The 57,671-nt window shown below is 64.0% G+C and carries 54 protein-coding genes (2 of these 54 only partly in view); 24 read left to right on the top strand and 30 right to left on the bottom strand.

The window, feature by feature from the left end:
• The 3 genes in view from dnaK to VGG51_10455 are tightly spaced (at most 26 nt apart) and all read left to right on the top strand, a layout consistent with a single transcriptional unit that may run on beyond the window.
• Positions 1–1,250, top strand: the 3' portion of a protein-coding gene (dnaK, locus tag VGG51_10445) for a molecular chaperone DnaK (protein HEY1883445.1). The gene continues 607 nt to the left of window position 1, outside the view; only the last 1,250 of its 1,857 coding nucleotides appear in the window; its start codon lies beyond the left edge, outside the window; its stop codon occupies positions 1,248–1,250.
• Positions 1,251–1,273: 23 nt separating this feature from the next.
• Positions 1,274–1,807: a nucleotide exchange factor GrpE gene (locus tag VGG51_10450; GenBank protein HEY1883446.1), complete on the top strand. Its 534-nt coding sequence runs from the start codon at positions 1,274–1,276 to the stop codon at positions 1,805–1,807.
• A 26-nt stretch (positions 1,808–1,833) separates the two neighbouring features.
• On the top strand, positions 1,834–2,850 hold the full coding sequence (locus VGG51_10455) for a DnaJ C-terminal domain-containing protein (GenBank protein HEY1883447.1): 1,017 nt from the start codon (positions 1,834–1,836) through the stop codon (positions 2,848–2,850).
• A gap of 3 nt (positions 2,851–2,853) precedes the next feature.
• On the opposite strand, the gene VGG51_10460 is transcribed toward VGG51_10455, so the two are convergent.
• Complete coding sequence (locus tag VGG51_10460) at positions 2,854–3,318, bottom strand: hypothetical protein (GenBank protein HEY1883448.1); 465 nt, start codon at positions 3,316–3,318, stop codon at positions 2,854–2,856.
• 72 nt (positions 3,319–3,390) lie between these two features.
• Between VGG51_10460 and VGG51_10465 the strand changes: the two genes are divergently transcribed.
• Together VGG51_10465 and VGG51_10470 are read left to right on the top strand one after the other, a co-directional pair.
• On the top strand, positions 3,391–3,759 hold the full coding sequence (locus VGG51_10465) for a VOC family protein (GenBank protein ID HEY1883449.1): 369 nt from the start codon (positions 3,391–3,393) through the stop codon (positions 3,757–3,759).
• Between the two features lie 6 nt (positions 3,760–3,765).
• Positions 3,766–5,568, top strand: a complete 1,803-nt coding sequence (locus VGG51_10470; GenBank protein HEY1883450.1) for an ABC transporter ATP-binding protein — start codon at positions 3,766–3,768, stop codon at positions 5,566–5,568.
• A gap of 14 nt (positions 5,569–5,582) precedes the next feature.
• Here VGG51_10470 and VGG51_10475 read toward each other — a convergent pair whose 3' ends face one another.
• The 4 genes from VGG51_10475 to VGG51_10490 are packed head-to-tail and all read right to left on the bottom strand — an operon-like array spanning position 5,583 to position 7,690.
• On the bottom strand, positions 5,583–5,828 hold the full coding sequence (locus VGG51_10475) for a hypothetical protein (GenBank protein HEY1883451.1): 246 nt from the start codon (positions 5,826–5,828) through the stop codon (positions 5,583–5,585).
• A 2-nt stretch (positions 5,829–5,830) separates the two neighbouring features.
• A complete protein-coding gene (locus tag VGG51_10480) occupies positions 5,831–6,184 on the bottom strand; it encodes a hypothetical protein (protein HEY1883452.1) in 354 nt (117 codons plus the stop codon).
• Between the two features lie 39 nt (positions 6,185–6,223).
• Positions 6,224–6,901, bottom strand: a complete 678-nt coding sequence (locus VGG51_10485) for a CoA transferase subunit B (GenBank protein HEY1883453.1) — start codon at positions 6,899–6,901, stop codon at positions 6,224–6,226.
• Positions 6,902–6,907: 6 nt separating this feature from the next.
• Positions 6,908–7,690: a CoA transferase subunit A gene (locus VGG51_10490; protein HEY1883454.1), complete on the bottom strand. Its 783-nt coding sequence runs from the start codon at positions 7,688–7,690 to the stop codon at positions 6,908–6,910.
• A 56-nt stretch (positions 7,691–7,746) separates the two neighbouring features.
• Here VGG51_10490 and VGG51_10495 point away from each other — a divergent pair, with 56 nt between their 5' ends.
• Positions 7,747–8,910, top strand: coding sequence for an acyl-CoA dehydrogenase family protein (locus tag VGG51_10495; GenBank protein ID HEY1883455.1), 1,164 nt, complete (start codon positions 7,747–7,749; stop codon positions 8,908–8,910).
• A gap of 4 nt (positions 8,911–8,914) precedes the next feature.
• Complete coding sequence (locus tag VGG51_10500) at positions 8,915–10,279, top strand: alkaline phosphatase family protein (GenBank protein ID HEY1883456.1); 1,365 nt, start codon at positions 8,915–8,917, stop codon at positions 10,277–10,279.
• Here the strand turns inward: VGG51_10500 and VGG51_10505 are convergent.
• The 5 genes from VGG51_10505 to nth form a co-directional block, all read right to left on the bottom strand.
• Positions 10,276–12,762, bottom strand: a complete 2,487-nt coding sequence (locus VGG51_10505; protein ID HEY1883457.1) for a helix-turn-helix domain-containing protein — start codon at positions 12,760–12,762, stop codon at positions 10,276–10,278. The two genes, VGG51_10500 and VGG51_10505, sit on opposite strands and share 4 nt — an antisense overlap.
• Before the next feature lie 38 nt (positions 12,763–12,800).
• On the bottom strand, positions 12,801–13,817 hold the full coding sequence (locus VGG51_10510; protein ID HEY1883458.1) for a hypothetical protein: 1,017 nt from the start codon (positions 13,815–13,817) through the stop codon (positions 12,801–12,803).
• A 126-nt stretch (positions 13,818–13,943) separates the two neighbouring features.
• The gene (locus tag VGG51_10515; protein ID HEY1883459.1) at positions 13,944–14,405 is read right to left on the bottom strand and encodes a hypothetical protein; all 462 of its coding nucleotides are present in this window, start codon (positions 14,403–14,405) and stop codon (positions 13,944–13,946) included.
• Positions 14,406–14,526: 121 nt separating this feature from the next.
• The gene (locus VGG51_10520) at positions 14,527–16,539 is read right to left on the bottom strand and encodes a DPP IV N-terminal domain-containing protein (GenBank protein ID HEY1883460.1); all 2,013 of its coding nucleotides are present in this window, start codon (positions 16,537–16,539) and stop codon (positions 14,527–14,529) included.
• A 66-nt stretch (positions 16,540–16,605) separates the two neighbouring features.
• Positions 16,606–17,289 (bottom strand): endonuclease III, encoded by a 684-nt coding sequence (gene nth / locus VGG51_10525; protein HEY1883461.1) that lies wholly within the window; start codon positions 17,287–17,289, stop codon positions 16,606–16,608.
• An 83-nt stretch (positions 17,290–17,372) separates the two neighbouring features.
• Between nth and VGG51_10530 the strand changes: the two genes are divergently transcribed.
• Positions 17,373–18,749: an alkaline phosphatase family protein gene (locus VGG51_10530; protein ID HEY1883462.1), complete on the top strand. Its 1,377-nt coding sequence runs from the start codon at positions 17,373–17,375 to the stop codon at positions 18,747–18,749.
• 12 nt (positions 18,750–18,761) lie between these two features.
• Here VGG51_10530 and VGG51_10535 read toward each other — a convergent pair whose 3' ends face one another.
• Entirely contained in the window at positions 18,762–19,691 is a 930-nt protein-coding gene (locus VGG51_10535; protein ID HEY1883463.1) for a hypothetical protein, read from the bottom strand.
• Positions 19,692–19,751: 60 nt separating this feature from the next.
• On the opposite strand from VGG51_10535, the gene lpdA reads away from it, so the two are divergent.
• The 7 genes from lpdA (at position 19,752) to VGG51_10570 (ending at position 30,964) form a co-directional block, all read left to right on the top strand.
• Positions 19,752–21,200, top strand: a complete 1,449-nt coding sequence (lpdA, locus tag VGG51_10540; protein HEY1883464.1) for a dihydrolipoyl dehydrogenase — start codon at positions 19,752–19,754, stop codon at positions 21,198–21,200.
• The gene (gene lipB, locus VGG51_10545; protein ID HEY1883465.1) at positions 21,197–21,856 is read left to right on the top strand and encodes a lipoyl(octanoyl) transferase LipB; all 660 of its coding nucleotides are present in this window, start codon (positions 21,197–21,199) and stop codon (positions 21,854–21,856) included. Before lpdA ends, lipB begins: the two co-directional genes overlap by 4 nt.
• Positions 21,853–22,716 carry a lipoyl synthase gene (gene lipA / locus VGG51_10550; GenBank protein ID HEY1883466.1) on the top strand — a complete coding sequence of 288 codons (864 nt, stop codon included), beginning with the start codon at positions 21,853–21,855 and terminating at the stop codon, positions 22,714–22,716. The genes lipB and lipA overlap by 4 nt, the downstream gene beginning before the upstream one ends.
• A 77-nt stretch (positions 22,717–22,793) precedes the next feature.
• Entirely contained in the window at positions 22,794–26,099 is a 3,306-nt protein-coding gene (locus VGG51_10555; protein ID HEY1883467.1) for an efflux RND transporter permease subunit, read from the top strand.
• A gap of 56 nt (positions 26,100–26,155) precedes the next feature.
• Positions 26,156–27,379 carry a hypothetical protein gene (locus VGG51_10560; protein ID HEY1883468.1) on the top strand — a complete coding sequence of 408 codons (1,224 nt, stop codon included), beginning with the start codon at positions 26,156–26,158 and terminating at the stop codon, positions 27,377–27,379.
• Between the two features lie 18 nt (positions 27,380–27,397).
• On the top strand, positions 27,398–29,035 hold the full coding sequence (locus tag VGG51_10565; protein HEY1883469.1) for an SGNH/GDSL hydrolase family protein: 1,638 nt from the start codon (positions 27,398–27,400) through the stop codon (positions 29,033–29,035).
• 6 nt (positions 29,036–29,041) lie between these two features.
• A complete protein-coding gene (locus VGG51_10570; GenBank protein HEY1883470.1) occupies positions 29,042–30,964 on the top strand; it encodes an FUSC family protein in 1,923 nt (640 codons plus the stop codon).
• Here the strand turns inward: VGG51_10570 and VGG51_10575 are convergent.
• Together VGG51_10575 and ychF are read right to left on the bottom strand one after the other, a co-directional pair.
• Entirely contained in the window at positions 30,961–32,235 is a 1,275-nt protein-coding gene (locus VGG51_10575; GenBank protein HEY1883471.1) for a Glu/Leu/Phe/Val dehydrogenase, read from the bottom strand. The genes VGG51_10570 and VGG51_10575 overlap by 4 nt on opposite strands.
• 47 nt (positions 32,236–32,282) lie before the next feature.
• The gene (gene ychF, locus VGG51_10580) at positions 32,283–33,377 is read right to left on the bottom strand and encodes a redox-regulated ATPase YchF (protein HEY1883472.1); all 1,095 of its coding nucleotides are present in this window, start codon (positions 33,375–33,377) and stop codon (positions 32,283–32,285) included.
• Between the two features lie 62 nt (positions 33,378–33,439).
• Between ychF and VGG51_10585 the strand changes: the two genes are divergently transcribed.
• Positions 33,440–33,916, top strand: a complete 477-nt coding sequence (locus tag VGG51_10585; protein HEY1883473.1) for a bifunctional nuclease family protein — start codon at positions 33,440–33,442, stop codon at positions 33,914–33,916.
• Between the two features lie 16 nt (positions 33,917–33,932).
• Here VGG51_10585 and VGG51_10590 read toward each other — a convergent pair whose 3' ends face one another.
• The gene (locus tag VGG51_10590) at positions 33,933–35,129 is read right to left on the bottom strand and encodes a patatin-like phospholipase family protein (GenBank protein ID HEY1883474.1); all 1,197 of its coding nucleotides are present in this window, start codon (positions 35,127–35,129) and stop codon (positions 33,933–33,935) included.
• Between the two features lie 136 nt (positions 35,130–35,265).
• Here VGG51_10590 and VGG51_10595 point away from each other — a divergent pair, with 136 nt between their 5' ends.
• Both VGG51_10595 and VGG51_10600 read left to right on the top strand, forming a co-directional pair.
• Positions 35,266–36,063 (top strand): S-methyl-5'-thioadenosine phosphorylase, encoded by a 798-nt coding sequence (locus VGG51_10595; GenBank protein HEY1883475.1) that lies wholly within the window; start codon positions 35,266–35,268, stop codon positions 36,061–36,063.
• Positions 36,064–36,067: 4 nt separating this feature from the next.
• Entirely contained in the window at positions 36,068–36,772 is a 705-nt protein-coding gene (locus VGG51_10600; protein ID HEY1883476.1) for a hypothetical protein, read from the top strand.
• Between the two features lie 6 nt (positions 36,773–36,778).
• Here the strand turns inward: VGG51_10600 and VGG51_10605 are convergent, their stop codons facing one another.
• Genes VGG51_10605 through VGG51_10645 form a run of 9 tightly spaced genes read right to left on the bottom strand, consistent with a single transcriptional unit; the run spans position 36,779 to position 45,941 of the window.
• The gene (locus tag VGG51_10605; GenBank protein ID HEY1883477.1) at positions 36,779–37,783 is read right to left on the bottom strand and encodes a hypothetical protein; all 1,005 of its coding nucleotides are present in this window, start codon (positions 37,781–37,783) and stop codon (positions 36,779–36,781) included.
• Positions 37,759–38,358, bottom strand: coding sequence for a dTMP kinase (gene tmk / locus VGG51_10610; GenBank protein ID HEY1883478.1), 600 nt, complete (start codon positions 38,356–38,358; stop codon positions 37,759–37,761). The genes VGG51_10605 and tmk overlap by 25 nt, the downstream gene beginning before the upstream one ends.
• 18 nt (positions 38,359–38,376) lie before the next feature.
• Complete coding sequence (locus tag VGG51_10615) at positions 38,377–39,921, bottom strand: R3H domain-containing nucleic acid-binding protein (GenBank protein HEY1883479.1); 1,545 nt, start codon at positions 39,919–39,921, stop codon at positions 38,377–38,379.
• 30 nt (positions 39,922–39,951) lie between these two features.
• Entirely contained in the window at positions 39,952–41,442 is a 1,491-nt protein-coding gene (locus VGG51_10620; GenBank protein ID HEY1883480.1) for an aminotransferase class I/II-fold pyridoxal phosphate-dependent enzyme, read from the bottom strand.
• 14 nt (positions 41,443–41,456) lie between these two features.
• Positions 41,457–42,440, bottom strand: a complete 984-nt coding sequence (bioB, locus tag VGG51_10625; GenBank protein ID HEY1883481.1) for a biotin synthase BioB — start codon at positions 42,438–42,440, stop codon at positions 41,457–41,459.
• Between the two features lies 1 nt (position 42,441).
• Positions 42,442–43,098, bottom strand: a complete 657-nt coding sequence (bioD, locus tag VGG51_10630) for a dethiobiotin synthase (GenBank protein HEY1883482.1) — start codon at positions 43,096–43,098, stop codon at positions 42,442–42,444.
• The gene (locus VGG51_10635; protein ID HEY1883483.1) at positions 43,080–44,159 is read right to left on the bottom strand and encodes an aminotransferase class I/II-fold pyridoxal phosphate-dependent enzyme; all 1,080 of its coding nucleotides are present in this window, start codon (positions 44,157–44,159) and stop codon (positions 43,080–43,082) included. The genes bioD and VGG51_10635 overlap by 19 nt, the downstream gene beginning before the upstream one ends.
• Entirely contained in the window at positions 44,156–45,331 is a 1,176-nt protein-coding gene (locus VGG51_10640; protein ID HEY1883484.1) for an aminotransferase class III-fold pyridoxal phosphate-dependent enzyme, read from the bottom strand. Before VGG51_10640 ends, VGG51_10635 begins: the two co-directional genes overlap by 4 nt.
• Positions 45,332–45,335: 4 nt before the next feature.
• A complete protein-coding gene (locus VGG51_10645) occupies positions 45,336–45,941 on the bottom strand; it encodes a hypothetical protein (protein ID HEY1883485.1) in 606 nt (201 codons plus the stop codon).
• A gap of 74 nt (positions 45,942–46,015) precedes the next feature.
• Here VGG51_10645 and VGG51_10650 point away from each other — a divergent pair, with 74 nt between their 5' ends.
• On the top strand, positions 46,016–46,492 hold the full coding sequence (locus VGG51_10650) for a hypothetical protein (GenBank protein HEY1883486.1): 477 nt from the start codon (positions 46,016–46,018) through the stop codon (positions 46,490–46,492).
• 20 nt (positions 46,493–46,512) lie between these two features.
• Here the strand turns inward: VGG51_10650 and VGG51_10655 are convergent, their stop codons facing one another.
• From VGG51_10655 to VGG51_10680, 6 genes are read right to left on the bottom strand one after another with little or no spacing between them, the layout of a single operon-like run.
• The gene (locus VGG51_10655) at positions 46,513–47,043 is read right to left on the bottom strand and encodes an HNH endonuclease (protein ID HEY1883487.1); all 531 of its coding nucleotides are present in this window, start codon (positions 47,041–47,043) and stop codon (positions 46,513–46,515) included.
• 36 nt (positions 47,044–47,079) lie between these two features.
• The gene (locus VGG51_10660) at positions 47,080–47,343 is read right to left on the bottom strand and encodes a hypothetical protein (protein HEY1883488.1); all 264 of its coding nucleotides are present in this window, start codon (positions 47,341–47,343) and stop codon (positions 47,080–47,082) included.
• Between the two features lie 39 nt (positions 47,344–47,382).
• Complete coding sequence (gene pdxT / locus VGG51_10665) at positions 47,383–47,979, bottom strand: pyridoxal 5'-phosphate synthase glutaminase subunit PdxT (GenBank protein HEY1883489.1); 597 nt, start codon at positions 47,977–47,979, stop codon at positions 47,383–47,385.
• Positions 47,980–47,997: 18 nt separating this feature from the next.
• On the bottom strand, positions 47,998–48,885 hold the full coding sequence (gene pdxS, locus VGG51_10670) for a pyridoxal 5'-phosphate synthase lyase subunit PdxS (GenBank protein ID HEY1883490.1): 888 nt from the start codon (positions 48,883–48,885) through the stop codon (positions 47,998–48,000).
• A 47-nt stretch (positions 48,886–48,932) separates the two neighbouring features.
• Complete coding sequence (locus VGG51_10675) at positions 48,933–49,394, bottom strand: hypothetical protein (GenBank protein HEY1883491.1); 462 nt, start codon at positions 49,392–49,394, stop codon at positions 48,933–48,935.
• Positions 49,391–51,835: an amylo-alpha-1,6-glucosidase gene (locus VGG51_10680; protein ID HEY1883492.1), complete on the bottom strand. Its 2,445-nt coding sequence runs from the start codon at positions 51,833–51,835 to the stop codon at positions 49,391–49,393. The genes VGG51_10675 and VGG51_10680 overlap by 4 nt, the downstream gene beginning before the upstream one ends.
• A gap of 68 nt (positions 51,836–51,903) precedes the next feature.
• Between VGG51_10680 and ispE the strand changes: the two genes are divergently transcribed.
• The 3 genes from ispE to VGG51_10695 all read left to right on the top strand — a co-directional run bounded on the left by ispE (position 51,904) and on the right by VGG51_10695 (position 55,069).
• Positions 51,904–52,758, top strand: coding sequence for a 4-(cytidine 5'-diphospho)-2-C-methyl-D-erythritol kinase (ispE, locus tag VGG51_10685; protein ID HEY1883493.1), 855 nt, complete (start codon positions 51,904–51,906; stop codon positions 52,756–52,758).
• On the top strand, positions 52,755–53,507 hold the full coding sequence (locus VGG51_10690; protein ID HEY1883494.1) for an NTP transferase domain-containing protein: 753 nt from the start codon (positions 52,755–52,757) through the stop codon (positions 53,505–53,507). Before ispE ends, VGG51_10690 begins: the two co-directional genes overlap by 4 nt.
• Before the next feature lie 116 nt (positions 53,508–53,623).
• Positions 53,624–55,069 carry an alkaline phosphatase family protein gene (locus VGG51_10695; protein ID HEY1883495.1) on the top strand — a complete coding sequence of 482 codons (1,446 nt, stop codon included), beginning with the start codon at positions 53,624–53,626 and terminating at the stop codon, positions 55,067–55,069.
• A 19-nt stretch (positions 55,070–55,088) separates the two neighbouring features.
• On the opposite strand, the gene VGG51_10700 is transcribed toward VGG51_10695, so the two are convergent.
• Positions 55,089–55,655, bottom strand: coding sequence for a UbiX family flavin prenyltransferase (locus VGG51_10700; GenBank protein ID HEY1883496.1), 567 nt, complete (start codon positions 55,653–55,655; stop codon positions 55,089–55,091).
• 119 nt (positions 55,656–55,774) lie between these two features.
• Between VGG51_10700 and VGG51_10705 the strand changes: the two genes are divergently transcribed.
• Together VGG51_10705 and VGG51_10710 are read left to right on the top strand one after the other, a co-directional pair.
• On the top strand, positions 55,775–56,983 hold the full coding sequence (locus VGG51_10705) for a PD-(D/E)XK nuclease family protein (protein HEY1883497.1): 1,209 nt from the start codon (positions 55,775–55,777) through the stop codon (positions 56,981–56,983).
• Positions 56,980–57,671, top strand: partial view of a 3'-5' exonuclease gene (locus tag VGG51_10710; GenBank protein HEY1883498.1) — the beginning only. Its footprint extends 1,378 nt past the window's final position; 692 of the gene's 2,070 nt are visible here — the first part of the coding sequence; its start codon is at positions 56,980–56,982; its stop codon lies beyond the right edge, outside the window. The genes VGG51_10705 and VGG51_10710 overlap by 4 nt, the downstream gene beginning before the upstream one ends.

Genomic DNA, 57,671 nt, shown 5'->3' on the forward strand with positions numbered 1-57,671 from the left:
ATTACGACCAGCGCATCGTCGACTGGCTCGTCGATCAGTTCCGCCGCGATCAAGGCATCGACCTCGCCAAGGATAAGCAGGCGATGCAGCGGCTCACCGAAGCCGCCGAAAAAGCGAAGATCGAGCTCTCGTCGGTCGTTCAGACCGGCATCAATCTGCCGTTCATCACGGCCGATCAGGAAGGCCCCAAGCACCTCGACTACACGCTGACCCGTGCGAAGTTCGAGGAGCTGACGGGCGATCTCACCGATCGTTGCGTGGGTCCGTTCCACAGCGCGATCGCCGATGCCAAGCTCGACGTCTCGAAGATCGACGAAGTGATCATGGTCGGCGGCGCGACGCGCATGCCGGTCATCCAAGAGCTCGTGCGCAAGCTCACCGGTAAGGAACCGAACCTGACGGTCAATCCCGACGAAGTCGTCGCGATCGGCGCCGCGATTCAGGCCGGCGTTCTCTCTGGTGAAGTCCGCGACGTCGTATTGCTCGACGTTACGCCGCTCTCGCTCGGTCTGGAGACGCTCGGCGGCGTCATGACCAAGCTGATCGATCGCAACACGACGATTCCGACGAAGAAATCGCAGATCTTCACGACCGCCGAAGACGGCCAAACGTCGGTCGACATCCACGTGCTGCAAGGCGAACGCCCGATGGCACAGGATAACAAGACGCTCGGACGTTTTCGCTTAGAAGGGATCCCGCCCGCGCCGCGCGGCGTGCCGCAGATCGAGGTAGCGTTCAACATCGATGCCAACGGCATCGTGAACGTCAGCGCCAAGGATCTGGGCACCGGTAAGGAGCAGGCGATCACGATCACCGCTTCGACCAACCTTAATAAGGATGAGGTCGACCGGATGGTGCGTGAGGCAGAAGCGCAATCGGCGGAAGATACCGCCAAGCGCGAAGAAGCCGAAGTGCGCAACAACGGGTCGAGCCTGATCTACTCAACCGAGAAATCGCTCAAGGAAGTCGGCGACAAGCTCGATGCCGGCGCGCGCGCCGACGTCGAGAGCAAACTCTCCGAGCTCAAGCGCGTCAGCGAGAACGGGACGGTCGCCGAGATCAAGCCCGCGATCGAAGCGCTGCAGCAGGCGAGCTACAAGATGGCCGAGCTGCTCTATAAAGCGGCCGCGCCGCAGGGCGAGTCTTCCGAAGCCGGAGCCGGCGACGGAGGGGCGAGCGGCAATGGCGCGAGCAGCGGAGCCGCTGCCTCAGAAGACGTCATTGACGCCGAGTTCAAGGAAGCGCAGTAGACGTCTACGTGCTGAGCTGAACGATGTTTGACGATCAATCGGTTCTCAAAACAGAAGCCGGAGAGGCCATCATCGAAGAGCAGGCGCCGCAGCAAGACTCCCTCGAGGAGCAACTTGCTGCGGCCAATGCTCGTGCCGACGAAAACTACGGCAAGTTCTTGTTGGCCGTTGCCGACTTCGATAACTACAAGAAACGCACGCAGCGCGACTTCGACTCGCTCGTCGCCACACGGCGGCGAATGCTGCTCGAACGCTTCCTGCCAGTGCTCGACAATCTTCAGCGCGCCTTGGAGTCGAAGGCCGAAGGCGACACGCTGCGCGGCGGACTCGAACAGACGCTGCGCGGCTTCGAAGCCTTGCTCGCCGGCGAGGGCGTGAAAACGATCGAGATCAAAGGCAAGCCGTTCGATCCGCGGCTCGCGGAAGCGATCGGCACGTCGGCAACCAACGGCGCCGCCGAAGATACGGTGGTCGAGGTCGCCGAAAAAGGGTACACGCTCGGCGAAGAGGTGTTGCGGCCCGCGAAAGTCATCGTCGCCAAAACCGCAGTCGAATGACCCTTCGACGCCGCTCGGGATGACAAATGAACTTTAAGGACTACTATGCCGTCTTGGGCGTTCCGAAGAACGCCGCTGAGAAAGACATCAAGTCCGCGTATCGCAAGCTCGCGCGCAAGTGGCACCCCGACGCGAATCTGAATAATCCCAAAGAGGCCGAGGAGAAGTTCAAAGAGATCTCCGAGGCCTACGAAGTGCTGGGCGACCCAGAGAAGCGCCAAAAATACGACGTTCTCGGGCCGAACTGGCAGCAAGCAGCGCAACAGGCCGAGCAGCAGCGCCGCTATCGCACGACCGTCAACGGTCAAGAGTTCGAGTTCGATCTTGGCGGCCCGGGTGAGAGCCCGAGCGGCTTTTCCGACTTCTTCGACATCTTCTTCTCGGGCGTCGGCCGCCGTCAAACGACGCGGCCGAACCCGGGCCGCGCGCGCCAGATGCGCGGCCAAGATCTCGAGACGACCATCGAACTCAACCTTCGCGACATCTTCGACGGCGGCAAGAAAGCCGTCTCGCTGCAGATCGAAGATATCTGTCCCCGCTGCCACGGAACGGGCACCGAAGGCGGACACCTCTGCCCGCAATGCCACGGCACCGGTCACGTGATCCTCAACAAGAAGTTCGAAGTCACGATTCCGCGCGGGATCAGCGAGGGGCAGCGCATTCGTCTCGCCGGGCAGGGCGGCGCGGGAATCAACGGCGGCCCCAACGGCGACCTGTACCTCATCGTGCATTTGCAAGACGACCCGACCTACAAACGCAAAGGCGACGACCTGTACGTCGATTTGCCGGTAAGCATTTACGACCTATTGCTGGGCGGCGACGTGAACGTTCCCACGCTGAGCGGGCAGGTTGCAATGACGATCCCCGCCGGAACGCAGAACAACCGTTTGCTTCGCCTCGCCGGACGCGGCCTTCCGCAAGTCAAGGGAAGAAGCAGCGGCGATCAATATGTCCGGCTCATCGGCCAACTCCCGCAGAATCTTTCCGACGCGGAAAAGAAGCTTTTCGCCGAGCTCGCGGCGATGCGCAACGGAAAAGCGTAAGCGCTAACTACTGCACGCCCGATCTTCGATTGCTTGCCGGTCGGTTACGGTTTGCATCGTCGCGATGACCTGCCCTTCGTTTTGATAGTAGACTTCATTATGGCTGCCGAAAATGTGCGGGCCGGAAAACCAACTCCCCTTCGACTGCACGGCGAAGAAAAGGTCTACCCCCTGTCCGTTCGCTTCGTCAACGATGTACCGTAGGAGCCTTCGCTGGCAAGGCTTAACCTCGCGCAAAACACCGCGAATCTGCCGGGCCGCGAGTGCACCCAATCGAGGCTGTCCCGGCTTGCCGTAGTCGAGCGCAGCATAGATCGCAGTCGTGGCCTCGGGGGTGGGCGTCCTGACTAAGGCAGACGCCGTCGTTACCGCTGCCGGTGCCTGCGACGTCTTGCCCGGCGACGCGCTGTGACAACTAGATGCGGCGAACGCGCAGGCGAGCAGAACTGCCCGGACCGAAGCCTTCACTTTGGCAACCTCCGGCGGGGGGACGCGGTCTAAAGTGGGCACCAGATCCACTACATGAAAATGGGGGGACAGATGATCAAAGACATCGCCTTTACCGTATATCCAGCGAAAGACGTCGCAGGCCTGCGAAAATGGTACGAGGATACGCTTGGCCTGAAGTTCACGGGCCCGTACGAAGAGGAAGGCGTCGAAAAGTACAACGAAGCGACCATCGGCGCCGGCACGTTCAGCGTGATGACGACCGATTGGGCCGAGCGCGATCCGGGAAGCGCCTCGGGAATCGTCTTCGAGGTCGACGATATCGATAAGAGCATCGCCGATTTGCGAGGCAAGGGCATCGAGGTCGAGGATGCCTACGAGACGCCCGTCTGCAAGATTACGTCTTTCGCCGACCGCGACGGGAACAAGGTCTCGTTCCATCAGGTAACGGTACCGCACTAACTCGTGATGGCCGGCCACGGGCTGATGTGGTCGAACATCTATCAGCCCGAAAAACCAACCGTAAAGCGGCGCGTCAACTGGAAACGGCTTGGCGCGCTCTTTGCGCCGTACTGGCGCCAACAGGCCACGGTGCTCGCCTGCATCGTGGCCGCTTCGGCGCTCGGGCTCGTCCCCGGCTTCGTTATCGCGCACATCATCGACGTGACGATTCCGCGCCGCAATCTCGGCGATCTCGCGATCGACGTCGGCGCGATCCTAATTTCGGCGCTGGTCGCCGCCGGCATCGGCGTCTTGCAGGGCTACCTCAACTCGCTCGTCGGCGAAGGGATCATGCGCGACCTTCGCACGACGCTGGTCGGGCACTTGCACCGCATGCCGCTGCAGTTCTTCAGCGGAACAAAGACGGGCGAGATCATGAACCGAGTGAGCAACGACGTCGACAACGTCGACAACGTCGTCACCGGAACGCTGACCTCGATCGTCACCAGCGTCGTCATCATCGGCACGACGCTGGTCGCGATGTTCGTCTGGAACTGGCGCCTAGCGCTGATCTCGGTCGCGATCGTGCCGCTGATGGTGCTTCCGCTCGGACCCGTCGGGCGGCGGATGTATCTGATTCGCAAGAAGACGCGCGAGAGCCGCGACGAGATCGAGTCAATTACTCAGGAGACGCTTTCGATCTCCGGCATCACGCTCGTCAAGTCGTTTGCGCGCGAGGCGCTGGAGCGCGCGCGCTTCTATCAAGCCGGTACGCGCTTGATGCAGCTCGAGATCGACCTCGCGATGGTCGGGCGCTGGTTTCTCGCCTCGGTCACCGCGATGATCGTCGTCGGCCCGGCGCTGGTCTGGTTCGGCGGCGGGTGGCTGGCGATTCTGGGCAGCCTGCAGGTTGGCGTGATCGTCGCGTTCGTCTCCTTCATACAAGGCCGTCTGTACGGGCCCGCGGCAACGCTCGCCGGAATTCAGGTGCAGATCGTCAGCGCGCTCGCAGTATTCGAGCGCATCTTCGAGTACCTCGACATGACGCCCGAAGAGTACGACCCGCCGGGGGCAATCGCACTGCCGGAGGTCGCGGGAGAGATCCAATTCGAGGAGGTCACCTTTTCGTACGACGGAACGCGCAACGTGCTCGACGGCGTCTCGTTCCACGTGCGGCCGGGGGAGGTCGCTGCGTTCGTGGGCCCGTCAGGCGCCGGAAAAACGACGATCACCGCGCTCGTGCCGCGCTTTTACGATCCGCAGAGCGGCCGGATCCTCGTCGACGGACACGATCTGCGCGGCGTCACGCTCGAATCGCTGCGCGGCAATATCGGCATCGTCACGCAGGAGACCTATCTCTTCCACGACACCGTCGCCGCCAATCTTCGCTACGGCAAACCCGACGCGACCGACGCCGAGCTCGAGGCCGCGGCACGCGCGGCGAACATCGCCGACTTCATCGCGGCCCTGCCGCTGCGGTACGAAACGATCGTCGGGGAGCGCGGACATAAACTCTCCGGCGGCGAGCGCCAGCGCCTCGCCATCGCCCGCGTACTGTTGAAGGATCCGAGGATTCTGATTCTCGACGAAGCGACGAGCTCGCTCGATTACGAGAACGAAGCCGCGATTCAGAAGGCGTTGGAGGTCGCGATGCGCGGGCGCACGAGCTTGGTAATCGCGCACCGTCTGTCGACGGTGCTGGCCGCCGACATCATCTTCGTCGTCGATAACGGGCGCATCGTAGAACAAGGCCGCCACGCGACGTTGCTGGCGCGCGGCGGCCTCTATGCTCGCCTCTATCGAACGCAGTTCGCCGGTATATCGGCGTAACCGGCCGCCGAAATCTATTCGGCGGCTTGGATTCCGAGGTTGACTTCGTTGATGGCTTGTTTAACGAGGTTGATCGCGTTTACGCGATGCCCGCTCTTATTCGCCTGAGCGGAATTGAGCTCGTTGAGCGCGGTTTCCAGATCATGCTTCGCGTTGACCATGTGGGTCTGGACCGCGAGGGCCGTCCCGGCGCCGATGACGCCGAAGAAGATCGCACAGAGCAGGAAGAGCGCCGCGAATCTCGTTTTTGAAAGCGTCATTGCTACGGGGCGCTTCCCATTGAAGACTTGAGCGAGGCTTTGAACTTTGCTTGCTGATCGGGCGTCATCACGCCGTAGATGCCCTTGAGCAGCTGCTCCTTAGCCGATTTCTTTGTCGCTGCGTCGGCGTTGGCCGTCTGCTGCTGATACTGCTCGATCATCGGCTTGATCTTCAGCTTCTGCCGCGGCGAAAGGCCGGCCGCCTGAATCGCGTTTTTTACAGCCGTCTGGACCTGCTGCGAGTTTGGCTGGCTCGCCTGGGCAACGACCAAGCCCGTATTGTTGTGGGTGGAAGCGGCGGCCGGGGCTATCGCCGCCGAGAATAACAATGCCGCAAGAAATCCGAATGTGCGCATAGTGCTCCTTTAGTAGGAAAGGGTGGTTGCTGCGGATTTCTAGGCGGGCGGCCGCAAGCCTGGCAAATCCATGATCATCGGCTCGACAGGAACGTGCAGCGCCGGCTCGGTTGCCGCCTGGATCTCTTCGACGCTGACTCCCGGCGCCAGCTCGCGCAGGATCAAGCCTTCCGCGCCGACGTCGATCGTGCCGAGGTCGGTGATGATGCGGTTGACGACGCGCCGCCCGGTCAGGGGGAGCGAGCACTCGCGCACGATCTTGTGCGCGTTGCCCTTCGCAACGTGCTCCATCATCACGATGACGCGCTTTGCGCCATGAACCAAGTCCATCGCCCCGCCCATTCCCTTGACCATCTTGCCCGGGATCATCCAGTTCGCGAGATCGCCGCGCTCCGAGACCTGCATCGCGCCGAGCACCGCGAGATCGATGTGTCCGCCGCGAATCATTCCGAAGGAGAGCGACGAATCGAAAAACGACGCGCCCGGCAGAACGGTCACCGTCTCCTTGCCGGCGTTGATCAAATCGGCGTCCTCCTGCCCTTCGTACGGATAGGGGCCCATGCCGAGGATACCGTTCTCACTCTGCAGCGTCACCGTTACGTCCGACGGCACGTAGTTTGGAACGAGCGTCGGCAGGCCGATGCCGAGGTTCACATATTGCCCGTCGCGCAGTTCTTGCGCCACGCGCGCAGCAAGCTGCGTCCTCGTTAATGCCATGCCGAACTACCCCGTGTCACCCTGAGCCTGTCGAAGGGCTGTCGAAGGACGGGTGGTCACGCGTTCGATGCGCTTGCCTTGCGCCCCGACGTGCACGATGCGCTGCACGAAGACGCCCGGCAGGTGGACGCTCTCCGGGTCGAGCGCACCGGGCTCGACCAGCTCCTCGACTTCCGCAATCGTAGTTTTGCCGGCCATCGCGCAGAGCGGATTGAAATTGCGCGTCGACTTGTGGAAGATCAAGTTGCCGGCACGATCGGCGATCGAGGCACGCACCAGTGCGTAGTCGCAGACGATTCCGGCTTCGAGCACGTACTCGCGGCCATTGAAGACGCGCGTCTCCTTTTTCGGCGAAGCGACCGCCGTGCTGCCATCGGCGTTGTACCGCCAGGGTAACCCTCCGTCGGCGATCAGCGTGCCGTCTCCGGCCGGGGTGAAGAAGGCCGGAATGCCGCATCCGCCGGCCCGCAAGCGTTCCGCGAGCGTTCCCTGCGGCACCAGCTCGACCTCGAGCTCGCCGCTGAGATACTGCCGCTCGAACTCGCGGTTCTCTCCGACATACGAGCCGGTCGTCCGCCGAATTCGCCGGTTATCGAGCAACACGCCGAGGCCCCAGCCGTCCACGCCGCAGTTATTCGAGACGGTGATTAAATCGGCGGCGCCCTGCTCGAGCAATGCCTCGATCAGGTTGTGCGGGATGCCGTTAAGCCCGAAGCCGCCGACCGCGATCGAAGCGCCGCTGGGAATGTCGGCGACCGCCTCGGCGCAGGAGGTGTAGACCTTCTCCATTCCGCCCTAATGCGCCGACGGAACGGGCGCCGCCTTCGTGGAACCTAGTGAGCCTTATGGCTACAGCACCGATCGATATTGCAGCAAACGAAGAAGAGGCGATGATCCTCGCCATGGTGCGCGAGCTGGTCGCCGAGAAGGTGGCCCCGCGCGCCGCCGAGATCGACGCAACCGGCGAGTTTCCGTGGGACGTAAAAGCGCTCTTCGCGCAAAACGATCTTTTGGGGATTCCGATTCCAGCGGAGTACGGAGGCCTCGGAGGCACGTTCGTCACCTACGTTAAGGTCGTCGAAGAGATCGCCAAGGCGTGCGCGTCGAGCGCGCTGATCGTCGCGGTGCAGGAGCTCGGCATGCTGCCGATCATGATCGGCGGCAGCGAAGAACAAAAGCGCCGTTTCCTCCCGAAGATCGCGTCGGGCGAACACCTCGTCTGCTACGCGCTCACCGAAGTCTCGAGCGGCTCCGACGCGCTAGGCTCGATGCGCACGCGCGCGGAGAAGCGGGGCGATAACTACGTGCTCAACGGCCAGAAGATTTGGATAACCAACGGCAGCGTGGCCGACGTCGTTTGCGTCTTTGCCGTTACCGACCCGGCGGCGGGTTCGCGCGGCGTCACCGCGTTCGTCGTCGAGAAAGGGGCGCCCGGCTTTACCGTAGGGAAGCTGGAGAAAAAGATGGGGATCCGTGGCTCACCGACCGTCGAGCTGATCTTCTCCGATTGCGAAGTGCCCGCAGCCAACCGTCTCGGCGAAGAAGGCGAGGGATTCAAGATCGCGATGAAGGTGCTCGACAAGTCGCGTCCTGGCATCGCGGCACAGGCGCTCGGCATCGCTGCCGGCGCGCTCGACTACGCAACCAACTACGCAAAGGAACGCATCGCATTCGGCAAGCCGATCGGCCAGCATCAAGGCGTCGGTTTCATGCTCGCCGACATGAAGACCGAGGTCGAAGCGGCACGGCTAACGCTCTACGAGGCCGCGCGGCGGTGCGACGCGGGTGGACCGGACGTGACGCTCTGGGCGGCGATGGCGAAGCTCAAGTGCGGTGACGTCGCGATGTCGGTCTCAACCGATGCCGTGCAGGTGCTCGGCGGTTTCGGCTACTCCGTCGACTACCCGGTGGAGCGGATGATGCGCGACGCGAAGATCACCCAGATCTACGAAGGGACTCAGCAGATCCAGCGCCTGGTAATCGCGCGTAACCTCGTCGGGAGGGCATAGCGTCTTGCGGCGCGCGCTCCTTTTCGCGCTCGTGCTCGCCGGGGGATGCAACTATACTTCGCCTTTATCGACGGGCGCGCATAGTTACGATATACCGCCCGCGACACAGGCCGCCGTCAAACCGAACGGCCTCACGAAAGGGAAGGTCTCGCACGTCGTGATCATCGTGCAAGAGAATCGCACGCCCGATAATCTGTTCCAAGGCCTCAAAGGCGCCGACATTCAGTCCTACGCACTCAACTCGGCGGGACAGAAGGTTGCCTTACAGCCCGTCTCGCTCAAGGCTCCCTACGACGTCGACCACGAGCACCGCGCCTACGCGATCGAAAGCGACAGCGGCGCGATGAACGGCTTTAACCTCGAACACTCGTCGACGTGCAAGAGGCCCACGGGCTGCCCGAAAATCGACGTGGCGGCGTATGGCTACGTGCCGAGTAAGGAGACTGGGCCGTACTTCGCGATGGCACGCCAGTATGCGTTCGGCGACCATATGTTCCAGACCAATGAAGGGCCGAGCTTTCCCGCGCACCAGTATCTGATCAGCGGAACGTCGACGGTCACGCAGAGCTCCACGCTGCGCGCCGCCGAGAATCCGTTTACGCCGCAGCAGAAGTACACGGGCGGGTGCGATTCGCCCGCTGGATCGCTCGCACTGCTGATCGACGCCAATGGCGAGGAGCTGCAGGAGACCTATCCGTGCTACGACCGTACGACGCTGATGGACCTGATCGCCGGCAAGGGTCTGACGTGGCGTTACTACGAGTGGAAGACCGGCCCCGGGCTCTGGAACGCACCCGACGCGATCCGCCATCTGCAGCAGAGCTCGCAGTTTAAATCGGAAGTCGTAGCGCCGCCGTCGCAGGTGATTACGGATATTTCCAATGGGCAGCTCGCTTCGGTCGTGTGGGTGACGCCGACGGCCAGAGCCTCCGATCACGCGAACATCACCAATGGGACTGGACCCTCATGGGTCGCCTCGGTCGTCAATGCGGTCGGCGAAAGCCGTTACTGGGACAACACGGTCATCTTCGTCGTCTGGGACGATTGGGGCGGCTGGACCGATCACGTTTCGCCGCCGGTCTACAACTCATACGAGCTCGGCTTTCGCGTGCCGGTGATCGTCATCTCGCCTTACAGTAAAAAAGGCTACATTTCGCGCGTTCAGCATGAGTTCGGCAGCATCCTGAAGTTCACCGAAGAGGCCTTCGATCTGGGATCGCTCGGGTCGACCGACGTGCGCTCGGACGATTTCGCCGATTGCTTCCAGTTCGCGCACAAACCGCGCGCGTTCAAGAAGATTCCCGCACCGCTTGGAGCCGCCTATTTCTTGCACGAACCGGTGGGTAACGAGCCTCCCGACGACGACTAGAGCTCTAAAGCGACGGCGACCGCTCCGTCTTCGGTCCATTCCGCGCCCAGCGCGGTGACCGCTTCGTATTTATCGCCGAGCTGCGCGCGCAGCGCATCGACCATTCGCTCGTACTCTTGCTGCTCGGTGTGCTCGCGGCCGGCCTCGAGCGCGATGAGCCGGCTATCGACATAACCGAGCAGCATCGCCGCGCGCTCGCAGCTGACCCTCTCGCGCCGTCCGTGCTCGGGCTGCAGTGCGCCGATTGCGGCGATGTGCTGCAGAATGTAGACCGTCAGCACGGTCAGCTTGAACTCCCTGGCAATAACGAGCGCCTCCGCCGCGTGAGCGCGAGCGTCGTCAAAGCAATCCATCACGACGAGATATGCCGCCATGTTGCAGAGGTCGATCGCGACGGAGCGGCGATTGTGCCACGCTTCGTGGCCCGCCCTTGCTTCTTCGGCCCGCTGCAGCGCCGCCGCCGTATCGCCGGCAGCAAACTCGATCTCGGCGAGATTTCCGGCGATCGAGGCCGCCGGGCGCTCGAGATTGAGGGCGACGTAATACGTCAGCGCCTCCGCGTAGCTTAAGCGTGCGCCTTCGACGTCGCCGCAGCGCGAGCGCAGCGTGCCGAGATCGCCGAGCACGACGGCCTGCAGGCGCCGGACGTCGAGACGCTGCGAATCCTCCAGGGCCGCCTGTAAGAACGCCTCTGCCTCGGAGGTGCGCCCCAGCGCTCCCGCGGCGACGCCCGCTGCCTGTCGCGCGCGCGCCATGTGCAACTCGTCGAGAGATCCCAGCGTCAGCGCGCGTTCCGCGGCTTTGAAGGAGGCCGCGTACTCGCCCAACGCGCTGCACAACGAAGCGTCGGCAATGTATAGGAGGGCAGAGGTCTGCGCCAAGACGCTCTCGCCAAGCTCAGAGAGCGCCAGCCGAACCCAGTTGCGGCCTTCGACTGGAGCGATTGAGTACCAAGCGCGCGCGAGCGCACCGGCAATCTCGCATCCAGTCTGCACGTCCTGCTGTTCGACCAGCGCCCAGCCGAGCGCAGCGCGGCAGTTGTCGAGCTCGGCATTGGCATCGCGCAGCCACGTACGCTCGTCGGCCGCGTACCAGTCTCGATCGAGCCGCTGCGCAACGCGCAGGCAGCTGCGCGCGTGGCGTTTCGCGATCGCTTCACGTTCGCCGCGCCGGGTGAGCTTATCGAGCGCGAACTGCCGGGTGGCCTCCAGCATGTGGTAGCGCGCTTCGCCCCGCGAGAAATCCACCATGATCATCGACTGCGCGATCAGCGCAGAGAGCAGCTCCAGGATGTCGTCGCCTGCGAGCATTCCGTCGGCGCACACCGTCGTCGCCGTGTCCAAGCTAAAGCTGCTGGCGAATATCGCGAGACGGTCGAAGAGCAAGCGCGCCTGCGAGGAGAGCAGCACGTAACTCCACTCGATCACCGCGCGCATCGTTTGATGGCGCGGCAGTGCTGCGTGATCGCTCGGAGTCAGCAGATCGAAGATCCGGTCGAGCCTTTCGGAAATCTGCCAGGGGGAAAGAACGGTCGCGCGCGCGGCCGCCAGCTCGATCGCGAGCGGCAGACCGTCCAGCCGCCGGCAGATATCGATGATCGGTGCGACGTTCTCGCCGGTCACCATAAAGCGCGCATCCGCCGCGCGAACGCGGTCGACGAACAGCGCGATCGCTCCATACTTCATCGCCTCGCCGGGCGCGACCAACTTCTCCTCGGGCACGGAGAGCGAGGGCAAGCGATAGATGCGCTCGCCCGTGATCTTCAGCGCCTCCCGGCTGGTCGTCAGGAACGTTACCTTCGTGCACTCCCGCAGGATCGAGCCCGCGACGCGGCGCGCTTGATCGATGACGTGCTCGCAGTTGTCCAAGACGAGCAAGAGCTGCTTCTGCGAAAGGTGCGAAAGCAGCGTCGTCAGCAACGGCGTCTTTGGCGACTCCTGAATACCGAGCGCGTTAGCCAGTGCGTGCGCGACGAGATCGGGATCGTTGAGCGGTGCGAGCTCGACGAACCAAACACCGTGGGAAAAATCGTTGGCGAGCTGGGCCGCAACTTCAATCGCGACCCTCGTCTTGCCGGCGCCGCCGGTTCCGACGACGCTGACGATTGGCGAACTCATGACGAGCCGGCGTATCTCCGCCACGACGTCGTCGCGCCCCAGGAACGAGGTCAGCTGCCTCGGCAGGTTGTGGCTGGGAGTGATTTCTTGTTCTTGCAGGCGCAGCCCGCGCGCGCGCCGTGCCGATTCTTCGAGCGCCGTACGCGCTTCGGGCGGCAGCCGCAGCGCCTCGGCGAGGCGCTCGAGCGTTTTCGGGTACGGAACCTTGCGATAGCCGCGTTCGAGCGCGCTGACGGCTTGCACGCTAACCAACGCGCGATCCGCGAGCATCTGCTGCGAAAGGCCGGCCTGCACCCGAAAGTTTTTGAGCAGCGATGCCAGCTCGAGTGCAGCCGACCTTTCGTCAGAAGCGGCCTTTGATTCCACCGAGAAAGGCCTTCGTGCCGCTCGGCGTCAGGTCTTTGCTACAGCGGTTCCGGCGCAACTCCAAACGGCGGGCTGCTCGAACCGCCCACGCTCAACGTGCAGGTGATCGACCCCTTCTTGTTCTGACCGCGTTTCTTGCCGGGGGTTACCGGAATACCGCAGATGTAGCCGTCAAGATCCGCTACCCACAGGTCCTTACCGTGGTGATCGAAATTCATGTTGAGCGGCTCTTCGATATCGGGCTGCGAACCGGACGGACCGCCGACGACGTACTGCCGGCACTTCGACGTCTTCTGACAGCGGTAGATCGTCTTGGCTTCGGTATCGATGTAGTAGAGGTTGCCGGACTGGTCGAACGCCAGGCCGCCCGCCAGCCGCAGCCCGCTCACGAGCAGCGTTCCGGGTTCGTTGCAGCCGGTAAACTCCACGATCGAGCCGCCCGAGGCAGCATTGAAACTCCAGTAGCAGTTGCCCTGATGGTCGACGGCGACGCCCATTCCCTCGACGCTCGCGGCACCAAAGGTGAGAACGCGGTTCGGCGTAACGTGGCGGCTCACGTAGACGCTGACGCTTCCGGTCGCGCCGCTGGTCGTGCTCTTGTTCGATACGGCCACGAGGTTGCGGTCCGGCGCGAGCGCGACGTTGACCGGAAGTTCGTTATAATCGGTAAGCGACGAGGTGGGGCCCTTGAGCTTCGCCTTCCTGGATTGGTAAACGAGTACGTTGCTGCCGCCCTCGTTGGCGACGTAGAGCCAGCCGTTTTGCGTCGTCATCGCGCCCTGAGGTTCCGAGAGGCCCGGGACGTTCTCGAGGAAGTTTAAATTGAGACCGCTCTGGCCTTGGCGCTGGTAAACGCTGACGTCGTCACCGTACATTTGGGTCGTGTAGACCACACCTCCGCCCGATTTCTTGTGGAGCGCGCGTGACAACTCGGCCCGAGCCATTGTGCCCGACGTTGCGGGAAGGCTCGAGCTAAAGCCGTTGCTGCACCCGCCCAGCAGAGCAACCAATGCGAGCGCGCCAATCTGTAAACGGCCGATTTTACGAAAAGGCATGGTCTCCACTCTTTCCAACATCTGCGATTTTGTCCCTAGAGGGGATATCCCACCGCAGAAAAAACGTGCCCGCCTCGCATCCTCCGAGAACGATGCGAGACGAGCACGTCGCGAAGCTCCGTACGACTAGATGGAGTTTGTGATATCGAGATCGGCCCAGCCGACGGTCTTGCCCTTCTTATTGTTGAAAGAGAAGGTCGCCGTGCATGAACCGGCCGTCGCGCCGGGCATAACGCTCCAACCGTCGCCCGAACCTTGGGTAACGGTCGCGATGCCCGAAGCGCCGCCGCAGTTGTCGTTCTCGCCGAGCGTGCCCTTCTTGCTCTTGGGGTTACGAACCGTGACGGTCTGCGGAGCGTAGTTCGACGCTGTGAAGTCGACGCTGCAAGGCGTCACGCGCACGCCGCCGTGCGCCGAACAGTGTCCCTTGACGTCCGGATTGACGATCGAATGGACCGACGAAGAGCCGCCGACGGCCGCTGCCGGATTAACCGCCTGCGATCCGCTGCAACCGGCGAGCGTTGCGGCCGCCACCGCAGCAATCATGCCGGCCGGCAGCAGCCGGGGGTAAGACCGAGTATGTAGCAAGTTTTTATTCTCCTCGATTGTAGAGTAACGTGAGGGGCCCTCTTAGGACGGGCCCCTCACGACCACGCACGAGGATGTTATCACCCCACAAACGGCTTGAAACCATGCAGTACCCAGTGTGTCACGAACTGTGTGAGTAAGTGGAGAACGGGGAAAAGAGCGCTCGCCAGAAGGCGAGCATCCTCGTGAAAACCGACCGCTGCTGCGGCAGACCGGCGATCGAGTGCGTCTTGCGCGGATACGGATAAAACTGAACTCGCGTCTCGTGTGCAAGTATGAAGCGCTGCAAGAGGGCCATGGTGTTAGCCATATGGACGTTGTCGTCGGAGGTGCCGTGCTGGATCAGGAGGGGGCCGTGAAGGTGCCCGGCGGCCGGCAGGACCGAGCTCTTTTCGTACGCGGCGCGGTTTTCCGCCGGCAACCCCATATAGCGTTCGGTGTAGATCGTGTCGTAGAGGTGCCAATCCGTCACCGGCGCGACGGCAGCGCCGGCCGCAAAGAGCCCGCTATGCGTCAACGCGTAGCAGGTCTCGTAGCCGCCGAAGCTCCAGCCCCAGATGCCGATGCGCCGCGAATCAACGTAGGCCAACGACTTGAGATATTTTGCGCCGATCTCCTGACCGAGCAGCGAGCCCGGCCCGAAATTATGAAAGAGCAGCCGGACGTTGTCGTCGCTGTCGACCTGCGACGCGGGCCCATCAATTGAAAAAACGATGAACCCTTCGCGCGCCAAAAGCTGATCGTAGAGGCCGGTGAAACGGTCCGCTGTAGTGGGCGCATCCGGACCGCCGTAGACATACATGACCACCGGCCACTTCTTGGCGGGGTCGAAGCCCGGCGGATCGATCTCGAAGGCGTCGAGCCGGCCGTACGCCGAGGGCACCTGCAGCATTCGCGCCGGCAGCAGCGCGGCTTTGAGCGAAGCGTTTTCGGCAACCAGATTCTTCGCCGGGCCCGACGGGATCTCGCCCAGATCCATCCGCGGCGGATCGTTGAGACCGCTAAAGCGATCGACGAACCGATTAAAGGCAGGCGAAGGCACGGTTTGATGCCATCCGCGCTGCGGCGTCAGGTTCGCAACGGCACCTTGAAGGGATATGGCAAGCAGCGACTGGTCGCGGCGAGTCGGATAGGCGGCGGCAACGTAGGCCGTGCCGTCTTTGCCGGCCCCGTAGATCTCCGAGACGCGATACTCGCCGCTGAGCTTGCGGAACGATCCGTCGGCGCCGCGCAAATAGACGCCGGCGGCCCGGCGGCGATCGAGCAGCCAGATCGAGCGGCCGGCGGAGATCCAGAAGGGCAGCGGCTGCACGTCGACCCACGTCGGGGATGTTTGGCGGTAGAGCTGAGTCGGATCACCGCGGGCTGCGCGCCACAGTTCGACACGCATCGCGCGTTGCCGGCGGTCCAATAGCTCGGCTTCCAGCAGCTCGCGGTGTGGAACCCAGTCGAAGTTGGCCAGATACTCATCGCGCGCTGCTGCGTCGTAAACGAGGCGGCTCGTTGCCGTTGAGGCACTAACGACGCGCAGCGTAACTCGCGGGTTCGCTTCGCCGGCGAGCGGATAGCGTTCGTGCGCGACTCGATTGTTGACGGTGAGAAAATCGACGATCGGAAAGTTCGTGACGCGCCGTTCGTCCATCGTGAGATAGGCGATCTCGCTGCCGTCGGGCGACCAGCGAAAACCATGATCGATGCCGAGCTCCTCGGGATAGACCCAGTCGAGCGAGCCGTTAAGCAGCTTGTCCGGTATGCCGCCGCGCGTCAGCCGCCGCGTCGTTACGCTGCGCCCGACCGCGGCGACGTAGAGATCGGCCTCGTGCGAATAGGCGAGCTCGTCCCCGTGCGGCGCCCACTGCGCTTCGTCCACGTCCTGCGCGATCTTGCGCGGGCGCGGGTTTACGGCGCCGGCCGCATAGAGATCGCCGGCCGCCAAGAGGGCGACGCGTTTTCCGTCGGGCGACCAGCCGGCCACCTCGGGCGTCCGCGCGAATGTTTTACTGCGCAGCCAAACGCGCGTCGTGCCGGCGGCGACGTCGTAGACGAGCAGCGCGAGATTTTCATTTGGATCCTGGCTGCGTGCGACGTAGAGGAAGCGCCGGCCGTCGGGCGACCACGAGACGCGGTCGATCATTCGGCCCCCACGGCGGCTCCTTCGCAAAGACCGAATCGATCGTGATTGCGGGCGGGGGCAGCATCTTCAGCGCGGCAGCGAGCGGATGCGCTTGATGATCCGCGGCGTGGGACACAGGGTGTTGACCGGACACTCAGGGCAGCGCGGTGTCGGTGCCTTGCAGATCTGGCGACCGTGCAGAATCAGCCAGTGCGACGCATCGCCCCACTTATTCTTAGGGACCAGGCTCGTGACGTCTTCTTCTACCTGCCGCGGCGTCGTCCCGAGCGTGAGCCCCAGGCGATGCGAGACGCGAAAGACGTGCGTGTCGACGGCCAGCGCCGCTTCGTGAAACGCCGCGGCCATCACCACGCTCGCGGTCTTGCGCCCGACCCCCGCCAGGGATTCGAGCGCTTCGCGGTCGTGCGGCACGCGGCCGCCGAAACGTTCGACCAGATCGCGCGCGCAGGCGACGATGTTCTTGCTCTTCATCCGGAAGAAGCCCGTCGACTTGATGATGCGCTCGACGTCGGCGAGATCGGCGCGGGCCAGCTTCTCGGGCGTCGGGTACTTCTCAAAGAGCGCCGGGGTCGTCATGTTCACCCGCACATCGGTCGTCTGCGCGGAGAGAATTACCGCGATCAACAGCTCGAAATCGCTGCCGTATTCGAGCGCGGTCACCGCCTGCGGATAGGTCCGCTCCAAAATCGCCAGCTCTTCGAGCGCGACCTTACGCGTAACTTTCTTCGCCGGAAACGGAATGCGCGGCACCGCCATTCTTTCTTTTAAATTCGCGTTAAGTCCCTTGAGCATGCGCGGCAGGAGTTCGCGACTCGCTGCGAACCTCTCGCACGATGCACGCCGCGAGCAAACTCACGCTACTCGCAGTCGCGGCGGTCGCCGGGTGCGCGCCCGGTTCGCCGGTTGTACAAACGGCCTATCCGCGCGCCGCTCGCGCCGGAGAGGCCCTGCGGCGCGACGCCTTTCCGGGTTTGGGCAAGATCTTGCACGTTGTCATCATCATTCAGGAGAATCGCTCGGTCGACAACCTGTTTGCATTTTTGCCGGGCGCCAACACCCAATCCTACGGTTACAACTCACTTGGGCAGCAGGTCGCTCTGATCCCGGAGCCGCTGACCGCGCCCTACGACTTGGGGCACAAGCACAGGTCTTGGCTGACCGACTACAATTCGGGAGGCATGAACGGCTGGGACCAAGAGGCCGTCGCCTGCAAAGTCCCCAGCTCCTGTCCTCCTAAAAACGTTGCCGCTTATGCATACGTGCCGCAATCGGAAGTTGCACCCTACTACACAATGGCCGAGACGTACGCCTTCGCCGACGATCTCTTCGAGACCAATCAAGGCCCGAGTTTTCCCGCACATCAGTATCTCGTGAGTGGAACATCGACGATCGCCGACCGTTCGACGCTGCGCGCTTCGGAGAACCCGCACACCCTGGAAGGTAAATCGACCGGCGGATGCGACTCTCCGCCGGGCTCGCTCGTAACGCTGATCGACGATGCGGGGCACGAAGACCAATCGGCCTATCCGTGCTTCGAGCGCAAGTCCCTGATGGAGAGCCTGGATGACGCCGGCATCAGCTGGCGCTATTACGAAGCGCACACCGGTGCCGGATTCTGGAAGGCGGTCGACGCAATCGAACCGATCTGGCTCGACAAGGCGCTCTTCCACGGTAACGTCGTCGCGCCGTCGGCGCAGATTCTCAACGATATCGCCAACCGGCAGCTCGCGAGCGTATCGTGGGTGACGCCGAGCGCCGCAGCCTCCGATCACGCGGTCTTTACCGACGGCTCGGGCCCGTCGTGGGTCTCTTCGGTCGTCAACGCCGTTGGAAAATCCTCGTACTGGAAGTCGACGGCGATCTTCGTCCTCTGGGACGATTGGGGCGGCTGGTACGATCACGTTGCGCCATATGCGATCTACGATTCGTACGAGGTTGGCTTTCGCGTACCGCTGATCGTCATCTCGCCCTATGCGCGCCCAGGGTTCATCTCGCACCGGGTGCACGAGTTCGGCAGCATCTTGAAGTTCGTCGAGCGCAGCTTCGGTCTGCCCTCGCTGCACACGACCGACTTGCGTTCCGACGACCTCGTCGATTGTTTCGACTTCGGCGGAAGCCCGCGAACATTCAAGGCGATCGCGGCTCCGTTGGGGGCCAAGTATTTCTTGCGCCAAGCGGAGTCGATGCAGGACCCCGACGACGACTTTTAGGGTTATTGCCCCTCACTCGTGCAGCGCGACGCCGCCCGCGTCGCTCGAAATGAGCCCGTCGCGTTCGAGCGCTGCGACGACCTCCCGCAGCTCGGCGCTGCTGCGGCCCGGCAGTTGGGACTGCATTGCGAGCGTGAGGTCGAGCAGGGAGATGCGTTGCCCAGCCGGCAACGCCCGCAGCTGGTCGATGATCCGCCCCCGCGCATAGCGCCGGCTCTGTTCGAAGGGAATCGCCTCCTGCGCAGGCGCGCGCCTCGCGTTCGCCGCTCGCGCCAGCTCGAGCGCGGTTGCGTCGAGCGGCGCGGCACGGCAATCGCCGCGCAGCGGGCAGCGCAGACACTTCGGCGCTCGTGCCGTGCAGAGCAACGCTCCCAGATCCATCAACGCCGAGTTCCAATCGTGGGCGCGATCGCGCGGCACGAGCGAGCGCGCGCGCTCGTCGAGCTGCGCGGCGGCCGCCGCGCGCGGATGTTCGATTCCGAAGAAAAGCCGGTGGACGATGCGCCGGACGTTCGTATCGACGGGCGCGTCGTCGAGGTTGAACGCAAAGGTGCGAATCGCTGCGAGCGTGTACGGTCCCACGCCCGGCAGAGATCGCAAGGCCGCCGCGCCGCTAGGCAGTGCCCCGCCGTGGTCGTCGACGACCGCACGTGCAAGGCGGTGTAAGCGAACGGCCCGCGAGTTGTAGCCGAGTCCCTTCCACTCGCGCAAAACATCGGCCAGCGGCGCGTTGGCGAGCGAGGCGAAGTCTGGGAAGCGTTCGACGAAGGCTTCGAACCTCGGCACGACGCGGTCGACCTGCGTCTGAGCGAGCATGAACTCGCTCACGAGCGTGCGGTAGGGGCTGCGCACCGTTCGCCAGGGCAGCGACGCGCGGCCGTGGTCGCCAAACCACCGCAAAAGTCGCATCCGGAGCCCCGCCGCCGAGGCCGTCGTCGCCATGGTTGCCTGCGCTTCGCCGTTTTTGTGGGGAACGCTCCCATTTGGGCGAAGCCATAGGTCATGAGTACGCCACGTCAATTTGATGCCGTCGTCATCGGTGCCGGCCCCGGCGGCTACCACGTTGCGATTCGGCTCGGACAGCTGGGCAAGAAGGTTCTCTGCGTCGACCGCGACGAGATCGGCGGCGTTTGTTTGAACTGGGGATGCATCCCGACAAAAGCGCTGCTTCACGTCGGCGAAGTCATCCGCCACATCGAACGCGCCGATGCGCTCGGTTTGACGGTCGCGAAGCCCGAAGTCAGCCCGCAAGGCGTCGCGAAGTTCAAAAACGAGGTCGTCGCCGCGAACGTCGGCGGCGTCAAGACGCTTTTCAAAGCCAACGGGGTCGAGTTCGTTCGTGGTGAGGCTTCCTTTACGTCGCCGACTGAGATCGTCGTCAAACGCGACGGCGGTCAAAGCGAGAGCGTAAAAGCCGAATACGTCGTCGTCGCGACCGGCTCCGCGCCGGTAGACGTGAAGGCGTGGCCGCGCGACGGCAAAGTCGTGATCAACTCCGACGACGCCGTCAAGCTCGAGCGGGTCCCCAAGAAGCTGCTCGTCATCGGCGGCGGCGTGATCGGCCTGGAGTTTGCGACGGTCTACGGCCGCTTGGGCGCGGAGGTTCTGGTCGTCGAAATGATGCCGCAGATTCTCACCGGCACCGATCTCGAAATCGGCAAGACGCTCGGACGCATCCTCAAAAAGCAGGGCATCGAGATCATGCTGAACACGAAGGTCATCGCGCTGGAACGCAAAGGCGATACGGTGAAAGCGACGTTCAACGGCGAAGGCACGAACGGCAAAGACGAGACGCGCGAGTTCGATATGGCGCTCGTAGCCGTCGGCAGGCGTCCGGTTACCGATAACCTCAATCTCGCCGCGGCCGGGCTCTCGACCGACGACAAAGGCTTCCTCGCGACCGATCAGCAGCAGCGAACGAAGGTGCGCAGCGTCTTCGCGATCGGCGACGTTACCGGCGCGCCGCTGCTCGCGCATCGCGCGATGAAACAGGGCGTGGTGGCGGCGGAGGTGATCTCCGGCGACAAGTCCGCCGCCTTCGATCCGGTCGCCGTTCCGAACTGCGTCTACACCGATCCCGAAGTCGCGACGGTCGGCCTCTCCGAAGAAGAGGCGAAAGCCGCCGGCCACGAGGTCCGCATCGGAAAGTTCCCGCTCGCGGCGAGCGGCCGCGCGCGGACGATGAACGAGAGCGAAGGTTTGCTCAAGCTCGTCGGCGACGCGAAGAGCGATCTGCTCTTGGGGATGCACATCGTCGCGCCGCAGGCCGAGTCGCTGATCGGCGAAGGCGTCATCGCGCTCGAGATGGGCGCGACGCTCGAAGACGTGGGGCTCTCGGTGCACCCGCACCCGACGCTGACCGAAGGCATCATGGATGCCGCCGAAGCCTCGCACGGCAAAGCGATTCACATCGTCAATCCCAAGCCGAAGACACCGGTGGCCGCAAGGTGAGCGCCGCGCGGCTGCTCGATCTCGGCCTGCGCCCTTACCGCGAAGTGTGGGCGCTGCAGCGGCGCTTGCACGAGGCCGTCCGAGATGGGCGCGAACCCGACACGTGGATCCTCGTCGAGCATCAGCCGGTCGTCACGCTCGGACGCCAAGCGAAGCGCGAAAATCTGTTGCTCTCGCCCGAAGCCCTGGCCGCCCGCGGAGTCGATCTCGTCGAGATCGAGCGCGGCGGCGACGTCACCTATCACGGCCCGGGGCAGCTGGTCGTGTATCCAATTCGGCGGCTCGAACGGTTTCGGGAAGTGGTGCCGTTAGTGAGATCTCTGGAAGGCGCGGTCATCGAGTGCTGCGCGCGGTTCGGCGTCACGGGCATTCGTTGGAGCGAACACGCCGGCGTTTGGGTAGGGAATAAGAGCATCTGCGCGATTGGCCTCGCGGTCCAAAAGATGGTTTCGCTGCACGGGCTCGCGCTCAACGTTGCGACGGACCTCGACTACGATGGTCTGATCAATCCGTGCGGGTTGAGCGATCGCGGCATCACCTCGCTCTGCGCGGAGACGGGACGCCCGGTGACGGTGGACGAGGCGAAGCCCGTGCTGCTCCAAGCGTTGTCGCATACGTTCGGCGTCTCGTTCGTCGAGGAGCGGCTGGTAGCGTGATCCAGGTCGATTTGGTGAGGAAGCCGTCGTGGCTGCGGGTCTCGCTGCCGAGCGGACCCGACTACGAGCGCGTGAAGGCGCGGGTCAACGAGCTGTCGCTTCATACGGTCTGCAAGGAAGCAGCCTGCCCGAACATGGCGGAGTGCTGGGGCGCCGGGACCGCAACGATCATGATTCTAGGCGACCTCTGCACCCGCGGCTGCCGGTTCTGCAACGTAAAGACGGGCAACCCGCGCGGTGAGGTCGACTGGCTGGAGCCGGTCCGCGTCGCCGAAGCCGTGCGCGACCTCGGCTGGAAGTACCTGGTCGTTACCGCGGTCGATCGCGACGATCTCGCCGACGGCGGCGCGCTGATCTTCGCCAACACCGTGCGCGCCATCCACGAGCGCGTGCCGGGGGCGCGCGTCGAGATCCTCAGCGGCGACTACCGCGGCGACCTACGAGCCGTCGACATCGTCGTCGACGCCAAGCCCGACGTCTTCGCGCACAATCTCGAGACGGTCCGGCGCCTCACGCCGCACGTACGCGACAAGCGCGCGAGCTACGATCAATCGCTGCGCGTCCTCGCGCACGTCAAATCGAAGGCCCCCGAACGCTACACGAAGACCTCGATCATGATCGGGCTCGGCGAACGGCTCGACGAGATCGAGACCGCGATGGACGATGCGCGCGGGGCCGGCGTCGACATCTTCACGATCGGCCAGTACCTGCAGCCGTCGAAGAAACATCTTCCGGTCGTCGAGTTCGTAACGCCGGAGGTCTTCAAGCAACTAGGCGATCTGGGCGCGAGCAAGGGTTTCCACCAGGTCGTCTCGAGCCCGCTCTCGCGTAGCTCGTATCACGCAGAACAAGCATTCTAACCCTTCGACGGGCTCAGGGTGACAATGTTACAACGAGGCGCAACCGTCCGTAATCGCCCCTGGTTGGTACGGCTAGCGTGACGAAGGTATTCCTAACCCGGCCGGTCCTGGCGGCGGTCTGCTCCTTAATCATTCTGATCGGCGGCCTGGTGGTAATGCCCACCCTGCCGCTGGCTCAGTACCCGCAGATCGCACCACCCGTGGTCACGATCACAGCGTCGTACGTGGGCGCGGCTCCGGAGGCCGTCGAGGCGCAGGTCACAACGCCGCTCGAGCAGGCTGTCAACACGGTGCAAGGGCTGCGGTACATCAGCTCGCAGAGCACGCAGGGCGTCTCGACGATCACGTGTACCTTCACGCTCGAAACCGATCTCGACATCGCCGCCGCCGACGTGCAGAACTCGGTGCAGTCGGCGATCGGCCAGCTGCCCCAGACCGTCCAGCAAGTCGGCGTTCAGGTCACCAAGAACTCCGGCTCGTTCGTCATGGGCATCGCCCTCACGTCGTCCTCCGCGAAGTACGATACGCTCTTCTTGAGCAACTACGCGCAGCTCAACATCGTCAACGATCTCTCGCGCACCCCCGGCGTCTCGCAGGTCCGCATCTTCGGCCAGCGCCAGTACGCGATGCGCATCTGGGTCAATCCGATCAAGCTCGCGGCGCAGGGCCTCGACGCCGGCGACGTGGTCACCGCGCTGCAGGAGCAGAACGCCGAAGTGGCCACGGGCAGCATCGGCTCGACGCCGGAGTCGAAGAATCAGCCCTACACGTATACTGTCAACGCGCTGACGCAGCTTTCGACCCCTGACCAGTTCGCGAACATCATCCTGCGCTCGAATCCCAACGGCGGCTACACGCGCCTGGGCGACGTCGCGCGGGTGGAGCTGGGCGCGGTCGACTACAGCACCTCGCTGCGCTTCACCGGCAACAGCAACGTCGTCGGCCTGGGCGTGCTGCAGTACCCGACGGCCAACGCACTCCAGGTCTCCAAGGGCGTGCTCGCCGAGATGGAGCAGCTCTCGAAGCAGTTCCCGTCGGGCATCCACTACACCGTGGCCTTCAATACGACCGACTTCGTCGCCGAATCGGTGAAAGAAGTCGTGACGACGCTGCTCCTTTCGATTCTGCTCGTCGTCCTCGTCATCTACGTTTTCTTGCAGAATCCGAAGTCGACGATGATCCCGGCGGTGACGATCCCCGTCTCGCTGATCGGCACCTTCTTCGTCATGAAGATCTTCGGCTTCACGATCAATACGATCACTTTATTCGGGCTAACCCTGGCGACGGGACTGGTAGTCGACGACGCGATCGTCGTCATCGAGAACATCGCGCGCCACATCGAGTTGAACAAGGGGCGCCAGAGCGGCATTGCCAGCGCCGCGCAGGCGATGCGCGAAATCCAGAGCGCGGTCGTGGCCTCCTCGCTCGTTCTACTGGCGGTGTTTATTCCGGTGGCCTTCTTCCCGGGCACCACGGGCCTGCTGTACAAGCAGTTTGCGCTGACAATCGCCGCTGCCATCACGATCTCCCTTTTCCAAGCCTTGACGCTCGCGCCGGTGATGTCGGCGCGCCTGCTCACCGGCGACGTCGAGTCGAAATTCATCTTCTTCCGCTGGTTCAACGCCGGGCTAGCGCGCTTCCGGCGCTGGTACGCGGGCGAGCTGCCGAGGGCGATTCGCTACCGCTGGCCGGTGATGGGCGTCTTTGCGCTCGCACTCGTAGCCACGCTCTTCATGTTCGTGAAGACGCCGACCGGCTTCATTCCCAGCGAAGACCAAGGCTACTTTATCGTGCTGGTTCAGGCTCCTGAAGGTACGTCGCTCGCCGGCGAGACGGCGATCTCCGAAAAGGCCGAAGCGATTATCCGCGCCGAGCCGCAAGTGAAGTACCTCTTCGATATCGGCGGCTTCAGCTTCACCGGCGCCGCACCCAACCGCGGCATCATGTTCTGCCTGCTCAAGCCGTGGAGCCAGCGCAAAGGCCCGGGCGACGGAATCGACGCCGTCATCGGCCGCATCAACTTCGCCTTCTTCAAACAGATTCCGCAGGCCCAGCTCTACGCGCTCAATCCGCCGGCGATCAACGGCGTCGGCAGCTTCGGCGGCTTCCAGTTTGAGCTCGAGGACCGCGGCAACGCGGGGCTTCCCGTCCTGATGAAGACCTCGTATGCCATGATGGGCGCGGCCGCGCAGGATCCGCGCCTGCAGAACGTCTTCACGCAGTTCCGCATCAACTCGCCGCAAGTACAGTTGAACATCGACCGCAACAAGGCAAAAGCGATCGGCATCTCGCTGACCGACATCTTCGATACGCTCGAGGTTCAGCTTGCCTCGCTCTACGTCAACAACTTCACGTATCTCAACCGGTCGTGGCAGGTAGACGTGCAGGCCGAGGAACCGTACCGCAACCGCGTCTCGTCCCTGCAGAATCTCTACGTCAGCTCCGGATCGGCAGCAAACAATATTCCGACCGGCACGAATCCCTTTGCAACCGCACCGCCGGGTGCCGCGACGACCAGTACCAATGCAACGGGTACGGTCATGACGCCGCTGAGCACGCTGGTGCAGATGAAGCAGGTGCTCTCCGCGCCGGTCATCACGCACTATAACCTCTACCGAAACGTCGAACTCAACGGCAACAACGCGCCCGGACACGGCTCGGGTGAAGCGATCACCGCGATGGAGCAGATTGCACAAAAAGTCATGCCGGCCGGAATGAGCTTCGAGTGGTCGGGCCTGCAGCTCGACGAGATCGCGGCGGGGAGCTTGAGCACGATCATCTTTGCGCTGGGCCTCGTCTTCGTCTTCCTGGTGCTCTCGGCCCAGTACGAGAGCTTCATCGATCCCCTCGTCGTGCTGCTCGCCGTCCCCGCGGCATTGCTGGGCGCGCTCGGATTCATGAACTTCCGTCATCTTCCGATCCCCTTCTTGTCCGATGCAAACCTCGCGCAGGACGCCTACGCGCAGGTCGGCTACGTCATGCTGATCGGGCTTGCGAGCAAGAGCGCAATTCTAATCGTGGAGTTTGCCAATCAGCAGTTGCGCGAAGGCGCGACCGTCGTGCAGGCCGCACTGCGCGCCGCGCAAACGCGGTTGCGTCCGATTCTGATGACCTCCATCGCTTTTATCATCGCCGTCGTGCCGCTGGTCTTTGCTACCGGCGCCGGCAGCGCCGCGCGCCATTCACTGGGCACGGTGGTTTTCGGCGGCATGTTGGTTTCGACGTTCCTCAATCTCGCGATTACGCCGGTGCTCTACGTCATCATCAAATCATTGGAGCTGCGCGGAAAACCAGCCAGGCGTAACGGACAATCGCGCGACGGCGAGCCGCACACCGAACAAACCGAAAAGGATTTGCAATCGTTTAGCCCAACCTCCGGCTAAAACGCCCGATACGCAAAAATACCGTTGCTATCGGAGATTTCTCGAGAGGTGCTTGCATGCTCGGTCGTTCTCTTCGCTGGGTCGCCGCAGCGTTAACCGCGGTTTCTTTTGCCGCCATAGCGTCACCGGCTTTCGCCGACGGCACCCCCGACGTGTACGAACAATCGATTCTTCCCGGTGCGAACACCGCGATTAAGAACTTTCTGAACTCGCAGAAGAAGCCGGAAGTGACGCGCCGTCAAGCTACCTCAGCTTCACCCAGCGTCGCGCAGGCGCCGCCGGTGCAGCAGCAGCCGCTGGGCCCGGTGGTCGCGCTGCCGCAGGGTCTGACGTGGACGGCCGACATCTCGTCGGCATACCCCTGGGGCAATATCGGAACCTACGGAAAAGGCTGGCTGATGGGCGGCTACGACCTTGCCGCCGGTTACGGTTTCAACTGGTCGACGCGTTTGGTTGCCAGCATGTTCCAGCTGCAGCACTATCCGTATGGATTCAACAGCGGCTTAACACCGGTCTATCTCGCGGGCTTCCAAAATCCGGTCGGATGCGCCGATCTCAGCAACGGCCCGGCCTGCGGCCCGGGCACCGGCCGCAACATCAACGTGCGCACGAAAGACACGTTCGGGGTCTTCATGCTCGAAAAACTTTTCACGATAAAATCCGACAAGCTGCCGGGGCCGGTACCGATCGTCATCTCGCCGACGTACGTTGCGCGCGGCGGCCAGATCGGCTTCTCTCCGAACAACAACGACGTGGTGCCGATTACGTACAACCTGCCGGACGGTCCGGTGGAGACGATCCCGGTTCGAAGCGCGCAATACTACGCCGTCGCGATCACCTTGCCGTTTCTGAAAACGCCGAAGATGTTCGGTACCTTGACGGTCGCGCCCCAGTGGCTGGTTCACACCGCCGGTGCGAACTCCGGCAATTCGATGCAGCTGCCGCAGGTGCTCTACCTCGAATACACCCCTACGAAGATGACGACGTTCTTCGTCGAACCGCAGAGCGCCCGCGATTATCTTCCGACCGATCCCTATCCGGAGCATCTCTTCGCGTACTTCCTCGGCGTCCAGCAACGGATCACAAAGTACGCGTTCGTCTCGGCGGTGCTCAACTCGGGCAACCCGACGAACATGGGCCCGGACGGCATCATCGGCATCAAGTGTTTGACGGTCCAGCAGGCGATCAACAACGCCTGCGGACTCGCCGTCGGCGGCCTGAAAGCGACCCAAATACAGCTGCAGTTCGGCATGGGCTCGCCGACGTATTTCCCGTTATAACCCTCGGAGGTTGGGGCGATGAAGATTTGGTTTAGAAGCATTCTTGCAACGACGGCGCTCGCCGCAGTCGCCGCCTGCGGCGGAGGCGGCGGGGCTACGTCTCCGTCGTTCGTGCCGCCGGGCCAGACCCACGTCAAGCCGGGGCCTGACGTGATTTCGAATATCGTCGGCGTCGGCGATAGCCTGACGGCCGGCTATCAATCCGACGGCTTTCTTGGCGCGACGGGCGTGACCGCTGGTGGGGTGCCAGTACCCCCGAATCAGGAGAACGGCTGGTGGTCATTGCTCTACGAACAGGCCTCCGGCAAGCCGCTCGATACGGCGGTGACGCAGATGTACGATCCGTCGACGAGCCCGCTGCCGCTGATCAAAGGGCCGGGACTCGACAATCAGATCATAAACCCGAATAACGGGTTCTTTCCGATCGCCTCCTCGAAGACCGGGGACGTTTGCAGCGATAACAACGGCTTCAACAACGCGGGCTACCATCTCAAAGGCGTGGCACGCGTCCGCATGGATCCGACCTCGGCCAACGTTCGCAACGTCGGCGTTCCCGGGTTGACCCTACATGAAGCCAACGTGCTGCACGCGCCGCAGAGCAATACTTGTAAGGAGCTGCCCGGCATTCCGGGATTGCTCAACATGGTCGTCGCCGAGGAATCGGGTACGTTCTGGCCGGTGCTCGGCACCTATGCGAAGATGCACGATCTTACCGACGTCAACGCCGCTGCCAGCCGCCACCCGACGCTCGCAACCGTTTGGCTTGGTGCCAACGACGTGCTCAAATATATGGGCAGCGGCGGGCGATTCGTCGGCGGCGATCGTAATGCGGCGCAGGCGGAAGGCGACCTGCGGCAGTCAATCGGAACGCTGCAGCACGCCGGCGCAAAAGTCGCCGTCGCGAATCTTCCCGACATCCTCTTAGCGGGCTACTTCGAGCGCGTTTCGATTCCGCAAAAGCTGACGGAGTGCCGGATTCGTTCCTACGTTTCGTGCCTCTTCTACTGGTACCGCTTTCCAAATTCGCTCGTCACGGCGATCGCAACGAAGTATCACCTCACGACGCCGGGGGGATGCACGCCCGCGTCCACCACGAAGCCGTGCGGGTACTTAACCATTCCGGCCGTGGCCGCGATCGTTCAAACCTACGCCTCCGCGGGCGTCGTACCAAATTTGGACTGCACCGTTCCAGCACCGAACTGCAAAGGCGCACCGGGCAACGGATTGGGACAGAACTACATCACGCCGGAGTTCGCCGGCAGAATTCAGTCGCTTGAAAACGCGATTAACCAGGGTATCGATCATGCGGCCAGTGCGCAGCACGTGCCGCTTGTCGACGTTCAGGCTATCTTCTCAGGGCTAGCGAGCGGCAATCCCTCAAACCCGTACTTCAAGCTTGCGGCTTCGATCAATCCAAAGGACCACTGCTGTACGCTCGGCTACCTCTTCGGTATCACGAGCTTCGACGGGCTCCATCCCTCGAATACCGGATACGCGCTAATCGCTTTCGAGTTCATCAATGCGATCAACAAGGCTTACGGTACGCACATTCCCCAAGTTGATGTCGGCGCCGCCTATGCCGGCACTCGGTGTTCGAACACGAAGTACTGCTTCCCCGACCCGTATGCTCCCCCGAACGACCTGACGCCGCCGTAAACAGCATTGCTGGCCTGGCTGCGCGAACTCGCGGAGACGGTCGGCAGCTTCGATCGCTCGGCGCTCGAGCCGGGCTACGCGCTGCGCTGCACCGCCGGTGTCGCGATTCCCTTGATCGTTGCGGCCCTGCTCGGCAAACCGGCTCTGGGCGTGCCGGCTGCGGTCGGCGCCTTCATCGCGGGATTCACGTCGCTGCAAGGTGTGTATCGGACGCGTTTGCAGGCGATGCTGATTGCAGCGCTGGGCATGGCGCTCGGAAGCTTTATCGGTGCTCTGTCGGCGAGCTCGACGCCAGGCGTGATCGCCGCGACGGCGGTCGCAGCGTACGCCTGCGCGACGGTTGGGCAGATCGGGCCGGTCGCCGCAACCGTCGCGCTCAACTCGTTCGTCGTCTTCGTCCTCTTCTCGAGCCAAGCGCTGGGCGCGGAGGCCGCACTGTTGCAGGCGGCACTCGTCCTCGCCGGCGGCCTCATTCAGGCGCTGCTGCTGCTGGCCTCTTGGCCGACGGCGCACCTCGACGTCGAGCGCCTAGCGCTCGCCGACGTCTATGAAGACCTCGCTTCGTATGCACGCGACATCGCCGCGCATCGGCGCGCGCTTCCGCCCCTGACTCCATTCGCAACGGCGCGCCAAGTGATCGCCGATCCGCAGCCCTTCGCGCGTTCGGCCGAGCGGGCGCGCTTCAATCGGCTGCTCGAAGATTCCGAGAGTATTCGCAAGCGCCTCGCCGCACACGCGACGACCAACGAGCTGCCGGGCGGCGTCGTCGCCGAACTGGACGCGATTGCGGCAACGCTTCGCGGCAAGGCACGGAACGCTCCGGCAGACGCCGGTGAAGCGCTCGGCGATCTCGCCGAAGACCTGCACGACGCGCGTTTGGCGGCAGAGATGATTTCGAGCGGCCGCCTCTCGCATCTTCCGTTGATTTCGCGCCCCAAGCCCGGCCCGTACGTCGACAATCACATCGACTGGCTCGGCCGCGCCTCGCTGCGCTTCTCCGTCGTACTGGCCGTCGCGATGGTGGTGGGCCGGCAGTTCTCCGTGGATCGCGGCTACTGGATTCCGATGACTTCCGCGATGGTGCTGAAGCCCGATTTTCAGACGACGTTCGTGCGCGGCGTGGGCCGCATCGCCGGGACGCTCGTCGGTGCCGTCGTCGCGACGCTGGTGCTCGCGCTGGTTCGCGGCCACACCCCGTTCGAGATCGCGGGCATCCTCATCGCGGCTGCCGCGGCGTATCTGACGTTTAGTCCGAACTACGCGCTCTTCACCGTCGCGATTACTTCGTTTGTCGTGCTGGTGCTGAGCATGCGCGGGCTGCCCGGCACGACGACCATCGACGTTCGAGTCCTCGACACACTCGCCGGCGGCGCGCTCGCGATGGTCGGGTATCTCGTCATGCCGACCTGGGAGCACCGCCGCACGCGGCAACTGCTCGCCGATCTGCTCGACGCCCAGCGATCCCTGTTGGTCGCGATCCTCTTCGCGTACGGCTCCCCCACCGACGCCGCGCACGAGGAGATCGAACGGGCGCGGACCGCCGTGTGGAAGGCGCGCACGACCGCCGAAGCGTCGATCGATCGAACGCGCCACGAACCGCATCGGCCGCACTCGATCTCGGTGGGACGCGCGCTGCGCATCCTCTCGGTGACGCAGCGTCTTGGGCTCTCCATGCTGGCCCTCGAAAGCGGGCTCGATCTGCCGATAACGCAGCCTCAAGCGCACGCCCTAGCCGCCTTCGCAGAAGCCGCCGGCGAACGAACGGCCGAACTCGCCGCTGCACTGCGCGTCTCGCGCCGCATGCACCGCGACGATCGTCTCAAGGACGCACTTTCACGGGTCGATGCGCCGCCGTTCGTTGTCGATCGCCTGCGGGCGTACGTCGATTCGTTGACGCGGCTCTCGCGTTTGGTGGGCGCCTATCGCTAGGCGTAGATTCCGCGCAGCAGCGAGGCCTTGACGACGCGGTCGATGGCCAGCGTGTAGGCGGCGGTACGCAGCGTCGCATGGCGCGAGTTCGCGATTGCGCGGATCGCGTGCAGGTTCGAGAGCAAGAAATCTTCGAGCTTCTCGTTGACCTCGGATTCCTTCCAGAAATACCCGGCGCGATCCTGAGCCCATTCGAAGTACGAAACCGTGACGCCGCCGGCGTTGGCCATGATGTCGGGAATGACGATGATGCCCTTTTCACGGAAGATGCGGTCGCCCTCGGGCGTCGTCGGGCCGTTCGCGCCCTCGACGATGAGCTTCGCTTGTACCTTCGAAGCCGTCTCCGCGGTGAAGACCTTCTCGAGCGCGGCCGGAACGAGCACGTCGCACGGCATCGCGAGCAGCTCCGCGTTGCTGATCTTCTCGCCGCCCTTGAAGCCCTCGAGCGTTCCGTATTTTTGCGTGTGCTCCATCGCGCCGACGACGAAGATGCCGGCCTCGTTGTAATAGGCGCCGGTAACGTCGGAGATGCCGACGACCTTGCAGCCGCGATCTTCGAAGAGTTTGGCCGCATAGCGGCCGACGTTGCCGAAGCCTTGAATCGCGATCGTCGCCTTATCCGGACGCAGACCCATCTCGGCCATCTCGTCGAGCGCGCATATGGTCACGCCTCGGCCGGTCGCTTCGACTCGCCCGCGGGAGCCGCCGATCTCGAGCGGCTTGCCGGTCACGACTCCCGGCATGTTTTGGCGCACGTGCATCGAGTAGGTGTCCATGAACCACGCCATGACCTGCGGCGTCGTGTTGACGTCGGGCGCCGGCACGTCCTTATCGGGGCCGACGACCTCGACGAGCTCAGCGGCGTAGCGGCGGGTGATACGCTCGAGTTCGTTTTGCGAGAGCGTCGCCGGATCGCAGGTGACGCCGCCTTTACCACCCCCGAACGGAAGGTCGACCACCGCGCACTTCCACGTCATCCAAAATGCGAGCGCCGTGACCTCGTCCAGGGTCACACCCGGATGGTAGCGGATGCCGCCTTTTGCCGGGCCTCGCGCGAAATTGTACTGCACGCGATAGCCGGTGTAGACCTCGAACTCACCGGAGTCGCGCTGGAAAGGAATCGAGAAGATGATCTGCCGCGAAGGGTGGGTGAGGATGCGGCGCATTCCGCCATCGAGTTCGAGCAGGTCGGCCGCTTCGTTGAAGTATGCGATCGCATCGCCGAAAACGGAGACGTCGCGCACCGAGGTCTCGCGCAGAGCAGTGGTCATACTTTACCTTTCATATTTGCGCTCCCGAGCCCCTTGCGCGATTGCTGCTACACGTTGAATCGAAAATTGACGACGTCGCCCTCTTGCATGACGTAATCCCGGCCCTCGCTGCGGACGCGCCCAGCAGCGCGCAGCGCCTCCATCGTCTGGTACTGCACGTAATCGTCGTACGAGATGATCTCGGCCCGAATGAAGCCTCGCTCGATGTCGCTGTGAATCGTTCCAGCCGCCTGAGGCGCCTTCGTCCCCTTGCGAATCGGCCAAGCTCGCGCCTCCTTCTCTCCGGCCGTCAGGAACGTCATGAGCCCCAGCAGCTCGTAGGTCTGGGCCGCGAGCTCGTCGAGGCCGCTGCGCTCGATGCCCAGTTCGCCCCGGAATTCGGCCGCCTCGTCCTCAGAGAGCCCGGCAAGCTCAGCCTCGACCTTGCCGCTCAGGACGACCGTGCGGCCCCTTTCCTCAAGTGCGATCGCCCGCACGATCTCGACGTTGGCCGAATCGCGCCCGATCTGGCCCTCCTCGACGTTGGCGACGAAGAGCACCGGCTTTGCGGTCAGCAGGAATGAGTCGGCCGCCACCTGCGCTTCGAGCGAGTCGGGCGCGAAGGAGCGAGCCGGGCGCGCCTCCTCCAGAGCCTCGGTGAGGCGCTGGGCGGCCGCAAGATACTCGCGCAGCTTGGGATCGGCGCGCACCTCGCGCTCGATCTTCCCAAGCCGCTTCCGCATCGTTGCAAGGTCGGCGAGAGCCAACTCGATCCCGATGATCTCGCAGTCCCGCCGCGGATCGATCGCGCCTTCGACGTGCGTGATCTCGTCGTCCTCAAAACAGCGCACGACCATCGCGATCGCGTTGGTCTCGCGAATGTGGCTCAGGAAGGCGTTGCCGAGCCCCTCGCCGGAGCTGGCGCCGCGCACCAAGCCGGCGATGTCGACGAAGCGTACGGTCGCCGGGACGACGCGCGCGGCGTTCGTGAGGCGTTGCAGGACCGCCAAGCGCGGGTCGGGCACTGCGACCTCTCCCACATTCGGCTCGATCGTTGCGAACGGATAATTTGCCGCAAGGGCCTGGGCCGATCGCGTAAGCGCATTAAAGATTGTGGATTTGCCGACGTTGGGCAAGCCGACGATGCCGCAGGAAAGTGCCATACTCGAGGCCGCGGGTTCGCTGGCCGGCAAGAAATTCCGGCGGAAGTGTCGGATAGGTCGACATGCGCCAAATGAAGGTCGACAAGCTCGGAATCGACCTCCTCACCCACGACCCGGTTGTCATCCTCAAGGACATGGACGGCTCTCACTACCTCCCGATACTGATCGGCCCATTCGAAGCAACGGCGATCGCGCTGGCACTGGAAGGCGCACCGGTTCCCCGCCCGCTCTCGCACGACCTGATGCGCAACATCCTCGAGGGACTCAACGCGAACCTCGAGCAGGTCGTCATTCACGACATCAAAGAGTCGACGTTCTTCGCCAAACTCGTCGTGCGTACGAACGGCGAACTGCAGGAGATCGACGCACGCCCCTCCGACGGCATCGCGCTTGCATTGCGCGTCCCCGCTCCGATCTTCGTCTCCGACAAGATCGTCCTTGAAGAAGCGACCTCGGAGAAAAAGACGGTGAACGAAACCGAAGTGGCGCGCTTTAAGAAATTTCTCGAAGACCTAAAGCCTTCCGACTTCAACCGCTGAGGCACTGCTTAGGAGCCTAGAGTTCGAACGTTCTCCAGTCGTACGAGCTGAAGCCGTTGGCCACGTCCTCCCAGCCGATACGGTAGGCGTTGTAGATGCCGTCGGTGTCGTCGAAGCCGACGACGGCGACCGGCAGCGTCTTTTTCGGTCGGATGTAACGAAGGCTGGTGGCGGGGACGTTCTCGATGAAGGCTTCCAAGAGAGCGTTGTTCTGCGTCGCCGTCGCGCGCTGCGCGGGCGAGAGCCGCGCGAAGGCGCTCTTCCCGAGCGATTGGAAGTACGAGTTGCGCATCTCCATCTCGAAGATCTTGCGCTGCATCGTCCCGTACGCGGCAAAAGCGATCTCGACCGCGTCGTCGTAGCTTTCCTCCGGCTCAAACGGGGGATCGAGTAAGACGATGTCCGCGCCCTGCGCCACCGCGTGCGCGATTCCGACCGGCGAGTTACTCGCGACGCCGCCGTCGCAGTACGCGTTCAACGTGCCGTCGGGTCCCGGCATCGAAACGGGATCGAAGGCGATCGGAATCGCGATCGAGGCGAAGAGTGCGCGGTGTAAAATGTCGGGCGTCGCCTCCCGTACGATGGTTTGCTCTCCTAGAAGGGCGTGCAGCGCATGCGTGACCCGTGCCGGAAGCTCTTTGCGGGCTTGCGGGCGGACATAAAAGTATTCCGGACGCTGATGCGTCAAGTTCGTTACGGCCCAGATCAGCGGCGCGACCAGCGGCGTCGAGGGATCGACGTGGCTCGAGATCCAGTCGTAAGCGGGATCAGTCTGCAACACGGCGCGCTGATTGCGCACGAGGCCGGTTAGACTAACGACGGAGGCGACACGATTGAGGACGCCGCTCTCCGGATCGCGCAGCGACGCGTACTGCGGCTTTGGACGGAGGACGTTATCTCTGCTGACGGTGAACCACAGCTCCTGCAGCTTCGTGTACTGAGCGGCGGCGACCATCCACCCGTTGAGCGCACCGATCGACGTTCCGCAGACGACTTCATAGGGCGCGAGCGGCTGTCCGTCGCTCACGTGCTGCTGCGCGACGAGGGCTCCGACGATGCCGGCCTCATAGGCGCCGCGCGCGCCTCCGCCGCTGAAGACGAGCGCGCGTTGCAGGGGCCGAACCGGAGTTTCTACTTCAGGCGATGCGCCCAGCAGCGCCGGGGCGACGGCCGACGCTCCGGCGGCAAGCAGAAACCGGCGTCGATCGATCATGTTACAAGCTATTAGCTAAAACGCTCCGATTCCATTTGGCGCGCGGGCTCGCACGCCTCAGCGAACTTCTCGGCATTTAAAACGTGGTGGACTTGGGCCGGCATGACTGCCGGGGCTGGGCTAGAACAAGGCGCGCATGAGCGACGAATTGCACGCCGAGATCGGCGTTTTTGGCGGGTCCGGCTTCTATTCGCTGATCGAAAACGCGCACGAAACCTGGGTAGAGACGCCGTTCGGCGCGCCTAGCGACCGGGTCGCGCTCGGAGAGGTCGCGGGAAGGCGCGTCGCATTCCTGCCGCGCCACGGTAAGGACCACCGCTTTCCGCCGCAGGCAATCAACTACCGCGCGAACATGTTTGCGATGAAGGAGCTGGGCGTGAAATGGATCGTCGGTCCGACCGCCTGCGGCTCCTTGCTCGAAAGCGTCAAGCCCGGGTCGATGGTCGTGGCCGATCAGCTCGTCGATCGCACGAACGGCCGCAAAGATACTTTCTTTGACGGCCCGATCACGACGCACGTGAGCTTCGCCGATCCGTATTGCCCGACGCTGCGTCCGATCGCAATCGACGCGCTGCGCTCGCTCGAGATCGAAACGCACGACCGCGGCACGGTCGTCGTTATCCAAGGGCCGCGCTTTTCGACGCGCAGTGAGTCGAAGTGGTTTCAGAGCCAAGGCTGGGAAGTCATTAACATGACGCAGTACCCGGAAGCCTACCTGGCACGCGAACTCGAGATGTGTTACGTCAACATCTCGCTGATCACCGACTACGACGTCGGGCTCGAGGGCATGACGGCCGTCTCACACCACGAGGTCATTGAAGTCTTCAAACGCAATAACGACCGCGTTCGCAACGCGATCGGCCGCATCATCGAAAAGATTCCGATCGGCGCCGACTGCTCGTGCCGGCACGCGCTCGAAGGCGCGCGCTTTTAAGCCGATGCGCTTGAGGAGCGTCGATTTCGCGATGTACGCGCGGGCCATCCCGCAGCTGCTGCGCCACCCGTCCGTCTTCGTTATGCCGCTGCTGGCGGCCGTCGTCGATATTTTGATCGAGCAGATCTCGCCCTACTTCACCGAACCGGTCGGCGGTCTGGGGCTCTTCGTCTTCCAGATCGTCACGCAGCTGCTCTACGGTTTCTGCTTCGGCGTGGCGGTAATCGGCGCGAACAATGTCTGGCGCGGCCGGCGCGCGACCTTCGACGAAGCCTGGGAGGAGGGGCGGCAAAAGGCCGGCGGGATCCTCATCGCCGCGATCGGTTTCTACTTCTTGCTGTGGGCCGCGCAGTACATCGGAGAGTTTCTCGGCGGCGGAATCGTCGGAGTCGTCCTGCAGCTCGTCGTCGCGTTTTTCTTGATTTACACGATCCCCGCCGCGGCCATCGGCGGCATGCCCGGCAACCTCGCAATCGGCGCGTCGTTCCGTGCGGTCCGCGAAAATCTGCTCGGCGCAGGCATCTTGGCCGTCGTTTTCATCGCGCTTTGGACCCTGGTTCCCAGCTTCGTCATCACCCGCTTTGCCTCGGGGCTCAACGTCATCGAATATCAGCTGACGTTTGCGGCCGTGCGCGCGATCGTTCTCGCCTATCTCGCCTTCCCGTTTGCCAAACAGTACGACGACGTCGCCTTCCGCGGCTTTTGGTAGGGGCGCTCAGGGTGACAACGAGCTAAGGGCCATGCGAAGGAGTTCGCCGACCATCGCGGGCGGGACGTTCGTCTGGGCGAGGCGCTGCGCTTCATCGAGCCTAACGAGCAGCGCTGCGGCTTGTTTTCCTCCGATCGGCTCTAGCGCGCGCAGGCGTTTCTCTTGATCGAGGGAGACGAGCGCGACGCCGTCGCCCGAACTCGTAACGATCCAGTCCCGCACGAGCGTCTTCACCGTTTCAATGCCTTCGTCGAGCGTCTCGCGGCTCGCCCAAACGCTCTGCGGCGCTTTCCCCCGCAGCGTCTCGAAGAACCAGCCGATGACGGTCGCGCGCAGCGATTCGTCTTCGCCGCCGAGCGCCGCGACGGCGCGCGTCACGCTTCCGCCCCCAAGCGACGCACCAAGCTTCGCATCGGCGGCAGCGTAGTGCATCCTCGTGAGAATCTCGGCGACCTCCGCGGTCGAGAGGCGGGGAAAGCGCAGCTCGATGACCCGCGACCGGATCGTCGGCAAAAGGCTTTCGGGTGCGGGCGTGGTGAGGAGCATAACGACGCCCGGCGGGGGCTCTTCGAGAAATTTCAACAGCGCGTTAGCCGCCGCCGGCGAGGCAAACTCAACGTTGCCAAGGAGCAGCACGCGCATGCCGCCGCCGTACGACTGCATCGAGAGCTGCCGGACCAGGTCGCGGGCGTGGAGTTCGTCGCCTTCGTAAAAGCCCATCGCGACGTCACGCTCGCCGATCTTCAGTGCGCCGACGTGCTCGAGGAAATCGGGATGGCGCGCGTGGGAGGCTGCAAAGAGCGCGCACGTGGAGCAGGTACCGTCATAGCCGAGCACGGCATCTTTCGGTGCCAGGCAGAGCAGCGATTGCGCCAAGCGGCGCGCGAAGGTCTTCTTCCCAACGCCGCTCGGCCCGGAGAAAAGGTATGCGTGTGCGATCTTGTCGCGCGTGAGCGCGTCGAAATAGCGCCTCGGCCCTTGCGCCCCTATAACGTCGAAATGAAGCTCCACGCCACGTCCAAGAGGGTCTCGACCGGCTGCGTCGCATCGAGCTTGCGAAATCTCGGCGACTTCGCCAGTACGAGATAGCCTTGGCGCACGCGCTCGTGAAACGCGGCGTCCTCGCTCTCGATACGGTCGAGCTGGTAGGATCGCTCGGCCATTCGTTTGCGCGCGAGATCGACGGGAAGGTCGAGCAGAAAGACGAGATCGGCCTCCAGCTTCCCGGTCGCTTCGTCACATAGGCGCTGCAGCGCTGCCAGATCGAAGCCGCGGCCGTACCCCTGATACGCGAGCGTCGATGAAATAAAGCGGTCGCAGAGTAAGAGCCGGCCCGCGTCGAGCGCGGGGCGAATCACCTCCGCAACGTGTTGCGCTCGGGCTGCGTTGACCAGCAGCGCCTCGGTGAGCGGTTTGATGTTCAAGGTTCGGTCGAGGAAAATCGTACGGATCGCATCGCCGGTCGCCGTCCCACCCGGTTCGCGCGTAATGACGACGTCGCGCCCGTCCATCCGCAAACGTTCGACGAGCCCGCGCAGCAGCGTGCTCTTTCCGCTGCCTTCAATCCCTTCGACAACGATAAACATCGTGACGCGTTAGGTTTGCTACGAGGCTTCGGCGATTTTGAAGATCCGGACGCGCCGGTTGGGCTCGAGGCCGGTGCTGCGCGACTGGAGGCGGTAGCGCTCGGCGAGCTGGTGCTGCATGCGCCGAATGTACGACGTCTGCGGCGAGAGTTCGATCGCCTTGCTCGTCAACAGCACCTGGTAGATCGCCTCTTCCGCTTCGCGCAAGGCGATCTCTTCGTTGTCGATCGAGCCGAGATTAAAGACGTCGCGCAGCGCCGTCTGAATCTGCGTCGTCGTGTTCGTTTTGATCGAGTAAATCGGGACGTTGTCGGAGGCGATCTGCTTGAGCTTGGGTTGCTCCTTACGCTCGAGGGTTTTGAGCGTCAGGACGACGTCGGCGTCGTCCCAGTTCCGGGCGATCGACGCGTGGACGCGCAGGTTCGCGATCGCGCGCTCGATTTTATTGCGCGAGACGCCGTAGGGGAAGATCGAAAGCGGGCGGTCTTCGCTCTCGTTATCGTGATGGTGATCGTAAGCGTCGGTGAGGCGCGGCATCGATTCGGTATCGGCCTCCTGAACGACCGTCACTTCACCGCTGGCCGTGCGCTGGCGAATCTCGGGCTGCGGCTGGTAACCGCGCAGCAGCGCGTCGATGACCTCGGCGACGTTCTTGTGAATCGCCATGCGATCGCGGTCGTGGATCTCGATGACGATGTCGAAGGTCGGGGGCGCCTTGCGCTCGAGGACGGTCTTGCGCGTGCCGCGGCGACGGGCTTCTTCATCGGAGAGCGTGACCGCGCTGATACCGCCGACCAGATCGGAAAGCGTCGGGTTCATCAGCAGGTTTTCCAGCGTCTGGCCGTGGGCCGTGCCGATCAGCGTCACGCCGCGTTCGGCGATCGTGCGCGCTGCGCCCGCCTCTGCCTCGGTGCCGATCTCGTCGATTACGATGACCTCGGGCATGTGATTCTCGACCGCCTCGATCATCACCGCGTGCTGCAGCGCCGGATCGGCGACCTGCATGCGGCGCGCGAGGCCGATCCCAGGATGCGGAATGTCGCTGTCGCCCGCGATTTCGTTGGAGGTATCGACGATGACGACGCGCTTGCGCTCCTCGGAGAGCACGCGCGCGCACTCGCGCAGCATCGTCGTTTTGCCGACGCCGGGTTTACCGAGCAAACAGATCGATTGCCCGCCGCGCAGGACGTCGACCAAAATATCGATCGTTCCGTAGACCGCGCGCCCGACGCGACAGGTCAGCCCGACGATCTTGCCGGTGCGGTTGCGAATCGCGCTGATGCGGTGCAGCGTTTGCTCGATTCCCGCGCGATTGTCGGCGCCGAACGGCGAGATGCGCGAGCAGACGTGCGCGATATCTTCGTGGCTTACCGGAACGTCGGTAAGGTAAATGAAGTCGTTTTCGAAGCGAGCCTCCGGCGGGCGCCCTAAATCGAGAACGACCTCGATGATGTCTTCGAGGTTGCGAAGCCGAACGAGCGCTTGCCGAATGGTGAGCGGGAAGATGTCGAGGAGTTGGGAGAGCTCCCAACTAGGCGAAACTGAATGAACCCTGACCGCCACTTGCTCGATACGGTTAGCCGAGGTGCGGGGTCACTCCTTCACCACGCGGATGACGCGCAGCTCGCCGTCGTGCGGGCCCTGTATGCGCACGCCGGCCTTGAGTTCCAACCGCACGTAATTGATGATTTCCTGCGTGATCTCTTCGCCCGGTGCGATCACGGGAATGCCGGGCGGATACGGCGTCAGGGTCTCGGCGCAGATCCGCCCCTGTGACTCGCGAAACTTCACGAACTCCGCCTCGGCCAGGAACGCTTCGCGCGGCAGCATCCGCATCGGCGGAACCGCAGGCAGCCGAAACGTCCCGCGCCGCAGACGCTCCTCCAGGATGCCCGAGGGCGCGAACATGTCGATCGGGCGGTCGTCGCGCGCCATCTCTTCGAAGGCTAAGATAAAGCGCTCCGCCGCATCGCGCGTCGTACCGATCGTAAAAAGCGCGACGACGTTGAAGAGATCGGCCAGCTCGACCTGAATGTTATAGCGACGGCGCAGAATGCTCGACGCCTCGTAGCCCGTATAGCCCAGCCCTTTCACCGTAACGACGATCTTCGTCGGGTCGAGATCGAAGACGCCGTTGCGCCCCTGTATCTCCTCACCGAAGCAGTAGATGCCTGGGATTTCGTTCAACCGCGCCCGCGTCTCTTCCGCGAGCTCGATCGTGCGCGAGAGCAGGGCCGCTCCCTCGGTCGCCATCTGCTTGCGTGCGACGTCGAGCGAGGCCACCATGGGCAGATTCGGTGACGTCGATAAGAACATCTTAAGAACGCTTTCGAGCCGGTCGATCGCGACGCGCTCGCCTCGGTGATGCAGCATCGCGCATTGCGAGAACGACGAGAGCATTTTGTGCGTCGAGTTGATGCAGAGATCTGCGCCGGCGGCGGTCGCCGAGAGCGGGAGCGCCGGATGGAAGTGAAAGTGCGGTCCCCACGCCTCGTCGACGAGCAGTACTTTGCCCGCATCGTGGACGATTCGCTCGATCGCGGCGAGATCGGCGGCGACGCCGTAGTACGTGGGCGATACGAGATAGACGGCGGTGAGGTCGGGGTGCTCTTCGAGCGCCCGGGCCACCGTCGCCGGCGTCACGCAGTGGTCGACGCGCAGTTCCTCGTCGACTTCCGGCGCCATATAGATCGGCTGCGCGCCGCTCATCACGAGGCCCCCGAGCATCGACTTATGAGAGTTGCGCGGGACGGCGATCTTCTCGCCGGGGTTGAGCGCCGCCATCATCATGCACTGATTGCCGCTGGTCGACCCATTGATCAAAAAGAAGGTGTGATCGGCGCCCCACGCCTGAGCGGCAAGCTCCTGCGCTTCCTTGATCGATTCGGTCGGCTGGAGCAAGTCATCGATGCCGGGCATCGGCGTCAGGTCGATCGCGCAGATGTTATCGCCGACGAACTCGCGGAAAGCGAGGTCCATGCCGATGCCCTGAATGTGTCCGGGCGTGTGAAACGGGATGACGCCCGCATCCACGTAATCGAGCAGCGCTTGGAAGTAGGGCGCGCGGGTCTGATCGAGGGCCACGTTTGCGCTCGGCGCTACGCGAGGACTTCGAAGCCGAGCCGATCGAGCATCGCGAAGTCGTCGGCGTCGCTGCGGCCTTCCGTGGTGAGGTAGTTGCCCAAAACGATCCCGCTCGCGCCGCTGCGCATGCCGACGTCCTGTAAGGCTTTGAGCGTCACTTCGCGGCCGCCCGCGAAACGAACGAGCGCGTTGGGGAGCGCGAGGCGCGCCATCGCGACGAAGCGCAACGCCTCGACCGGATCGAGCAGCGGGCGCAGAGCGAAGGGCGTTCCGGGCCGCGGATTGAGAAAGTTGATCGGCACCTCTTGCGGCGACAGCTCCTGCAGGGCGATCAGAAAGTCGATGCGGTCGGCGATGTCTTCGCCCATCCCGATGATCCCGCCGCAGCACAGCTCCAAATTCCGCTGCTTGACGCGCACACACGTCTCCCAGCGCTCGTCGTAGGTATGCGTCGTGCAGACTTGCGGAAAGTAGCGGCGCGAGCTCTCGAGATTGTGATTGACTTTGTCGACGCCGGCCTGCGCAAGACGCTCGATTTGCGCGCCGCTGAGAATTCCAAGGGAAACGGCCACCGTCAAGGGCAGCTCGCGCTTGATGCGCACCACCGCTTCGCAGACGCGCGCCAACAGCCGCTCCGACGGCCCGCGGACGGCGACGACAATGCAGAACTCGCCGGCGCCGCGGGTCTGCGCCTCGTGCGCGGCGGCGACGAATTCCTCGACGCTGGAAAGCCGTTCGGGCTCGACGCCGGTCGCGTAGCGGGCGCTCTGCGAGCAGAAGTTGCAGTCCTCCGAACATCCGCCTCGCTTAGCGTTATAGAGCACTTCGACCGCGATGCCGCTGCCGCAGTAGCGCGAGCGGACGTCGTCGGCCAGCGCGAGCAGTTCCGGAACGTGCTCGGACGGGAGCTCCGCCAGCCGGCGCAGCAGCTCGGCGCGCGCGGGCTGCTCGCGCTCGAGCAGCTCGGTGCGCGCCCGTTCGATCGTGTGGTGGGTCATCTCAGCGTTCTTGGTTCACCAGTGGTGCGAAAAGCTTTGCTCCGGCTTCGACCGACTCGGCCTCCTCCGGGGCACTCGCCAAAATCCCGAGTACGCGCACGTTCTCCTGCAACGCGCGCAGCACGTCGGAGCGATACGCCTCGCCGGCGGGCCCCCAGCGTTCGACGAGTACCGCGCCCGCTACCGAAAGCGCGAGCTCCCGGCAGAGGCGCAGGGTGAGCAGCGCGTGACTCAGGCAGCCGAGCCGCAGACCGATCGCCACGATCGTCTCCAGATGCGCCAGCGCCGCGACGTCGCCCAGATGCTCGCCGGCATTGAGCGGCGCCATAATACCGCCGGCCCCTTCGACGACGAGCGCACCATCGAGCCCGTCGAGCGCCTCGGCCAGGGCACGCGCCGCGAGCGGCTCGCGCCCCTGCGCCAGCGCTGCCGACCATGGATCGGCGGCCTTTTCGTAGCGCGCGATCTCGATGCAGGCAACACCGGAAAGCCGCGCAGCGCGCTGCGCGTCGCCTTCTTCGAGCGGGCCCAGCCCCGTCTGCACGGGCTTGACGATCACCGGATTTTTGCCGCCGCGCGCGAGCGCCAGCGCGAGCGATGCGGCGACGCGCGTCTTCCCAACGTCGGTATCGGTGCCGGTTACGAAGTAGCGATGCACCGTTGCAGCTCGGCAGCGAGCAGATCGACCTGCTCGAGCGTGTGATCCGCGCGTAGCGTTACGCGCAGGCGCGATGTGCCCGGCGGCACGGTCGGCGGCCGGATCGCCGGAACAAATATGCGGCGTTCCAAGAGCCGCTGTGAAATGCGCAGCGCGCGCGCTTCCTCGCCCAGGGGGATGGGAACGATTGGACCCTCGCCCGCGATGCCCAACGCGAGACGCAGCCGCTCGGCATTGGCGTTCAGCCGCGTGCGGCGATCCTCCGCGCCGCGCGTCAGGTGCAGCGCAATGCGCGCCGCGAGCGCTAGCGCCGGCGGCAGTGCGGTATCGAAGATGAAGCTGCGCGCCCGGTTGACGAACAGATCGATCGTCACGGCCGGTCCCGCAACGAAGCCCCCCAGAGTACCGAGCGCCTTCGAGAGCGTGCCGAGGATCAGCACGCGCGGATCCGCCAGATTTCGCGCGACGCCTGCCCCTTGCGGGCCGGCGACGCCGAGCGCGTGCGCTTCATCGAAGAGCAGCACATCCGGCTCGCGCAGTTGCCGGAGCAGCGCGGCGGCGTCGATCGTGTCGCCATCCATCCCAAAGAGCGTCTCGCTGACCACGAGCGCCGATTCGCCCGCAGGCAGCTGCGGCAGCGTCGCGTGCTCGTAGGGTACGCGCGGTCTGCTCGAAAGCCGCGCTCCGTCGATCAGCGACGCGTGGTTCGCGCGGTCGGAGTAGATCGACGCCACGAGCTTCGCAAGCACCGGAATCGCGCCGATGCCTGCGAGGTAGCCCGACGAAAAAAGCAGCGCCCGTTCGCGCCCGAGCCACGCCGCGAGCTCCTCCTCGAGCAACGAAAGCTCGCGATTACGCCCGGCCAGAAGCCGCGCACCGCCCGAGCCGGCGCGCTTCGCGTGCTTGAGCGCCTCGAGGACCTGCGGCTCTTCGGCCATCCCGAGGTAATCGTTCGAAGAGAAGTCGATAACGTCGGCCAGCCGGCGAAGCGGCAGCTCGCGATACCGATGTTCTTCGCGGATCTTCTGCAGCGCGTCCTCGACTCGATCGAGGTAGCTCACGGCAGTGCGTTGCTCAATGCATCGAAGAACGAGTGAACCTCGTCGCCGGTTGCGCACAGCGGCGGAACGAACTGAATGACGTTGCCGATCGGGCGCGTGAATTGCCCCGCTTCGTAGAGTGCATCGGCGACCGGCCAGGCGCTCGACGCAAGCTCGACGCCGATCATCGTCCCGGCCTGCCGCGCCTCGCGCACGTGGGGATGCAAGCCGAGCGTTTCCAGGCGCAAACCGGCGGCGCGCGCTATGCTTGCGGCGCGGGCCAAGGTCCGCTCCTCTTCAAAGAGGTCGAGCGAAGCGAGCGCCGCAGCACAGGCGATCGGATTGCCGGCGTACGAATGACCGTGAAAGAAGTGGACGTATTCCCCGGGCTCGCCAAGAAACGCCTGATAGACTTCCCGGCGCACGAGCGTCGCCGAAAGCGCCAGCGTGCCGCCGCTCAAGCCTTTGCCGACGCAGACGATATCGGGGTGTAGCGGCGTCTGTTCGAAGGCGAACATCGTCCCCGTCCGCCCGAAGCCGGTAGCGACCTCGTCGCAGATGACCAGCGTCCGCGCCTCGCGCAGCTCGTCGTAGATCGCGCTCGGAACCAGACGCATTCCCGAGGCCGCCTGCACGAGCGGCTCGAGGATGACCGCCGCCACGTCGTCCCCCTGCGCCGCGCCGCTTTCGAAGCCCCGCGCTTCGAACGTCAGGCTGCCAAAGCGCGACTTGAAGAGCGCGATATCCGAGACGCTCATCGCGCCGGCCGTATCGCCGTGATACGCATCGCCCAGCCGAACGAAACGCGTGCGCTGCGGTTCGCCCTTGTTCTGCCAATACGCCAGCGCCATCTTCAGCGCCGCTTCGACTGCGCTGGCGCCGTCGCCGCCGAAGAACGCGTAGTCCATTCCCGCAAGCGTGCAGAGACGCTCGGCGAGCCGTTCGGCGACGGGATTGCTCGCACCCAGCAGCGTTGCATGATCGAGGTGTGCGGCTTGCGTCGCGATCGCGTCGACGATACGCGGATGGCAATGGCCGTGTATCGTCGTCCAAATTGAACTGACCGCGTCGAAGACGCGCCGGCCCTGCGCATCCCAAAGCCGCGAGCCGAGCCCGCGGACGAAACGGTGCGGACGCCGTTCGAAATCCCGCATTTGGGTGAACGGCAGCCACAGATGAGAAGCCTCCGCCACCAAACTATTCCGCGCTGGAGTGAATTGTTGGACGATAGCCCGCCGCCAGGACCTCGACGATCGCGTGCGGCGTCAGCACCTCGACCTCGCCGCGTTGCGCGCGCGCGACGCGCCTTGTATAGCCTGCATCGGACCATTCGAACAACGAGTCGCCCCACACGAGATGCGGCCGGCCTTCCCAAACGGCGTACGCACCGTCGGGCAGCGAGGCAAGCGCGGCGCGATACGTGCGCTTCTTCTTCCCGGCGAGACGATCGGCGTGCAGACGCAGATCCATCGAGTCGGCATCGTTGGGCGTCGCGATGCTCGCTTCCCAGAACGCGCGAAAACGGTTGAAGTCGGCGCGCCGGCACTCCGCGCACGGGCGATGACCGGCGCTCAGCCCGGCTGCTTCGTCGAGGAAGAAAAGCTCGGTGTAGCGGTGCGGCGTCATCACGCTGCGCTTGCGGCCGCGAAACTCGAGCTCGCACGCTATCCAGCGCTTCACCGCAAACGACCTGACGACTTGCCGCGAATCGTCGTGAAGAATTCCGCGGTTCCCCATCATCTGCCCGCGCCCCGGGAGCGCTACGACTTCGCCGTACGGCGTGACGCGATTCTGCAGCGGCATGACAAGACGGCGCGTTCTCCTAGGATTGAACTCTTCCCGCGCCAAAGGTCGCTCGTGTAAAGGAGGGCCTATCCATGGTTCGCTTATCGCTGTTGCTGGCTTTTGCTTTTGCCGGCTTCGCGCTTCCGCAGGGCGCCCGGGCAGACGCCGCAACGCCCCAGCTCCCCCCGCAGCCGGCGGTCCATCCCGCCGGCATCCCCGCCGGCGCCGTGCTCGTCTCGCCGTGCGTCGCAACCATGGGCGAGCACTGGATGAATCTCAAAGACGCGCCGATGGGCCCGATCTACGGCGTCTGGCAAGGAAAGCCGGTCTTCACGGAGATCATGGTCACCGTCGAGCAGCTCCAGCAAGGCTTCGCCTATGCGAACCTGCACGCGCTCCCGGGCTACACGATCGATCACATCGACTTCAAGTTCGAGCCGAAGGGCCACCCGGGTCTGCCGGTGCCGCACTACGACCTGCACGCGTACTACGTCACGCCGGCCGTGCAAGCGACCATCTGTCCCGATGGGATTCCCGATCAGTCGATGAAGGCGATGAACCAGCCGTAGCCCGGTTCGGCGCCCGGAGCCTAGGTTTCGACTCGCTCCTCGATCGAGACGTTGTAGAGGAACAAGAACTTACCCCATTCGTCGGGCAGCGTGTTGCGTTTGATCTGAATCCAAGGAATATATTTGGGCTGGCGCGGCTTGCGCTGCAGCGACATATTGGCTTCGCGCGGCGTACGGTTGTTCTTGCGGTTGTTGCAGCGCATGCAGGCGCAGACGAGATTCTCCCAGGTCGACTCCCCGCCGCGGCTCTTGGGCGTAACGTGATCGACGGTCATCAGGCGCTCGCCGCGCAACCCGCAGTATTGGCACATGTGATCGTCGCGAATGAGCACGTTCTTCTTCGTCAGCGCGACCTTCTGCATCGGCCGGCGGATGTAGTACAGCATCCGGATGATCGAGGGCATCCGCATCGCGAGCGTGGGCGACGCGAGCATCCGCTCTCGGCCGTGCAGCATCTCCGCTTTTCCGGCGAAAAGCAGCTTGACGGCACGCTGAAAGCTGGTGACGTTGAGCGCTTCGTAGGTAAAGTTCAGCACGAGCACCTCGCTCATGCGATCGTTTTCCCGCGGGTATGAAGGCGAGGCATTTTAGGTGCCTCGCTGCCGGACGAACATCAATCGCGTTTCGGTTAGCATTTGTGTTATTGCTAACCGCTGATCGGCAGGCAACCTTTCTTTGACCCGTTCGAAGGCAGCCGTTGCAACGTCGATCGCGACCTCGGCCGATTGATGGTCGGGCTGCCGCCCGCCTTCTTCGGTGAGATAAGCATGCGCCGCTAGGGCGAGCGTTGCGATCACCTCGCTGAGCAAAGGCTCGACGGGCGGAATCTGCCCTTGAAATCCCCCCTGCATATCGGGAGGGGCGCTTCGGGTGGACATCCCTTTCCGGAGTTAAGCGGCTGCTGAGGGCTTCCCTTGCTGACCGGACATTCCGAGGAAGTATTGATGAATGCGCGGGTCGCGGGTGAGTTCGGGATGGAAGGCGGTGGCCAGTACGTTGCCTTCACGTACCATAATGCCGTGACCGTCGCGCTCGGCGAGCAACTCGACCGTCGGGCCGTATCGCTCGATCCACGGCGCCCGAATGAAGACACCGGGAAACGGCTCGCTGCCGAGCGCGGGAATCTGGAGCGGAATTTCCGCGGAATCGTTTTGCCGGCCGAATGCGTTGCGCCGCACGGTGATGTCGATGAGGTCGAGCGTCGGCTGAGCGGCGCCGGCGACGTCGCGCGCGGCGACGATCATTCCCATGCAGGTTCCCCACAGCGGCATGCCGGCGTGCGTGCGCTCGACGATCGGCCGCCCGAGCCCCGAGCGTTCGAGCAGCTTCATCACCGTCGTCGACTCGCCGCCGGGAACGATCAGCGCATCGACGCGCGCGAGGTCGGCAGGCGTTTTGACGGCAAGGGGCCGCGCCCCGGCGCGTTCCAGCGCCGCGCAGTGCTCGACGACGTCACCCTGCAGCGCAAGCACACCTGTGGTTGTCATCCTGAGCTTGTCGAAGGGCTAATTGCCACGCGGTGCCATCAGCTCGGCTTCACTCAACTGACGCACGTCGAGGCCTGGCATAGCCTCCGATTGCCCAAGCGAGCGGCACGCGTCAAGCACGACGGACGGATCGTTGAAATGGGTTGTGGCGTTGACGATCGCGCGAGCGAAACGCTTGGGATCCTTCGATTTGAAGATGCCGCTTCCGACGAAGATGCCTTCCGCGCCGAGCTGCATCATCAATGCGGCGTCGGCGGGCGTGGCGACGCCGCCGGCGCAAAAAAGAACGACCGGGAGCTTCCCGTTCTGCGCGATCTCGGTCACCAGCTCGTAGGGCGCGCCGAGATCTCGCGCTCGCGCGACGAGCTCTTCCTTCGGCGCGACGCTCAGCTCGCGGATCGAATCGCCGATCGCACGCATGTGCCGGACGGCTTCAACGATGTTGCCGCTGCCGGCTTCGCCCTTGCTGCGAATCATTGCCGCGCCTTCGGCGATCCGCCGCAACGCTTCACCCAGGTCGCGCGCCCCGCAGACGAACGGCGTCGTGAACAGATGCTTGTCGACGTGATACTTGTCGTCGGCGGGCGTGAGCACTTCCGACTCGTCGATGTAGTCGACGCCGAGCTGCTGCAGCACTTGCGCTTCGGCGAAGTGACCGATGCGTACTTTGGCCATGACGGGAATGGTAACGGCATCCATGATGCCGCGGATCAGGTCGATTGCGCTCATGCGGGCGACGCCGCCGGCCGCCCGGATATCGGCGGGAATTCGTTCGAGCGCCATCACCGCGACCGCGCCGGCTTCTTGCGCGATTGCCGCGTGTTCGGGGGTGACGACGTCCATAATAACGCCGCCTTTGAGCATCTGCGCGAGCCCGCGCTTAACCGTTACCGTTCCTTTTTCCATCGCACTATCATAACAGCCGCACCCAGCCAAAACGTTGAGGAAAGCCGCTAACGAGGAGGCGGTGGGCTGGGACTCTCCGGGCCGGAGGCCTCCGGCGCCGGCGTAATTAGGCCGCCCGATGGGAGAGGTTGGGCCTCCTCTTTGAGGACGGGCAGCGGCTTCTGCCGCCAGATCGGAATGTTCGGATTGATCGTCGCCGTGGGGATCGGGGTGGGCGTCGGCGGAGGCTTGGGAGTCGCGGGAATCGCCGTCGGGACCGGCTGGGGCGGTACGCGAGGGTCGGGGAAGCGCGGGTCCCCCGCGGCCGAGAGCGCCTGCGAGCGTTTCCAGTCGGGACCGTACGGCTGCGGCGAGGTATCCGCGCCGGTCGGAAGCGGGGTGGGGATCACCGAATTCAGTTGGGTTTGCGTGGCCTGCTGCATGACGCGGTCGCCCATCCGCTGGCCGATCACGACGGCCAGGAGCAAGACCGCAGCGCCGACGGCCAGGACGATCGTGGGGAACTTCACGCGCGGACGAGCGGCCGAACGACGTCGAGCTTCGCGGCGCGAGCCTTCCGGTCGCTCGGCTTACCGATGAGGTGCACCTCGCGTAGTTCGCCGGCGGCCATGTCGACGCGAGCCGTGTGCCCGCGAAACTCGATCAGCACGTTGCGCGAACGGTCGAAGTGGTTTCCAACGAAGATCCGCACCGCTCCCTCGTCGTCCTCGAAGGCGATCGCCCCGACCTCGACCGGCGACGTGGTGACCTCGTCGCTGACGTCGCGCCCGGCGTAGATGCACTTGAAGGGCTCTTCGGCCGAGAGCTCGGGCATGTTGCCGTAGATCGTATCGCTGCGCAGATCGACGACGTACGTGCAGCGCCGGCCGCCCCAGTGCACGCGTGCGGCGGCGACCCACTGCCACTCCTTGGGGCGAAGCGGCGAGAGATGGGGCCGCCCGCTCGTGCGATAACCGTTCAAACCGCCGACCGTTTCGGCAACGGCCCACAGATACTTTGCGCCGGTCCACGGCGAGAGATACATGCCCCGGTTGCTCAGCGATCCGCCGTCGAACCACTCCGCGAACTCGCCCGGCACGGTGTTTCGCGGGCTGCCGCCCTCCATCGCCGCGTAGGTCATCGTGAGGTAGCGCACCGCGTCGTCGATGAGATCGTTGCGGGCGAGCGCGACGGCGTACCACAGCGTCAGGTCGGGCCAGATCCCGCCAAGCAGCCCGAATCCGTACGACGGAAAGTACCAAGCGTCGGCGGTGGAGATCGTGCGCAGCCCGACCGGAGTCACGAAATCGGCCTCCTGCAGCCGCTTAAGAATCACACGGCGCTGCTCCCGGTCGGCGATCCCGAAGAGCACCGGGAAGACTTCGTCGGCGGTAAAGTTATCTTGATAGTTGCCGTCTTGATCGTAGTTGAGCACGAAAGCGCCGGTATCGTCGTTGAACAGATAGTCCATCATCGCCGCGCGCATGTGCTGCGCTTCGCTGCTGTATTTCTCCCAGTGGTCGTGATCGCCGACGACCGCGCAGAGCATCGCCGCCGCCTCGAGCGCGTAAACGCACTCGGCATTGATCTCGGTGACCGCCCCGTCGAGCGTGTAGTAGGGGATGATGTTGCGCCACGAGGAGATCCCGTGCAGGTCGACGCCCTTCGCGCGGCAGACGACCAGGCCGTGGTCGTCGCGCTGCGAGAGCATATAGTCGGTGAGCCGCACGACCAGCGCCACGTGTTTGCGAACCCACTCGTCGTCGAGCGTCGCGTTGTAGTGGTGCAGCATCGCGATTAGATGCAGCGGCGTATCGTCGTTGACGTTGAGATCGTAGTCGGTCTTGTAGCCGCTGACACCGCGCACGTACTCGATCATCAATCCCGAGTCTTCGGCCGCCTCGTTGAAGACCTCGAGTGCGTTGCGGCTGAAATCCGGCCAAAAGTAGTCGAAGCCGTGGACGAACCACGACGTGTCGCGCGAGACGAGGATATCCGACGGCGGCGAGTTCGTCGAGCCCCATCCGTGCGGATACTCCTTGACGACGCGCAGCATATTCGCCTTCGCCCAGACGACGCCGCGGCTGATCTCCGGCGAGGGCGTAAGGAAACGAGCGTCATCGAGACGCTCGCCGAAATAGCCCTGCGTGTCGTGCAGCGCCTTCGGATCGGCGAGCAGCGCTTCGAGCACGGGACGGCTCTTCTCGGTTCCGGCCTTGTGGTAAACGACCGCCAACCGCAGCGACTCGCGCGCCCCGGCCGCCACCGTGACGCGATACTCGAAAGCGCCGAAGATCCGCCGGCTCACGAGCTCTGCCTCCGCCGGCGTCACGTCGTCGACGGTGGCCCCCGAACTGCCCTTGACGAGCGTCGCTCGGCGCATCGACTCCAGGAGCACCTGTTCGCGCAGCGAGAGCTGGACGGCGACCGGGGGACGCGAGCCGCCCCACCAGCGCTCGCCCCCGGTTTCGAGATTGCGCGAGCAGATCAAGCGCCCGTCGTTCCAGGCGCGTACCTCGTGTTCGGGCTCGCCGTAGAAGCGCTGGCCGACGAGCATCGCCCAGGGAAAGATCGCGACGTCCATCTCCGCGGCGCCCGGATTGTAAAGCGTAACGTCGACCACGAAGGAGACGGCTCGTTCGAACGCCGGGCCGTGCGGAACGTAGAAGGCTTCGGTAACGTGCAGGCGGTGGTCGAGCGTGAACTCGGAGATCTGCGCGTACGGGAGAAAGGTGAGCTCGCGCTCGATCTGGTGCGGAAAGAACGTCCGGTCGGAGATGCGATAGGCGATGTGATGGGTGCCGAAGATGATCTGATCGGTATCGGCGTCCCAGAGCCCGCGTACGCCGCCCTTGGCAGTCGATTGCGCGTACGTCTTATAGTTTCCGAGCAGCAGCCCGTACGGGGTCTCGGATTCATTGAGGACGTAGGCGCAAAACTCGTTGCGTTGCGCGTCGTAACTCGAGCCCATCTCCTTCTTCCTACTGCGGCACCCGTCGCAAAGGCGCCTCCTCGCGCGACGGCCAACGACAACGCGGATTGAAAGCGCCCGCGAAAATCAACCTGACGCTCGAAGTGCTCGCCCGGCGCAGCGACGGGTACCACGGCGTTCGCAGTGTGATGGTGCCGCTCGACTTGGCCGACGAGCTGGCCTTTGAGCCGGCTTCGGCCTTCAGCTTCGATTGCGACCGCCGCGAGCTCGCCGACGAGCGCAATCTCGCCGTGAGGGCGCTTGAGAGCGCGTGCGGCTCGCTGCCGCCGGTGCGCATGCTTTTGTCGAAGCGGATTCCGGTGGAGGCCGGCCTCGGCGGCGGCTCGAGCGACGCGGCCGCCGTGCTGCGTGCGGCGATGAGCGGTGCCTTCGGCCCAGCGCCGCCGCACGATTGGCTGAGGCTCGCGCGCGGGCTCGGCTCCGATGTTCCCTTCTTTCTCGCGGGAACGGCCGCGCTGGTCGAAGGCACGGGCGAGCGCGTCACGCCGGCCGGAGCCATTGCGCGGTGGCATGTCCTGATCGTCAAGCCTCCGGTCGCCGTATCGACGGCGCAGGCGTATCGCGAGCTCGACGCGCACGAGCGGCCGCAGCGCCCGCGCCGCGGCAGCGTCTCGATCGCGATGCTCGAAGCGCTTCAGCGCGCCGATTTCGCCGCCGTCGAACGACTGTTGCAAAACGATTTTCACGAGGTGACCGCGGCGCGGACGCCGCAGATCGCCGCCGCTATCGAGGCGCTGCGCGCCGCCGGCGCGAGCAACGCGCTGCTCGCCGGATCGGGCTCGTGCGTGTTCACGCTCGCGGAAGGAAACGCCATCGTCGAGCAGATCGCGCAGCGCCTTTTGCTCCCGCCGGCGTTTGAACGAATCGTTACGCGCTTTGCATCGACACCACAGTGGCGATGAACGCCGTCGTTCTCGCCGGCGGACCGCTCGACGACGTCGCGAGGCTGCAGCCCGGCGCGCCGAACAAGGCCTTCGTCGACATCTGCGGGACGACGCTGGTCGGGCGCGTCGTCGACGCCTTGCGCGCCAGTACGGCGATCGGACGTATCGCAGTCGTCACCCCGGTGAGCGAGTGGGGAAATCCGGATCTGCGCGCGGCCGACGACTTTCGCGCCGACGGAGTGCGCATTCGCGACAGCCTGCGCAACGGGCTCGAGGGCTTTGCTCCCGACCAAGCCGTGCTCGTCGCCACCTCCGATCTGCCGATTCTCAGCGTCGCGGCGGTCAACGATTTCGTCGACCGTTCGGCTGCCCTCGGCGCCGACGTCACCTACGGCTGCGTGGAAAAGCAGGTGCATCTGCAGCGCTATCCGAGCGTTCCGCACACCTGGGCGCGCATGCGCGACGGCACCTTCTGCGGAGCGGGGCTGGCGGCAATCAAGCCGCGCGCGCTGCCGCTGCTCGAACGCTTCATCGAAGATCTCGGCGCCGCACGCAAGCATCCGTTCAAGCTGGCGTCGCTCTTCGGTTGGGATATGCTGGCCCGCTTTGCGATCGGACGGCTCTCGATCGCGCAAGCCGAAGCGCGTGCCTCGCGCATTCTCGGTGCTCCGGTGCGCGCGCTCGTCTCGCCCTACCCCGAGACCGGCGTAAACGTCGACCGTGTCAGCGACGTCGCGCTCGCGCGTGAGTTGGTGCGCACGGGCTGAACTCGATTAAGGTCCCGTTATCGTTCTTACGACAACGTTAATACTGCAGACAAATCGGCGAGCAAAGCTAGAGGAATAGCTCGGTCGCGCACGCTAGAGGCTCGCCGGGAAACGCGATGCTTCAAACCACGCCCGCACGCCGGCCGCTCTTCTTTATCGCAGTTGCGCTTCTGCTCGCAGGATGCAGGGGCCCAAATGCTGCGCCGGCAATTCCGGCGGCTAGCCTGAGCCGCTCCCCGGTGGCGCGGCATGCCGGCGGAATCGACAAGATCCAGCACGTCGTGATCGTAGTCCAAGAGAATCGCAGCTTCAATAATCTCTTCTACGGGTTTCCCGGCGCGAAGACCGTGACGTACGGATTAGATTCGAAGAATCAGAAAATTACTTTGAAGCCGGTCGGCTTGGCGACCTCGTGGGACATCGAGCACAGTTCCGGCGGCTATTACGCCGCCTGCAACGGCACCGGTAAGATCCCCGGTACGCACTGCCGGATGAACGGCTTCGATAAGGAGACGTGGACCTGTCCCAAAACCGGCAAGAATCGATGCCCGATCGAATATCCGCCTTACAGCTACGTGCCGCACGACGAATCCGCGCCCTACTTTTCGATGGCAAAGCAGTACGTGCTTGCCGATCAGATGTACGCTTCCAACTTCGATTCGAGCAGCTACGTTTCGCATCAGTACATTATCTCCGGACAAGCCGGTATGACGACCGACTATCCGGGCGTAAACTGGGGTTGCCCCGGCGGCAAAACCGACACGATCTGGACGCTCAAGGCGGACCCGCCGCGAGCCTACGACAAAAAAGTGACGGACTGTTTTAACTACCGGACCGTCGGCGACGAGCTGGACGACGCCGGCGGCAGCTGGGCCTTCTACGCAACGCCGCTCGGCAAGGTCGGCCCGGGCGGCACGACCTGCGGAAGCGGCTTGAAAAGCAACAGCTACGTCCAGGGCGGAATTTGGAGCTCCTACCAAGCCGTTAAACACATCTGCTACGGCCCAGACTGGGATCGGGACGTCTTCTATCCGCCGCAGCAGTTCCTAACGGACGTGAGCAACGGGCAGCTGCGCGACGTCACGTGGATCACGCCATACTGCAAGAACTCCGATCACCCGGGATGCAGCTCCGATACGGGGCCTTCGTGGGTAACGTCGGTCGTCAACGCGGTCGGCACCTCGAAGTTCTGGAAATCGACCGTCATCTTCATCTTCTGGGACGACTACGGGGGGTTCTACGATCCCGAGGCGCCGACTTATAAAGATTACGATGGCTTGGGTATACGAATTCCCTTGCTTATTATCTCGCCGTACGCAAAGAAGGGCTGGGTTTCGCACGTTCATTACGAGCACGGCAGCATTCTTAAGTTCATCGAAGACCGCTTCCACCTCGCACCGCTCGCCGAGAGCGATAAGCGTGCGGCGTCGCTGACAAAACCGGGCTTAGACTGCTTCGACTTCTCGAAGCCGCCGCGCGAGTTCGTACCGATTCAATCGAAGTACGATACGAACTTCTTCGTACATCAGACGCCCGACTACCGGCCGCCCGACACGGACTAGTCCCTCTGCCGCAGCCCGCCTAGATCGGCGTTCGCCAGCGCTTAAAGAGCTCGTTGGCGATGCCGAACTGGTCGAGCGCCTTGCCGACGGTGTGGGCGATGATATCGTCCACGCTCTGCGGATTGGCATACATCGCCGGAATCGGCGGGAGGATCACGGCGCCGATCTCCGCCAGCTGGGCGAGCGTGCGGAGGTGCCCGAGGTGCAGCGGCGTCTCGCGAATCACCAGCACCAGCCTGCGTTTTTCTTTTAAACAGACGTCCGCAGCGCGGACGAGCAGGTTAGCGTTCATCGAATAGGCGATCGCGCTCGCGCTCTTCATCGAGCACGGGATCACGAGCATGCCGTCGGTGAGGAACGAACCGCTCGAGATTGCGGCGGCGAGGTCGTCGTCGCGGTGCACGACGTCGGCAAGGGCGTCGAAGTCTTCGCCGTTCATCTCGGTTTCGAGTTCGATCGTTCGGCGAGCCGCGGCGGTCAGCACGAGGTGCGTCTCGATGCCGCCGATCGAACGCAGCGCCTGCAGCACCATGTAGCCATAAAGACTGCCGCTCGCTCCGCTGATGCCGACAATGATCCGCCGCATCGGAAGGCCGTTATACGTCGCATGCAGGGGCGCCTGGTGGGAACTGTAACTTCAGCAAAGTGTTCATTGACGATGCCGAGCGCTGGCATCGGACCGGCGAAGAGGCACTCCTCCTGCGGATGATTCGCTCGACGTGCTCGGGCGTGCCGCACGATATCGGCGCCGCCTACGCGACGCTGGCCTCACGGACGGGAAACCTGCTCGACGCGATCGACCGCGGTGCCCTCGCACTGCCCGCACCCGAACGGGACGGTGTCCTGCGTTTTGCGTCGCGCGCGCGGCGGGTCCGCGCGCTGCCCGACGATCTGGACTCTGCGACGTTACGAACGGCGGTCGCCGAGGCGTTTGAGATGCGCGCTTCGCAAACACCCTTCGACAAGCCCTTCGACACGGCTGCGGGTGACACAGATGGCGGAGCTCAGGGTGACACTGATAGGGAGTTTGAGCTAGCCGAGGCGGTTGTGCCGGAACCAGCTTGCGGCGTTGCGGGGTGGCAGAAGCACTTCAGCGCCTCGGCACTCAACGCGTACGCGGAGTGCGCGCGCAAGTGGTTTTATCGCTACGCGTGCGCGGCTGTCGAAGATGAAGGTTCATCTGCTTCCGCCTACGGCACCGCCTTTCACCTCGCGCTCGAAGATTTTCACGGCGAGTTTGCGCGCCCGCGCGCCACGGAACGCTCGGCGATGCGCCGGCGAATGCGCGACTACGTTGCGTGGGCGTTCGAGCGCAACCGCACCGATTTCGGAACGCGCGTCGAGTTCGAGCTTGCGGTCCGCCGGGCGCAGCGAACGGCGCTGCGGTACATCGAGTGGCTGCTGGCCGAGGAGGCGCAGGCACCCTTCGAGGTGCTCGGGCGTGAGGTTCCGGCGAGTCTCGAGCTCGAGGGGCGGCCCTTCGTCGGGTTCATCGATCGCTTGGATCGCGACGATCGCTCCGGCGCCATCGGCGTCGTCGATTACAAGACGGGCAGCATCGCTACGAGCCCCGCGGAGTACGCGGAAAAGGTGCGCCGCTTCGAGGATTTTCAGCTTCCTTTCTACTATTGGGCGCGCACGGCCGCGGGCGACCGCGTCGCCAAGCTGATGCTGATCCCGCTCAAAGACGCGCTCCTGGACGTCAAACCGATCGTCGTGGAGGTCGGCAAGACGATCCGTCTCGACGAACTCGAGCGCTCGAAGGCAAAGATGATCGAACTGAGCGGCCACCTCTCGTCGGGAAAGGTCGCTCACTTCAACACCGCGCCGACCCCGTCGCCGTGCACCTTCTGCTGCTACGCAACGGCGTGTACGAAAAAGCCGTTTCCTGAAGCCGCGCGTTTCGGAAGTTGATCGCGCTCGACCTAACGCAAGAGCAGCGCGCCGCCGTCGAAGGGCCGCTCGACGCCTGTTTCGCGATCGTAGGCGCCGCGGGTACCGGCAAAAGCACTGCGCTCGCGCAGCGGCGCGAGCGCGTGCGTGCGCTTCACCCCGGCGCGCAGCCGCTGATAGTTTCCGCGCCGCGCGCGCTGGGCGAGTATGCGGCCGAGCTGCTGCGCGCGAGCGGTCGCGAGATCGCACTCGTCGACGACGTCGAAGCGGAGCTGCTCTTCACGCAGGCCTGCGAGCCGCTCTTCGAGCTCCAGTGGGAAGAGTTTGCGGCCGATCGGCTCGATCCCGAGGTTCCGGGGCTGCGTTCGCCGTCGCGCTTCCTGCGCTCGGCCTTTCGCTTGATTCGGCGGCTCGGCGACGCCGACACCAGCCCGGCTTCGTTCCTGGCCGCCGCGCTCACCGGGGCGACCGAGTTTTACGCAAATCCACCGAACTTCGCCGATCCCTCGCTGCTGATCGCGACCAAGAACACCTACCACGATTCGCTCGACGTGGCAGCGGCAGAGCTCGCGCGCCAGTATCGCCGCGAGATCGATCTCGCTAAAATTCTCGCCCGTCTCTACGAAGACTACCAGCGTCTGGTTGCAGCCTCCGGACGGATGACGGGGCGCGACGCCGTTGCCGCGGCGGCCGCGATGCTGCGTGAAGA

Source organism: Candidatus Cybelea sp. (assembly GCA_036489315.1).
In the GTDB taxonomy this organism is placed as follows: domain Bacteria; phylum Vulcanimicrobiota; class Vulcanimicrobiia; order Vulcanimicrobiales; family Vulcanimicrobiaceae; genus Cybelea.

Coding starts and splice junctions, on each gene's coding strand:
- VGG51_10450 (HEY1883446.1), top strand. CDS start 1,274: ATGTTTGACGATCAATCGGTTCTCAAAACAGAAGCCGGAGAGGCCATC.
- VGG51_10455 (HEY1883447.1), top strand. CDS start 1,834: ATGAACTTTAAGGACTACTATGCCGTCTTGGGCGTTCCGAAGAACGCC.
- VGG51_10465 (HEY1883449.1), top strand. CDS start 3,391: ATGATCAAAGACATCGCCTTTACCGTATATCCAGCGAAAGACGTCGCA.
- VGG51_10470 (HEY1883450.1), top strand. CDS start 3,766: ATGGCCGGCCACGGGCTGATGTGGTCGAACATCTATCAGCCCGAAAAA.
- VGG51_10475 (HEY1883451.1), bottom strand. CDS start 5,828: ATGACGCTTTCAAAAACGAGATTCGCGGCGCTCTTCCTGCTCTGTGCG.
- VGG51_10480 (HEY1883452.1), bottom strand. CDS start 6,184: ATGCGCACATTCGGATTTCTTGCGGCATTGTTATTCTCGGCGGCGATA.
- VGG51_10485 (HEY1883453.1), bottom strand. CDS start 6,901: ATGGCATTAACGAGGACGCAGCTTGCTGCGCGCGTGGCGCAAGAACTG.
- VGG51_10490 (HEY1883454.1), bottom strand. CDS start 7,690: ATGGAGAAGGTCTACACCTCCTGCGCCGAGGCGGTCGCCGACATTCCC.
- VGG51_10495 (HEY1883455.1), top strand. CDS start 7,747: ATGGCTACAGCACCGATCGATATTGCAGCAAACGAAGAAGAGGCGATG.
- VGG51_10510 (HEY1883458.1), bottom strand. CDS start 13,817: ATGCCTTTTCGTAAAATCGGCCGTTTACAGATTGGCGCGCTCGCATTG.
- VGG51_10520 (HEY1883460.1), bottom strand. CDS start 16,539: ATGATCGACCGCGTCTCGTGGTCGCCCGACGGCCGGCGCTTCCTCTAC.
- VGG51_10530 (HEY1883462.1), top strand. CDS start 17,373: ATGCACGCCGCGAGCAAACTCACGCTACTCGCAGTCGCGGCGGTCGCC.
- VGG51_10535 (HEY1883463.1), bottom strand. CDS start 19,691: ATGGCGACGACGGCCTCGGCGGCGGGGCTCCGGATGCGACTTTTGCGG.
- lpdA (HEY1883464.1), top strand. CDS start 19,752: ATGAGTACGCCACGTCAATTTGATGCCGTCGTCATCGGTGCCGGCCCC.
- VGG51_10560 (HEY1883468.1), top strand. CDS start 26,156: ATGCTCGGTCGTTCTCTTCGCTGGGTCGCCGCAGCGTTAACCGCGGTT.
- VGG51_10565 (HEY1883469.1), top strand. CDS start 27,398: ATGAAGATTTGGTTTAGAAGCATTCTTGCAACGACGGCGCTCGCCGCA.
- VGG51_10575 (HEY1883471.1), bottom strand. CDS start 32,235: ATGACCACTGCTCTGCGCGAGACCTCGGTGCGCGACGTCTCCGTTTTC.
- ychF (HEY1883472.1), bottom strand. CDS start 33,377: ATGGCACTTTCCTGCGGCATCGTCGGCTTGCCCAACGTCGGCAAATCC.
- VGG51_10585 (HEY1883473.1), top strand. CDS start 33,440: ATGCGCCAAATGAAGGTCGACAAGCTCGGAATCGACCTCCTCACCCAC.
- VGG51_10590 (HEY1883474.1), bottom strand. CDS start 35,129: ATGATCGATCGACGCCGGTTTCTGCTTGCCGCCGGAGCGTCGGCCGTC.
- VGG51_10595 (HEY1883475.1), top strand. CDS start 35,266: ATGAGCGACGAATTGCACGCCGAGATCGGCGTTTTTGGCGGGTCCGGC.
- VGG51_10600 (HEY1883476.1), top strand. CDS start 36,068: ATGCGCTTGAGGAGCGTCGATTTCGCGATGTACGCGCGGGCCATCCCG.
- tmk (HEY1883478.1), bottom strand. CDS start 38,358: ATGTTTATCGTTGTCGAAGGGATTGAAGGCAGCGGAAAGAGCACGCTG.
- bioB (HEY1883481.1), bottom strand. CDS start 42,440: ATGACCCACCACACGATCGAACGGGCGCGCACCGAGCTGCTCGAGCGC.
- VGG51_10645 (HEY1883485.1), bottom strand. CDS start 45,941: ATGCCGCTGCAGAATCGCGTCACGCCGTACGGCGAAGTCGTAGCGCTC.
- VGG51_10650 (HEY1883486.1), top strand. CDS start 46,016: ATGGTTCGCTTATCGCTGTTGCTGGCTTTTGCTTTTGCCGGCTTCGCG.
- VGG51_10655 (HEY1883487.1), bottom strand. CDS start 47,043: ATGAGCGAGGTGCTCGTGCTGAACTTTACCTACGAAGCGCTCAACGTC.
- VGG51_10660 (HEY1883488.1), bottom strand. CDS start 47,343: ATGCAGGGGGGATTTCAAGGGCAGATTCCGCCCGTCGAGCCTTTGCTC.
- pdxT (HEY1883489.1), bottom strand. CDS start 47,979: ATGACAACCACAGGTGTGCTTGCGCTGCAGGGTGACGTCGTCGAGCAC.
- pdxS (HEY1883490.1), bottom strand. CDS start 48,885: ATGGAAAAAGGAACGGTAACGGTTAAGCGCGGGCTCGCGCAGATGCTC.
- VGG51_10680 (HEY1883492.1), bottom strand. CDS start 51,835: ATGGGCTCGAGTTACGACGCGCAACGCAACGAGTTTTGCGCCTACGTC.
- VGG51_10690 (HEY1883494.1), top strand. CDS start 52,755: ATGAACGCCGTCGTTCTCGCCGGCGGACCGCTCGACGACGTCGCGAGG.
- VGG51_10695 (HEY1883495.1), top strand. CDS start 53,624: ATGCTTCAAACCACGCCCGCACGCCGGCCGCTCTTCTTTATCGCAGTT.
- VGG51_10700 (HEY1883496.1), bottom strand. CDS start 55,655: ATGCGGCGGATCATTGTCGGCATCAGCGGAGCGAGCGGCAGTCTTTAT.
- VGG51_10705 (HEY1883497.1), top strand. CDS start 55,775: ATGATTCGCTCGACGTGCTCGGGCGTGCCGCACGATATCGGCGCCGCC.